The sequence below is a fragment of the Halomonas sp. MMH1-48 genome, assembly GCF_022348105.1.
Lineage (GTDB): Bacteria > Pseudomonadota > Gammaproteobacteria > Pseudomonadales > Halomonadaceae > Vreelandella > Vreelandella piezotolerans.
Genome location: NZ_JAKRFL010000001.1, coordinates 284281 through 341951, shown reverse-complemented (window position 1 = coordinate 341951; position 57671 = coordinate 284281). Strand labels below are relative to the sequence as shown.

The window sequence follows — 57671 nt, the reverse complement described above, 5'->3', positions numbered from 1 at the left end:
AGAAGCGATCGACTACGTAAACGCCCACCAGTAAGGGCGCGATCATCGCGAAGAGCCAGGGTGGGGTGTCTCCCGCCCGTATTAAAAAAGCCGTCCTGATAGGGGACGGCTTTTTTGCTTTACGCTCTCAATGAATATAACGTTCAAACTCCGTTATACTAGTCACCAAATTTCTGCAGCAAATGACCCAGATGGGTCGTGTCACCATGGATGCCTGGAGGAAAGCTGATGGCGCGAAGAAGGGTAGTGGTAACTGGGTTAGGCCTAGTGACCCCAGTGGGCAATAGCGTAGACGAGTCGTGGGCCAATATCGTCGCGGGGAAAAGTGGCATTGCGCCTATCGAGCACTTCGATACCAGTAGCTTCAATACACGCTTTGGTGGTTCGGTAAAGAATTTCGATATCAGCCCCTACTTGAACCCCAAAGATGCACGCAAGATGGATCTGTTCATTCAGTACGGCATGGCGGCCGGTGCGCAGGCCATCCAGGATTCAGGCATAGAGTGTAACGACGAGAACGCCGAGCGCATCGGTGTGGCTATCGGTTCAGGCATCGGCGGCTTGCCAATGATTGAACATAACCACAATGCGCTCAATAAAGGCGGCGCGCGCCGCGTGTCGCCGTTCTTTGTGCCGGGGTCCATCATCAATATGATCTCGGGCAACATGGCGATCCAGCACGGCTTCAAAGGGCCGAATATTGCCATCACGACGGCATGCACCACCGGTACGCATAATATTGGCTACAGCGCACGTACCATCGCCTACGGCGATGCAGACGTGATGATTTGTGGCGGTGCGGAAATGGCCACGACGCCGCTGGGTTTGGGCGGTTTCTCGGCGGCGCGTGCGCTTTCCACACGCAATGACGACCCTGAAGCGGCAAGCCGTCCTTGGGATGCCGAGCGCGATGGCTTCGTGCTCTCGGATGGTGCGGGCGTGTTGGTGTTAGAAGAGTACGAGCATGCCAAAGCACGTGGAGCCCACATTTATGCGGAGCTTGCAGGCTTTGGAATGAGTGATGATGCCTATCATATGACGGCACCTCCGGAGGACGGCCGTGGCGCGGCGCTCTCTATGAGTAATGCGATCAAAGATGCCGCCATCGATCCATCGGCCGTGCATTATATCAATGCTCACGGTACGTCGACGGCGGCTGGTGATTTGGCGGAGAGCCGTGCGATCGAGAAAGTGTTGGGTCATGCGGCTCAGCACGTGGCCGTAAGCTCCACCAAGTCGATGATTGGTCACTTGCTGGGAGCTGCTGGCGCCGTTGAAGCCGTTTTCAGCATTCTGGCCATTCGTGATCAGGTTGCGCCGCCCACCATCAACCTGGACAACCCCCAGGAGGGCTGCAATCTCGACTACGTCCCCCATACCGCTCGTGACATGCGTATCGATGTGACGCTGTCGAACTCGTTTGGTTTTGGTGGCACGAACGGCTCTCTGTTGTTCAAAAAGGTATAAGCCTTGATGCCGATGCCCCAGGTGCCTTTCGATGACCGCGGGCTGGCGTATGGTGATGGTCTATTCGAAACCGTCTTGCTACGCGATGGGCAGCCCGTGCTGTGGGAGTACCATCACGCCCGGTTGGCAAAGGGCTGCCAACGTTTGAATATTCCATTGCCGTCTGCTCGGCAGTTGTCTCAGGCGTGGCAAGCCCCCCCTAGGGCCGCTCTCGAGGTTCTCAAGCTCATTTTGACCCGTGGGAGTGGTGGTCGTGGCTACGCGATTCCTAACGAGGTAGCGCCCCGGCTGATGACTCGGCGTACGCCCTTTACGACAAACGAAACGCACTGGCGTGAGGGCGTATGCGTTCGTATGTGTCAACTGCGTTTGGGGCATCAACCGCTTCTGGCCGGGATCAAACATCTCAATCGGCTAGAGAACGTGCTGGCGCGTCAGGAGTGGCAAGAGCCTGACATCGCCGAAGGGTTGCTGACCGATCAAGCGAGTAATGTCGTGGAGGCCACCAGTATGAACCTGTTCTGGTCGTCAGAAGGGCGTTTGTATACGCCCTACATTGATCGTTGCGGTGTAGAGGGCACCCTGCGTGCTGCCTTGCTGTCTGAGGGCCTCATCCACGAAAGCCGGTTGTCCGCTGCAGCGTTGTCAAGCGTGGAGCGGCTTTGGGTCGGTAATTCAGTTCAAGGGGTTTGGCCCGTGCGTGAGCTACGCGATGCCCACGGCAGTCGACTAGCGGCGTGGCCGCGCTTCAAGGCGGATCCGCTGCAAGTCGCGGCGCATCGGCTGCTCGGTTATCCAGGTACATTTCTATCGTAGGCAACCCCATAACTTGATCGAGGTATCAACGTGAAACGGTTATTTGCCGTCTTAGCGGTATTGGTAGTGCTGGCGATTGCCGCCGTGCTAGGTGGCTATGCCTATTGGCAGCAGCGCCTTGCGGCACCCATTGTCGTTGAGGAACCCATGCTTTACCAAGTGCCTGCGGGTGCTGGATTTCATCAAGTCGTACGTGACCTGGCTTCTCAAGGCGTATTGAAAGACGTCTGGGCGTATCAACTGCTGGCTCGTATCGACCCAGAGCAGGTGCCGCAACTGCGGGTGGGGGAGTATCGGCTGATGCCCGGGATGAGCGGACTGGATGTCATTGCGTTATTGGGCAGCAATAACGTGGTGACATATTCGTTGACCGTACCGGAAGGTTGGACGTTTCGCCAGATGCGCACGTTGCTCGATACGGCCCCCAAGCTCGAGCATCGCACGACTGGCATGAGTGACGAAGCGATCATGACGCTTTTGGGGCGTGAGGGAGCTCATCCAGAAGGTTGGTTCTTTCCCGATACCTATCGCTACCATTTGGGCATGAGCGATGTGGATATCTTGCGTCAGTCCCTGCAGCGGATGGAGCGTATTTTGGAAGAGGTCTGGGCAGAGCGGGATGAGGATCTCACTATCGGGTCTCCTTACGAAGCACTCATCATGGCCTCGTTAATCGAACGCGAAACCGGAGCGCCGGAAGAGCGTCGGGAAATTGCCGGAGTTTTCAAGCGGCGTATGGAGCGCGGCATGCGTCTTCAAACGGACCCTACGGTCATTTATGGAATGGGCGAGCGCTACGAAGGGCGGATTACCCGTGCCGACCTGAGGGAAGCGACTCCCTACAACACGTACGTGATCGATGGTATGCCGCCGACACCCATCGCCATGCCAGGGCGTGCCTCGTTGGAAGCTGCGGTGAATCCGCTACCTGGTGAAACACTCTACTTTGTGTCGCGGGGAGATGGCACCCACCATTTTTCACGTACCCTGCGTGAGCACAATAATGCCGTCAACCGCTATATTCGTAATCGTTAAATCGCTGCCATCGACCAAGATGGCGTATCAATTGAGTAAGGGGCAGCAATGAGTAAGCGTGGGCGCTTCATCACGCTGGAAGGCGGTGAAGGGGTCGGTAAGTCGACCAACGTGGCGTTCGTCGAAGCGTGGCTGACATCGCGTGGAATCGATGTGGTGCGCACGCGGGAGCCGGGAGGCACGTCGCGCGCGGAGGCCATTCGCGAGCTGTTGCTAGACCCTGCGCCCAACGAGCCGCTCAGTGTCGATGCGGAGTTGTTGCTCGTCTTTGCCGCCCGTGCACAGCATTTGGCGGAGAAAATTCTGCCAGCCCTGGCGCGCGGCGCATGGGTGGTCTGTGACCGTTTTACCGATGCGACCTTTGCCTATCAGGGCGGTGGGCGAGGTATCGATACGTACCGAATTGCTCAGCTAGAAGCATTCGTTCAGAAAGGGCTTTCTCCTGATTTGACGCTTTTGCTCGATATGCCGCCTGACGCTGCCAGAGTGCGGCTAGAGGGGCGTTTACGCGATCTCAATACGCAGCGTGACCGGTTCGAGCAAGAGCGTGTCGAATTTTTCATGGACGTTCGCCAGGCTTACCTTGAGAGAGCTGCATCTGCTCCGGAGCGTTTTGCTCTCATTGACGCGGCCCAGCCGCTGCAAGACGTTCAAATGGTGCTGGGTCGTGTGCTGGAAGAGCGGGTTGCGCAATGGCAGTAACCGGCGTCTTGCCCTGGCACCACTCGACCTGGCAGCAGTTGGTGCGTCTGGCCGATAGCGGACGTTTGCCCCATGCGCTGCTGATCAGCGGTGCTCACGGCGTCGGCAAACAGCAGTTAGCGGAGGCGCTGATCGCCAGAGCGTTGTGTGCAGCGCCAAGCGAGCAGGCCTGCGGGCAGTGTCATAGCTGTGCCATGCTGGCGTCAGGCTATCACCCTGACTTGCTGCGGGTGTCGCCGGAGGAGGGGAAGCGTCAAATTCGTATCGACCCTATTCGCGATGTGAATCGGTTCGTGTCGCAAACGGCGCAGCAGGGCGGTTATCGCGTCATTGTCATTTCCCCGGCGGAAGCGATGAACGTTGCCGCGGCCAATGCGCTGTTAAAAAGCTTGGAAGAGCCTGGCGACAAAACGCTCTTTATCCTGCTCTCGGACGTGCCGTCTCGCACGTTGCCGACCATTCGCTCACGATGTCAGCAGTGGCCACTGGCCAGCGTAGCGTTCGAGGCATGTAAAGGCTGGCTGACGCAGCATCTGGGAGGTGATGAGGCGCACTTTTGGTGGCGTGTCTCCGGTGGTTTACCGCTCTTGGCAGTGGAGCTTGCCGCTCCCGACGAGCGTACCCTGAGGCATCAAATTCATGACTGTTTCGAGCAGTTAGTGCGCGGGGCAGAGCCGGTATCCGAGGCAGCAAGGTTGGACCGCCAGGCGATCGATGCCATCTTATGGTACGGTATCGCTTGGCTTGAGGACTTGATTCGTCTGGGGCTTTCCGGCGAGCAGAGTGTGTTGCACAATCCTGATTTGGTGCCACTCTACCGACAGGCGGTAAAAAACGGTCGCGTTCAAGACTGGTTCCGGCTGCTGGATTATGCCCGAGAGCAGCGCCGCTTGTTCGCCGTAGGGGCCAACCCAAATCCCCAACTCGTTTTGGAAGCGTGGCTAGTTCGCTGGTCTGCGCTGCTACGCTCCTAACCACTGGTTGTAACGAGGTCGTGATGGCTGCCCAAAAAGCGCTCTCTTTGACGATACCGGATGTACCAACGCTGTTGTCCGCCTACATGCCCTTTTTGGACCGAGGTGGGATTTTCGTACCGACGAAAACACTCTACAGCCTGGGGCAGTCGGTCATGCTGCTGCTGACCCTGCCAGGGGAGAGTGAGCGTCTTTCGGTGACAGGACAGGTGATTTGGATATCTCCCGAAGGCGTGAGCGGTCGGCGTATGCCGGGCATCGGCGTTCACTTCAGCCAGCAGGATTACTCCGTTCGCGACCGTATCGAGACGCTGTTGGCGGGCCAGCTCGATAAAGCGCCCCCTTCATTTACGCTTTAATTCAGCGATTTTTCTATACACTCAAAGAGCCCTGCATGTTTGTCGACTCTCACTGCCATCTCGATCGTTTATCGGAACATACCCACGGTGGCGACGTAGCAGCCACCCTGGCCGCTGCGCGTCAAGCGAACGTTAGCCAGTTTCTCGCGATTTCGACGACGCTGGAGGAGCTGCCTGGGCTGGCCGCCATTGCCAGAGAGCACCCTGACGTTGCGATCTCCGCCGGTCTGCACCCGCTGTATCAGGCGGCGCACGAACCCAGCGTGGACGAGATCGTCGAAGCTGCCGAGCAGTATGGCGCGGTGGCCATTGGCGAGACCGGGCTGGATTATCACTACCAGGAGAGCGTACCGCTAAGCGTCCAGCATGAGCGCTTCAAACGGCACCTAATGGCCGCAAGCGAACTAGAGCTACCGGTGATCATCCATACCCGTGAGGCGAAAGACGATACGTTGGCGCTGCTGCGGGAACACAGCAATCCTCAGGTAGGGGGGGTGATTCACTGCTTCACCGAAGATCTGGAGATGGCCCGGGAAGCCGTGCGGCTGGGTTTTTACATTTCGCTTTCCGGTATTATCACCTTCCGTAACGCTGTGTCACTGCGTACGCTGGCACGCCAGCTTCCACTGGATAGGCTGCTCATCGAAACCGACAGCCCCTATTTGGCACCCGTTCCCCATCGCGGAAAGCCCAACGAGCCCGCGTGGGTCGTCGAGGTGGCTGAGTGTATTGCCCGTGAACGAGGCATCAGCGTCGATGAAGTTGCGATGCAGACGACGGTGAACTTCTACCATCTTTTCCGGGCTGCCGTGCCCGATGCGCCTGCCCATGTGAAAGAGGCGCTGGCACGATCTGGGCTGGTAGTGTAACGCGCTATCTTTTGGGGAGCATGGCAATGAACATTGATCGGCTACTTCAGCAATCCGGCGGCTCGGCGACCATTCCCCCTGTCGATACTTGGCAGCCCGAGCTCACGGGCGATATCGACATACGCATCCAGGCGGATGGCACTTGGCTGCATGAAGGCAAGCCTTTCGCACGCCCGGCGATTGCCAAGGTGCTTGCCAGTCTTTTGCGGCGGGATGCGGAAGGGTATTGCCTGGTGACCCCCGCTGAGCGCTGGCGCGTCAGCGTCGAGGATCGTCCATTAGTGATCGTCGAGGCCGATTTTCGCGACGACGCCTGGTGGCTGACCACCCAGTTCGAGGATGTGGTGCGCCTGGACGCTGATCATCCCTTATCGCTGTCGATGACACCTGAAGGTGATTTAGCGCCCGAGTGTGCCATTCGCTTTGGCTTGGCAGCTCGGCTGCACCGCAACGTGTTCTATCGCTTAGTGGAGCAAGCCCGCGTCGAAGAAGCGGCAAGTGGACAAACGGTTTGCCGACTCTATAGTGCAGGAAGCTGGCATCCACTTGGTCAATGGAGCGATAGCTTGCCAAGTGAGGCGCCGTGAAGCTAACGGCCGAACAGCAAGCAGTGGTTCACCATGGCGAAGGGCATGCTCGTGTTGCCGCCGTGGCGGGAGCGGGTAAGACCACGACCATGGCCGCTCGAGTACTTCATCTGCTATCGAGCGGCGTTGCTCCCAAGCGAATGCTGGTGCTGATGTTCAATCGTTCTGCTAAAGAGGATTTCCAGCGGCGCCTGGCCACCATGGCCCCAGATGGGCAACCGCTGCCCGATGTGCGCACGTTTCACTCTCTGGGGCATCGTCTGACGCAAAGCTTGTGCCGTTGGGGGGCGCTGGCCCCTAGACGGTTACTCTCTGCCGAGTGGCAGATGGAGCGCTTGCTGCGTCAGGCTAGTTTGAACGTGCTGGCCGACCAATTGGAGCGCCGTGACGCTGCGCTAGAGGGCGACCGCCTGGAAGCACTGGCGCATTTTTGCGGGTTGGTAAAGGCGGAAATGCTATCTGCCGAGACCCTCTACGAGCGGCTTCAGTTCGAGCCTGACACCGATTACTTTCCTGCTGCCTTCGCCGAGGCCGAACGCCTTTTGGAGGCGGAAGGAGTGATGAGCTATGCGGATCTGCTCTACCGTCCCGTACAGGCCCTGGAAGCCGATGACGCACTTCGCCAGCGCGTCGAGGGGTTTTTGGATCACGTGATCGTCGATGAGTATCAGGACATCAATACGGTTCAGCAACGACTGCTCGCCGTGCTGGCCGGTTCCACTGCGAGCGTTATGGCGGTGGGCGATGCCAACCAGTGCATATACGAGTGGCGGGGGGCACGCCCTGATACGATGCTGGAAAACTTTACCGCGACGTTTGGTGACGCCACCGACTATCCGCTCTCAATGACCTTTCGTCATGGGCACGCGCTGGCGCTCACGGCTAATCACGCCATCATGGCCAACCGCCGACGGCCTGATCAGCTCTGCTTGGCAGGGGCTCGCAACCCGGCGACCCGCATCAACGCAGGTCAAGGCAGCCGTTTTTTGCTGGATGCGCTGATCGATTGGCAATCGCAAGGGCGCGCTCTGAGCGATGCCAGCCTGCTCGTGCGCAGTTGGGCACTGTCGGTGCCGTTCCAGCTCGCACTGCTTCAGGCGGGTATTCCCTTTCGAATGTTGCGAGAAGACCGCTTTGTGTTTCGCTTGCCTTTGGTGCAGGCATTGGCGGGCTATCTGAAGCTCTCCAGGCGCCCAGAGCTGTTACAGGATCCCGAGCAGTTGCTGCTGTTATTAGCTCAGCCAACCCCGTTCGTTGCCAGAGAGCGCTTGCAGCGCCTGGCCTACCAGCTTGCGAGTACTCAGCAGTGGCCGGAGCGCCATGAACCCGTGCTGGCCGCATTGAAACCGCTTCAGCGGCGCACCCTCAAAAAACGCTGGGAATTGCTGTGTGAGTTGCCGAGGCTGAGTGCTTGGCCACCGGCAAAACTGCTCAGTCACGTGGTCGAGGTTATCGATGCAGAAAAGACGTTGAAGCGTGCCGCTGCGAGACGCGACAAGGGGGAGGAGGACGTACGACTGCTAGATGTACTGATCGAGCAGGCCGAGAGTGTACAAGACCCCGATGCGTTCATCGAACTGCTCGAGCGCCCCGTGGAGAATCAGGCGGGTGGCGTATTGATCAGTACGGTGCACGGTGCCAAAGGCCTCGAATGGCCTTTGGTGGCGGTGGCCGGGGTCAACGAAGAAGACTTTCCTTACTACAGTCACGATAACCCCCTGAGCGACGAGCGATTGGAAGAGGAGCGAAGGCTATTTTACGTCGCCATTACTCGTGCCAAAGAGCAGTTGCTCGTTCTGCACGATGGCGGTGTCCACAAGCCAAGCCGCTTCATTGCTGAAAGTGCCTGGCAAGACGGTATGCGCATTGCCGAGCATCTTGCACACGCCCAGCCACCGAGTGACCCGGTAGCGGTGAATGCACCAAGCTTGGTCGAGCGCTACTTGAAAAAGATCGGGCGCGAGGATATTGCCCTGGCGGCACCTCAGGTGAACGAAACCGTGGCTGGTTATCGTGTACACAGCCATTTCTACCCTGGTCAACGGCTGCTACATGCGGTGTTTGGCGAAGGTGAAGTGGCCGCCGTCGAAGGCAACCCCTCCGACCCCGTCATCGACGTTCGCTTTGTCCAAGCCGGCCGGCGACGTTTGATTGCCCGTCGTGCGCCCATCGAGATCATGGAGTCCGCAAGCTAGCGTTGACGTTCCGTTTAGCTTGTCAAGGAGGCTCTTTTAACTGTTGTCAGGACCGATTGGTTCAATGGCGTTTGACTTAGTCTAGTCTGGCCGATTAAATGCTTGGCAGTTAACCATTTACCCAGCAGGTAATCGGCATGCTAAGGCAGTTTGTCAGGTCGTGCGCCATTTCCCTTGCGGTTTACAGCGGCGTTATATCGGCCGACACGTCACTGCCCAGCGTTAGCCTGAATGGGTTCGGCACGCTAGGTGTCGTGCATTCAGATATTGCTGATGCCGATTTCGTGGCCGATCCGTTCGCCTCCTCGGGTGCGGGTTTCAGCGGGGAGTGGAGTGCTGAAGTTGATAGCCGATTGGGGCTTCAAACGACGCTTGCCGCGACGTCTTCCCTCTCCGCGACCGTTCAGGTGGTCAGCGAAAAACGCTTCGATGGCTCCTACTCGCCGGATATCGAGTGGGCCTATCTTCAGTATGACGCGACGCCGTCGTTAAGCTTTCGCGTAGGTCGCATGGTGCAAGGAAGCTTCATGAATTCCGAGTACCGCAAAGTGAGTTTTGCTACCCCTTGGATCAGACCGCCTGCTGAGATTTATCGTCTCGTTCCCGTCGCCAATTTCGATGGAGTCGATCTTCGCTATCGCTACTATTTGGGTGAGGCGATCAACGATGTGCGTCTGAGCTATGGTGGCGGTAGCGTGGAGTATGAGACAGGAGATATCGACTCTTCCGACTCGTGGGGCCTTTCTCATCATACGCGGTGGGGCAATACGACACTTTTTGCCAGCTATGGCGAGCTCAGTGTACAAGCCGATGAGTTGACCCAGTTCTTCGATGTTTACCGGCTTTTTGGGCCTCCGGGAGAGACCTTGGCCGAGCGTTATGAAGTCGATGGCAAACCCATCCGCATTTTGAGCTTTGGCGTCAACTACGACCCCGGTTCATGGTTTGTGGAGGGGGAGTGGGCCAAGTTTTCTTCGTCGACTCTCCTGGGCAGTAGTGAAAACGCTCACTTGACGGCGGGCTATCGCATTGGCCAATGGACCCCCTATGCGGCACTCGGACGCGCCCGTGTTCTGAGCAATCGATCCGAGCCCGGACTGACCCCTGGATTTTATCCCTCTCCCTTTTCTGAGGCGGCCGTGGTGCTCAACAGCACGCTGAATGCCGTGCTGTCGTCTGGGCTATCACAAGATAGCAGCACCCTTGGTTTGCGTTGGGATTTTCGCCCAGGGATGGCGCTAACGGCACAATATGACCATATCGATTTTCGCTCCGGTTCCCCTGGCGGGCTGATCAATCAGCAGCCCAATTTCCAGCCAGGGGGCAATATAAATCTGTTTAGCCTCGCGCTCGACTTTGTGTTTTAAGGAGCGTGACGATGGCAAAGCGACTATCTCAAGCATGCTGTTGTTTACTGCTCGGCCTGCTTCCCTGTGCAGGCGTTGCTGACTTGGTCGTGGTGGTATCTGCAGAGACAGGACTGACTCGGATCCAGCGTCAAGAGCTGAAAGACCTTTATTTGGACAGCCGAACGCGGCTTCAAGGGGGGGCGGCGATAACGCCTATCGACCAATCCGAACGGTCACGTGAGCGAGACGAGTTTTACCGTCGCTACATCGAAAAGACACCGGCACAGTTGCGCGCCCATTGGGCGAGGTTGATTTTTACTGGTCGAGGCCAGCCGCCTCAAACGCTTGCCGATAGCCAGGCCGTGGTAGAGAGGCTCGCTCGCGACCCCGGCGCCCTTGGCTACATTGATGCCCGTTATTTGGATGATCGGTTGCGGGTGGTGACGATTGAGTAACCTCAAAGGACCATCGCTGCGCCTGGACGCGCAGCATAGGGTACATTCGTGGCGCGATCGATTAGCCGAACCATTGGTGCTTTTTGGTACGGTCGGCCTTTTGATCGTGCTGATCATCGTAAGCAGTACCCACTATTTGGTCAGTCGTGAGCAAGCGGCGATAAAGCGTCAAATCGAGCATTCGATCGGCGATATAGCAGATACCTACGAAGCTAGGGTGTTGAGATCGCTGCGAGAGATCGATGCCACCTTGAAACTCGTCGATTTCGTCGCTAGCCAGCAGCGTTCAGATATCTTGACCACGCTTTCTGAGAGGAACTTGCTGCCACCCGGGTTGATTTTTTCAGTGAGCATCGTTGATGGTCAAGGAAGGGTAAAAGAGAGCACGAGCCCTTGGGAGCTAGCCACACAGGGCGACACTTTTCCCACGCTGCCAGATGTAACCGAGTTAGTGGTCGAGGCGTTTTCGGCGGCGGGGCGCCAACAGCTGCTATTTGCTAGAAAGCTTAGCAATGAGAGTAACGTCCCTGAGTGGGCGACGTTAACCGTCAGTGCTGACTACTTCGTCAGTGGGTATGATGCGGGGTCACTGGGGGAGCGCGGGTTACTCGCGTTAGTGGATGCTGGGAACGTCACGCGTATTGCCCGAAGTGGCTCCCAGCTAACCTCTCGCACCATCATGGCGTTGCCGTCCTATGATGAGATTATGAATAGCGACGATAAGCCCTTCCTCACGCATTGGATGGAGGTCGAGAGAATGACCTTGGTCCGGCCGCTGTTTCGTTTTCCTCTGTCCATCGTGGTAGGCATCTCGGTGGAGGAGCAGTTGGCGAGTGCTTACCCGATGGCGCGTCGCTACTGGTTGCGCGCGCTGATTGTGAGTGTCGCCGCCCTGATGTTTCTTGGGCTCTTGGCGCGGCTTAGCCATCAGTTGCAGCGAGAGCGTCAGCGAGTGATGGATGAACGGCTGCGCCACGCCCGCCATATCGAGCACCTTGCGTTTCACGATACCCTGACCCAGCTACCTAATCGAGCTTACCTGAGCTATGTGGTGGACCAAACGATTGGCCAGCATCGTGAGTCAGAAGAGGGCTTTGCCTTGCTGTTCTTGGATTTGGACCGCTTCAAGAGCGTCAACGATACCCAAGGCCATGAAGCGGGAGATAAGTTGCTACGGCTAGTCGCTAAGAGGCTGCTGGCTTCGGTGCGCGAACATGATGTCGTTGCTCGGCTGGGGGGCGATGAATTCGTTATTTTATTGAGAAACATCACCCAGCGAGAGCCTGTGACACGAATTACCGAACAGCTGGTGACCGCTATACAAGAGCCTTTCGCTTTACAAGGGCAAACGTGTTTGATTTCGGTCAGTATTGGTGTGGCGTTATTTCCCCATGATGGGGCCGACGAGCAAACGTTGATGAAGCGTGCTGATGCCGCCATGTATCGCGCCAAGCAGGCGGGCAAGAACACCGCGTATTTTCATGAGCGGTGGTCGGTGTAAGAGCGCGAAGGTAGCCAGAGGCATGTATGCTGCCCCTTTGAAGGGGCAGCAACAATCGAGGTGGACTTACATATTGGGATAGTTCGGTCCGCCGCCACCTTCTGGTGCTACCCAGGTGATGTTCTGGGCAGGGTCCTTGATATCGCAAGTCTTGCAGTGCACGCAGTTTTGGAAGTTGATCTGGAAACGCGGCTGGCCTTGATCGTCTTCGACGACTTCATACACGCCCGCCGGACAGTATCGCTGTGCGGGCTCGGCGTATTTAGGTAGGTTATGGCGAATCGGTAGGTCTGGGTCTGCGAGACGCAGGTGGCAAGGCTGATCCTCTTCATGGTTCGTGTTGGACAAGAACACTGACGTGGATTTGTCGAACGATAGCTTGCCATCCGGCTTCGGGTAGACGATTTTCTCGAACTCAGCGGCCGGCTTCAGCGCCCCATGATCGGTCGTCGTATCATGGACGTTAGGTAGTTTATTGCCCAGAAGTTGATTCACGAAGTTATAGGCACCGCCACCTACCGTACCGTATTTATGAATGGCGGGTCCGAAGCTCGCACTCTCTTTTAGCTCCTGGTAGGCCCAGCTAGCTTCCCACTTGCTGGTGAAGTTGGCGAGCTCTTGTCCCCCTTCATCACCCCCTTTGATGGCCTCGAAGACGCTCTCGGCAGCCACCATGCCCGATTTCATGGCGGTATGCAGGCCTTTGATTTTGGCAAAGTTTAGCGTGCCCGCGTCGCAGCCAATCAGCAGACCACCTGGGAACGTCATTTTCGGCAGGCAGTTGAACCCACCTTTGGCAATGGCCCGTGCGCCGTAAGCGACGCGTTTCCCGCCTTCTAGGTATTGGCTGAGCTCCGGATGATGTTTCATACGTTGGAATTCATCGAACGGGGAGAGCCACGGGTTTTGGTAGCCAAGATCCATGATCAGTCCAACGACGACCTGCTGGTTCTCTGCATGGTAGAGGAACCAGCCGCCGTGGGTGTTGCTATCTAGCGGCCATCCGGAACCGTGCACCACTAGGCCAGGTTCGTGCTTGTCGGCGGGCACATCCCACAGCTCTTTCAGGCCAATACCGTAGTGCTGCGGATCGCGGCCTTCATTCAGAGAAAAGTCGTTGATCAGTCGCTTGCCCAAGTGGCCTCGCGCACCCTCGGCAAAGAGCGTGTACTTAGCGCGCAGCTCCATACCAGGCATATGGCCATCCTTGGGCGTGCCATCGGCACCCACGCCCATATCACCAATCAAAATACCGCGAACGACATCCTCTTCGATGATGACTTCCTGGGCGGCAAAGCCAGGGAAAATCTCGACGCCCAGCGACTCCGCCTGTTCCGCCAGCCAGCGGCACAGGTTGCCCGCACTAATCACGTAGCGCGTCAGATCGCCGCCAGTGTTGTGCATGCTTTTGGGAACGAGCGCATTGGGGATTTTCTGCGCTTTCTCGGCATCTTTGAGCAGATATACCTCGTCGCGAACGGCGGGCGTCGTCAGAGGGGCGCCGCGCTCTTCCCAATCAGGAAACAGCTCTGCCAGTGCGCGGGGTTCGAAGACCGCGCCAGATAGAATGTGGGCGCCCACTTCCGAGCCTTTTTCGACGACACAGACGGTGAGTTCCTGCTCGGCTTCGTTTGCTTGTTGCATCAAGCGGCAAGCGGCGGCAAGGCCTGATGGGCCTGCGCCGACGATGACAACGTCAAAGTCCATTACATCGCGCTCAACGTTTTCCACCCGGTTTCTCCTTATTCTCATAAGCGCCATCGTTGTCGGGCTAGTGAATAGGCACTAGCTTATGAAAAGATGGCCTTAATTTAAAACGGTCGTTTGCTTCTGGTTATCTCCCATGATAGGCATAATACCCGTGTCAGGTCACCCCTACGATGGCAAATGCGCACTTTATCCATACCGATTAGGCAAGTGACTCCCATGGGCTACGACCAAGGCCGCACGCAGAGAGAGTTGTTGATGGTGGGTAGGCTGTGGCAAATTGATAGGGTTTTTCATTTACCAGCCTATCAAACGCTTGCATGAATTTTTTAGCGTTGCCCCGTTAGTGGCGGCGCCTGTTCGGGTTAACGGCCTCTATCACGAGCCAAGCGAGGAACCTATGAAAGTACTCGTCGCGGTGAAACGCGTCATCGACTACAACGTCAAAATCCGCGTCAAAGCGGACCACTCCGATGTGGACCTTACCAACGTCAAAATGGCCATGAACCCCTTCTGCGAAATTGCCGTGGAAGAGGCGGTGCGCCTGAAAGAGAAGGGCGTGGCCACCGACGTCGTGGCCGTCACGGTCGGCCCCAAGGCCGCCCAAGAGCAGCTGCGCACCGCGCTGGCGCTAGGGGCCGACCGCGCCATCCACATTGAAACCGACGAGCGCGCCGAATCGCTGGCGGTGGCCAAACTGCTGGCGAAAGTCGTGGACGAAGAGCAGCCGGGCCTGGTGATTCTCGGCAAGCAAGCCATCGACACCGACAACAATCAAACCGGCCAGATGCTGGCAGCCCTCACCAACCTGCCGCAAGGCACGTTCGCCTCGGAAGTGGCCGTAGACGGCGACAAGGTCAACGTGACCCGTGAAATCGACGGCGGTCTGCAAACCGTTGCCCTCACGCTGCCCGCCATCGTCACCACCGATCTACGCCTGAACGAGCCGCGCTACGCCAAACTGCCGGACATCATGAAGGCCAAGAAAAAGCCGCTGGATGTCAAAACCCCCGCCGACTACGGCGTCGAGGTGGCCTCCAAGGTCACGCTGCTCAAAGTGGAATCCCCCGCCGAGCGCAAAGGCGGCGTCAAAGTCGCCTCGGTGGACGAGCTGATCGACAAACTGAAAAACGAAGCCAAAGTGCTTTAAAAGGAGCTGATCTCATGAGCATTCTGGTACTTGCCGACCTGCATGAAGGTCAGTTAGCGGGCGCCACCGCCCACGTCGTCGCAGCGGCCCAAGCCATCGGCGGCGATATCGACGTGCTGGTGGCCGGTGAAGGCGTCCAGGCCGCCGCCGACGCGGCCGCCCAGCTCGACGGAGTGAGCAAAGTGCGCGTGGCGGACAACGCCGTGTACGCCCACCAGCTGGCCGAGCCCATGGGCGCGCTGCTGGTGGAGCTGGCGGGCGACTATACCCACGTACTGGCCAGCGCCTCCACCACGGGCAAAAACGTCCTGCCGCGCCTGGCGGCACTGAAAGACGTCAGCCAGCTATCGGACGTGATTGGCGTCGACAGCGCTGATACCTTCCTGCGCCCGATCTACGCCGGTAACGCCATCGCCACGGTGAAAAGTGACGACGCGCTGAAAGTGATCACCGTGCGTACCACTGCCTTCGACGCAGTGGGCAGCGGCGGTAGTGCCCCGGTAGAAGCGGTGGACGTGGTCGTCGACAACGCCCAATCGCGCTTCGTCAAGCAAGAGCTGGCGCAGAGCGACCGCCCCGAACTCGGCGGTGCCAAGGTGGTGATCTCCGGCGGTCGCGGCATGGGCAACGGCGAGAACTTCAAACTGCTCGACGGCATTGCCGACAAGCTGGGCGCGGCCATCGGTGCGTCTCGCGCGGCGGTGGATGCCGGCTTCGTGCCCAACGACATGCAGGTGGGCCAGACCGGCAAGATCGTCGCGCCTGAGCTGTACATTGCGGTGGGTATATCCGGTGCGATTCAGCACCTGGCGGGCATGAAAGACTCCAAGGTGATCGTCGCGATCAACAAAGACGAAGAAGCGCCGATCTTCCAAGTGGCCGATTACGGCCTGGTAGGGGATCTGTTCGAGATCCTGCCGGAGTTGGAAAGCAAGTTATAAGCTATTGAACTGCTTGCCTAGCAAAAGCCGACTTCGCCAGAAGTCGGCTTTTTTATTGCGGGCGGGTTCGATAAACTGACAATAGTTGACTAAGGTACTGGGATAAAGGTTTGCCGCCCATGGTAAAAAATTGCCGTGGCGGTGGTTGAAAAGGGTGAAGTAAGACCACACCTACTGTAGTGAACGCAATAGAAGCCACTCAAGGAGAAGATAGCATGGCACATACCCTTCCTGAACTGCCGTACGCCTACGATGCACTCGAGCCGCACATCGATGCGATGACGATGGAAATTCACCACTCTCGCCACCACAATACCTATGTCACCAACTTGAATGGTGCGCTGGAAGGTACTGGCCTTGAAGATGTGCCAGTGGAAGAGCTGATCTCCAATCTGGACCGCGTACCCGAAGAAAAACGTCAAGCCGTTATCAATAACGGTGGTGGGCACGCGAATCACTCCATGTTTTGGCAAATGATGTCGCCTAAGGGTGGCGGCCAGCCGCATGGTGATATTGCTAAAGCCATCGACGCCGAGTTGGGCGGCTTGGATGCATTTAAAGACGCTTTCAAAAAAGCCGCGTTGGGCCGTTTCGGCAGCGGTTGGGCATGGTTGTCCGTCACGCCTGAGAAAAAACTAGTCGTCGAAAATACCCTCAACCAAGATAGCCCGTTGATGCACGGCAACACGCCCGTACTCGGTCTGGACGTTTGGGAGCACGCTTACTACCTGAAGTTCCAGAACAAGCGCCCCGACTACGTCGATGCCTTCTTCAATGTGGTGAACTGGGACGATGTCGAGCGTCGTTACCAAGCCGCCACCGCCTAAGACTCACGCTTCGTGAGCGCGATGTAAGCGCTTTACATCGCCTAAAACCGTCCCCTGATCAGGGGGCGGTTTTTTTGTGCCTGGGTATAGCGCTGGGCATGAGCTGTCAATAACCTGTGGATGAAAAAATACCATATATGCTTGAATTGATTTTCTCTTGGTCTATATATAGTATGCGTGGTGACTTTTAGAGAGGTAGGGCAAGCGCTGCGCACTACCTGAAAACTGCCGCTATGAAAAGGAAAAATAGCCATGGAAATCCAAATTTATAGCAAGCCTGCCTGCGTCCAGTGCACCGCTACGTATCGTGCGCTGGATAAGCAGGGTCTCGACTACACCGTCATCGACATTACCGCTGAATCAGGCGCACAAGCAGAAGTCGAAGCGCTTGGCTATCGTCAACTACCGGTCGTCGTGGTTGGTGAAGAGCACTGGTCGGGCTTCCGCCCGGATCGCATTCAAGCGCTGGCGTAATCGTCACCCATGCATACGGCTGACGTGGAAGCCAATCAGGCAGGTACGCTGGTCTATTTTTCCACCAAGTCAGGCAATACCCATCGTTTCATAGAAAAGCTTGGTTTGGGTGCACAGCGGCTACCGTTAAATCGTGAAGCCCCTACGCCACGCATCGAGCAGCCCTATATATTGATCACCCCCACCTATGGGGGTGGTTCGGCCAACGGGGCCGTGCCAAAGCAGGTAATTCAGTTTTTAAATGACGCGCACAATCGACACCTTATAAGGGGTGTCATTGCTGCTGGTAATACTAATTTTGGTGACGCATACGGTTTGGCGGGGCGAATTATTGCCCAAAAGTGCCAGGTGCCACTGCTTTATCGTTTTGAATTATTTGGCACCGATGACGATGTCGCCAAGGTCCGCAAAGGAGTAGAAGAGTTTTGGAAACGTCAAGCTCAGTCTCTAAGAACGTAGCTGCAAAAAACTCGGCAGATCAACGCCCTGCTGCGGGAGCCACCGAGGCGCGCACGCTGGATTACCATGCGCTGAATGCGATGTTGAACCTGTACGGTGCCAACGGCGAGCTGCAGTTGGACAAGGATCGCGAAGCGGCGCGTCAGTACTTCCTTCAGCATGTCAATCAGAACACGGTGTTCTTCCACTCTTTAGAAGAGAAGTTGGATTATCTGGTGGAAGAGCAGTACTACGAAGCCGACGTGCTGGCGCAGTACAGCTTCGCGTTCGTCAAAGCGCTGTTCGAGCAAGCGTATGCGTATAAATTCCGCTTCCCGAGCTTCCTGGGTGCGTTCAAGTACTACACCAGCTACACGCTCAAAACCTTCGACGGCAAGCGCTACCTCGAGCGGTATGAAGACCGCGTCTGCATGGTGGCGCTGACCTTGGCTCGCGGCGACGAAGCGCTGGCCAAGTCGCTAGTCGACGAGATCATTAGCGGTCGTTTCCAGCCCGCGACCCCCACCTTTCTGAACTGCGGTAAGCGTCAGCGGGGCGAGCTGGTCTCTTGCTTCTTGCTGCGCATCGAAGACAACATGGAGTCCATCGGGCGCTCCATCAACTCTGCGCTGCAGCTCTCCAAGCGTGGCGGCGGCGTGGCTTTCCTGCTCAGCAACATTCGCGAATCCGGCGCGCCGATCAAGCGTATCGAGAATCAGTCATCGGGCATCATCCCGATCATGAAATTGCTCGAAGACGCCTTCTCTTACGCTAACCAGCTGGGCGCTCGTCAGGGGGCCGGGGCGGTCTATCTGAACGCTCACCACCCGGATATTTTGCGCTTTCTGGACACCAAGCGTGAAAACGCGGACGAGAAAATCCGTATCAAAACGCTATCACTGGGCGTGACTATTCCTGACATCACCTTCGAGCTGGCCAAGCGCAACGACGATATGTACCTCTTCTCGCCTTACGACGTCGAGCGCGTCTACGGCGTACCGTTTGGCGATATCAGCGTGACCGAGAAGTACCATGAAATGGTGGCTGATGCGCGCATTCGTAAACATAAGATCAATGCGCGCGCCTTCTTCCAAACCCTGGCTGAACTGCAGTTCGAGTCTGGTTACCCGTACATCATGTTCGAAGATACGGTCAACCGCGCCAACCCGATTGCGGGTCGTATCAACATGAGTAATCTCTGCTCTGAGATTCTGCAGGTCAATACGCCCACCGAGTACGATGACGATCTCGGCTACCGTCAGGTAGGGCAGGATATCTCCTGTAACCTCGGGTCGATGAACATAGCCAAGGTGATGGATTCTGGCGATATCGGGACCAGTGTCGAGATCGCCATTCGTGGCCTCACCGCCGTGTCTGAAATGAGCAACTTGCGTAGCGTTCCCTCTATCGCTGAAGGTAATGCCAAATCTCGCGCCATCGGCCTTGGTCAGATGAACCTGCATGGTTTCCTGGCCCGCGAGCATATCTACTACGGTTCAGAAGAGGGGTTGGATTTCACCAACCTGTACTTCTATAGCGTGGCGTTCCATGCGCTTCGCGCGTCGAATCGACTGGCCATCGAGCATGGCGAGACCTTTGCTGGTTTTGAAGACTCCACCTATGCGTCGGGTACCTTCTTCGACAAGTACACCGATCAGGCGTGGCTCCCGCGTACCGAGAAAGTGCGTCATCTCTTCGAGCGCAGCGGCATTGCACTGCCTACGCAAGACGACTGGCAGTCGCTCAAAGCCTCGGTGATGGCGCACGGCCTGTACAACCGTAACCTGCAAGCGGTACCGCCGACCGGTTCTATCTCTTACATCAATCACTCCACGTCGAGCATTCATCCGGTGGCGGCGAAGATTGAAATTCGCAAAGAGGGCAAATTGGGTCGCGTTTACTACCCGGCACCTTTCTTGAACGAAGAGAACTTCGACTACTTCCAGGATGCCTACGAAATCGGCCCTGAAAAAATCATCGATACTTACGCAGAAGCGTCCAAGCACGTGGACCAAGGCCTCTCGTTGACACTGTTCTTCCCGGATACGGCCACCACGCGGGATATCAACAAGGCGCAAATTTACGCTTGGCGTAAAGGCATCAAGACGCTTTATTACATCCGTCTACGTCAAAGTGCTTTAGAAGGCACCGAGGTGGAAGGCTGCGTCTCCTGCACGCTTTGAACGGGTAACGCTTTTAAGATGATGTTTGTGAGAGAACGCTGATGACCATGATGCAACGTTTGTCGCGAGTGAATGCGATCAACTGGAACCGCCTTCAGGATGATAAAGACCTTGAGGTGTGGAACCGTCTGACCAGTAACTTCTGGTTGCCGGAAAAAGTGCCCCTCTCCAACGACATTCAGTCTTGGAATACGCTGACGCAGCAGGAGAAGCAGCTGACCATTCGCGTATTTACCGGTCTGACGCTGTTGGATACCATTCAAAGCAGCGTGGGCGCGCCCGTGTTGATGGAAGACGCACGCACCCCTCATGAAGAAGCGGTATATACCAATATCGCTTTCATGGAGTCGGTGCATGCACGCTCCTACAGTTCGATTTTCTCGACGCTGTGTGCCACGCGGGATGTGGACGATGCCTTCCGCTGGAGCGAGGAGAATCCGACGCTGCAGATGAAGTCAGAGCTGATTTTGAATCGCTATCGCTCCGACGATCCACTCATGCGTAAGGTGGCGAGTGTTTTCCTGGAATCGTTCCTGTTTTACTCAGGCTTCTACCTGCCGATGTATTGGTCCAGTCACGCCAAACTGACCAATACCGCTGACCTGATTCGTTTGATCATTCGTGATGAGGCGGTACACGGCTATTACGTGGGCTACAAATTCCAGCAGGCGTTGGCAGAAGAGACGCCCGAGCGGCAGCAGGAAGTGAAAGACTACGCCTACGAGCTACTGCTAGAGCTTTACGACAACGAAGTTCGCTACACGGAATCGCTGTACGATGACGTGGGTCTAACGGAAGACGTGAAGAAATTTCTTCACTACAACGCTAACAAAGCCTTGATGAACCTGGGTTTTGAGCCGCTATTCCCCAGTAGCGTGACGGACGTAGACCCAACGATCATGGCCGCGCTGTCGCCCAGCGCGGACGAGAACCACGACTTCTTCTCAGGGTCGGGATCCTCTTATGTCATTGGTAAAGCCGTCGCCACCGAGGACGACGACTGGGCGTTTTGATAGTGCTGCCAATGGGTGGGGGCGTCAGTTATCTGGTGGATGAATGATGCAAACAAGTAACGCGAATGTATTGAAAATAGCAGCCGCCGTAGTGAGCGATTCAACAGGTCGATTGCTATTGGTGCGTAAACGCAATACATCTTTTTTCATGCAGCCAGGCGGCAAGATCGATGCAGGAGAAACTGCCCTAGAGGCTCTTTGTCGTGAACTCAATGAGGAGTTGGGGCTGATAGTGAATAGTGACCGTCTCTCTCCACTCGGATTGTACTCAGCGCCCGCTGCCAATGAGCCAAGTGTGATGTTGGACGCATATCTCTTTAGCCTTGTGCTTGATGAGCGTGTCACGGCGGCAGCTGAAATAGCTGAAGCAAAATGGGTGACTCGGGAAGAAGCATGGCAGCTCCCTTTGGCGCCACTCACTAAAGAGCATATCGTAGCAAATCACCATTAATTTCAATTAGTCATCAAGGCGCCGGTAGGCGCCTTTTTTGTGTGCAGAAAATACGCTGGTGACTGAATGTTAATGATAAATATTGTCATTAATTCTATTAGTGGTACGCTATGCACTGCACGCGTTAAACGCAAATCGTTCTTATACCTAATGAGTTTTAGCACGCCGATCGTGATGGCGCGCTGAGCAGTGACGGAGACATAACGTGCGGAACAGGCCTTTCTTTGCCTTGCGTGGATGCTGTCTAGCGGGCGTGCTAGCCAGCGGTGCGCTCATGGCAAGTGATGAGACGGTGGATCAAGCGGCCCAAAGTGTCGAGGCCCAGCAAGCCCAGTCTGAGCTGCAGCAGCAAATCGATAGGGCGGATGAAGCCACGCGATCCGCCATTGAAGAACTTCGCCGCCTGGAGCGGGAAACCCGCCAGATGGAAGCCGCCAACGCCACGCTCAGCAGCCGCTTGGCCAGTGAGGCCGAACGCCAGCAACGTTTGAATCAAGCGCTGGATACCTTGAGCGATACGCGCGCAGCGCTGCCCATGGTCGAACAGGATATGACCGAACAGCTCACTCGATGGATCGAGTCAGATCTTCCCTTCTTGACCGATGAGCGCCTCGCCCGGGTGGCGTCTGCGGGTAGCCCTGAGGCGAGTAGTGCCGAACGCATTGCAAGCCTGATCGAAGCTTGGCGTGCAGAACTCGCTTATGGACGCGAGGTTGATAGCTGGCGTGGCCGCTTGGAGATAGAGGGCGCTTCCCCCAGGGAGGTGGAATACTTGCGGATTGGCCGTATTGGCTTTTATTACTTGACACCGGATGGCCGAGAGGGCGGTGTCTGGGATAAAGAAGAGAGAACTTGGCTCGCGTTAGACGAGCCCGCTCGTCGCCAGGTACGTAATGGACTGCGGATTGCGGCCGACCAGCGTACCCCAGAACTTCTAAAGCTCCCGCTCTCGATCACGGCTAATGACCAAGGAGGGCAGCCATGAGTCTGTTTTCTCGCTCCAAGGCTAGGCTTTGCCTCACCCTATTGGTCGGCGTGTTGACCAGCAGCGTTGGCATGGCCCAAAGCGACGATGTCAGCTCGTTAAGAGAGGCCCGCGGGGCTGCCCAGGCGCGTGACCAGGTGCGTCTTCAATCTTTCTTGGATGATCAAGACGCGCTAGAAGCCGCTTTGCAAGAGGCGCGTGATGCCCACTCGGCTGCCGAGGAGCAGCAGGCTGCGCTCGAAGCGCAACAGGATGAGCAAAACGAGCAGGCGCAGGCACTTGCTCAGCGCCAGGCGGAACAAGGCGAGGCGTTAACGGCGCTACTGGCGGAGCTAACGCGTCATAGCGAAGAGGTTCGCAACGAGCTAGGCGGCGATAGCTGGCTAACGCTTGAGGCCGATGCTTTGCCACCGCGTTTGAACGATGTCGACGTGCTCGAACGGCAAAACATTGAGGCCGTCGTTGATCGTCTAGCGGCTCTCACCATGGATACGGGCCGTGCCGAGCGCTTGGCGTTACCGGTAGCAGATGCCAGCGGTGACATAGCGTCGCGCAGCGTCGTGCGACTGGGTGATTTCGCTGCGTTCACCGAGTCTGCGCTGCTTCGACAAGGGCAAGATGAGGAAGGTGGCCTCGCCGAGGTGCCACGCACCCCCGCCGATATCCGCGATCTATTAGCGGCTTATCACAGCGGCGAGAGCCGCGAATTCGCTATCGACCCTACCCAGGGCAGCGTGCTCGAAGCGCTGGCCCAGCAGCCCACGCTATGGGAGCGCTTTCAGCAGGGCGGGTACGTCGGTTACGTGGTCGTGGTGCTAGGGGGCATCGGCCTGCTAGTCGCCTTGGCACAGTATCTGTATCTGTTGGTGGTCAGCGCCCGCGTGCGTCGCCAGCGTCAAGCGCTGCATCAGCCCAGCGCGGACAACCCTTTGGGGCGTGTTCTGCAGCGCTTTAAAGAAATGGACAAACATCAAGCGCCGGAAGCGCTCGAAGCAAGGCTGGATGAGGCGGTACTCGCCGAGCTACCTAAAATCGAACGTGGTCAACCCATCGTCAAGCTGCTGGCCGCCATTGCGCCGCTGATGGGTCTGCTGGGTACCGTGACAGGCATGATCGTGACCTTCCAGGCCATCACGGTCTTTGGCACGGGGGACCCCCAGCTCATGGCAGGGGGGATCAGTCAGGCGCTGGTCACTACCGTGTTGGGTCTCGTCACGGCAGTGCCGCTGCTGTTTGCCCAAACGGCGCTGTCTAGCCGCAGTCGCTTCATTGTTCAGGTGATCGAAGGCGAAGCAAGCGCCACGCTGGCAGACCATCTGGAAGCGCAGTCCGCTGGCCATGCGCACGCGGTGACTTAGTATGCCTACGCTACCCCTATGGCTTTCGCCCGTCGAGCGGTTGCTCGATGCAGGTGGTGCCGTCATCGTGGTGCTGGCGCTGGTGGCCGTGGCGGTGTTCGCCATGGCGATCGAGCGGTGGTGGTACTACCGCTTCAGCTGGCGGCAATCGCGACATGAGCTGGTGCGTCGCTGGACGGCCCGTAACGACCATCGCAGTTGGAGCGCGCGCACGCTACGCCATGTGTGGAGTGCTGCACTGGTGGCCAAGCTGCGTCGGCCGTTGCCTTGGATCAAGCTGCTCGTGGCGCTTTGCCCGCTGCTCGGGTTATTGGGAACGGTCACGGGCATGATTACCGTTTTCGATAGCCTTTCGATGAGTGATACCCACCAAGCCCGAGCCATGGCCGATGGGGTTGCCCGGGCTACGTTGCCCACGCTGACGGGCATGGCCATTGCGGTGGTGGGTATGTTGTTTATTAGCCGTTTAGAGCACGTTATTCGTCGCGAAGACCAGCGTCTGCATGACCGTTTAGCGCGTGCCTTGGAGGAGAGTGATGCGTAGACGCCGTTCCATAGAGGCTGCTGACGATAGCAATGAGGTAAACCTGACGCCGATGTTGGACGTGGTGTTCATCATGCTGATCTTCTTTATCGTCACGACCAGCTTTATCAAGGAGAGCGGGGTGGACATCGATCGCCCTGAGGCCTCAGCGGCCACTCCGCGTCCCGATGCGCAAGTGTTGATTGCCGTCACGCCGGAAGGAGCCGTATGGGTCGATGGCCAGCCAGTGGACGTTCACCGTGTGGGCCAGCAGGTGGCTGGAATGCTGAGCGGTGAGGGCTCCGTGGTCATTCAGGCCGACCGGGCGTCGACGACCGGCGTTCTGATCGAGGTCATGGACCGCCTTCAGCAGGCGGGCGTCGAGCAGGTTGCCGTGGCAGCGAGCCGGAGTGCGCCATGATGCGCCATGTGTTGTCGATGCTAGGTGGTATCGCTCTGGCCGTTGGACTTCTCTGGATGCTGGCGCTGCTGGTCGCTCCCCCCGAGCAGCAGGTGGATGAGCCCATCATGTCGATGTCGATGACCATGGTGGAGGCACCGGAGGTGGCGCCGGAGCAGGAGACATCGCCCCCTGTACCTACTCAAGCCGCTTCAGCGCCACCGCCCATGCCCGTGCCATCACCAGCGCCGGTCGCCACGAGCGCGATTGCGCTACCAGATGTAGAGCTACCCGACGCGCCGGTAGAGCCCGTCGAGTTGGAAAGCGAGCTGCCGGAGCTGACCGAGGTGCGCCCTGAGCCTACGCCGCAGCCCCAGCCCCAGCCAGCACCTGAGCCCGCCCCCGAACCTTCAGAAACGGCGGCCCCCTCTCCTGAGCCTGCCACCGCGCAGCGGGAAGCGGCACCAGCCGCAGAGCCCGCGCCCTCGAATGAGCCCGTGAGTGTCGGTCAAGTGGCGCCCACGAATCGCGTCAACCCGTCTTATCCTCCACGTGCTCAACGCCGAGGTTTGGAAGGGTTTGTGGAGGTGGAATTTGTCATTCAGCGTAATGGAAGGGTAGATGGAGGCTCCATTCGGGTAACCAATGCACAGCCTCGCCGGGTATTCGAAGACGCCGCTCGTGAGGCAATTGCGCGCTGGCAGTTCGAGCCCAGCCAGCAGCTGCGGCGCGCCACCCAGCGTATCGAGTTCCAGTTAAGGTAGCGGTGACATGTCTCGTATAGAAAATACGCCAAACAGGCCCGTCGTTATGGTTGACCACAAACGCGCGTTAACACAATGGATAGGTATCGTGTTGCTAAGCGCGTTGAGCGTCACCGCAACGGCCAATGAGCCGCTACCGGGCGATATGATTCAGGACCTGAACCGGCTCCAGAGTCAGTTGGCCAGCCAGACAAGCGGCTCAGCCGATCCTGACGTGCTGAACAGTATCATCGCTCATGCGCGCGCTCAGTCCGAGCGACTCGCAGGTGGTAACCGTGCAGATCAATGGGCGAGTGCGCTGTATCATCAGCTAACCGCCAGCGCACTGGTGCGTCAGGGGGACCCCCTGGCTGCTGCCGACGAGCTTGCCAGTGCCCGTCAGCGGCCAAGCGTCCCCGATAGTCAAGTGCGTCGCTGGTTACGTGACGAAGCGTCGCTGCGCCGTGCCGCAGGAGAACGGGGTCAGGCTATCACACTGTACGAGCAGTGGCTGAATGAGTCGTCGGGCAGTGATCGCTACGCGGAAACGGCTTGGCAGCTCGTACGCCTGTTGGCGGAAGAGGAGCGCTGGCAAGAGGCGATGGAGTGGCTGGCGCCGCTGCTTGAACAAGGGGAGTTGACGGCTGATCAGCAAACGCTCACCCATGTCGTGCTTCGAAACACAGGGGATAACGCACAGGCACTTAGCTGGCTGCTGAATGGGTTGAGTGCTGAGAGTGACGCCGAGGCGTGGCGTCAGGCTGCCGGTCTTGCCCAGCAGGCCGGCCAACTGGGCGTGGCCGCCGCCGTTTGGGAGGCAGCCTGGCAATTGGGTAAGTTTTCTACGCCTGAGGAACGCCGCACCCTGATCGAGCTGCATATGGCCGGGGGGACGCCTGCGCGCGCTGCCGAGCACTTAGAAGCGGCGCTAGAGGCGGATTCGCTTCCCCGTGATGAAGACACGCTTCGCCTGCGCGCCACGGCTTGGCAGCAGGCCAAGGATGTCGATAAAGCGCTAGCGGCGTGGCGCGAACTGGCCGCGCTGACCCAGACAGCGGAGGATTGGCGACGTTACGGCCAGTTAGCTTATGGGTGGGGTGAAGACGCACAGGCCGAAGCGGCCCTGACCCAGGCGGCCGATCTAGGCGATGACCAAGCAGAGCAGTGGTTGGCTTATTTCGATTGATGGCTGCTTCAAGCGAATGTGATATAAACATCGGGCTGCCTGTAGGGGCTGTCCGGTTGCCTTGCTCGTCGAGGCCTCTCTTCCATCGATACATTAGACTGCCATGAATAAAACAACGTATTTACCCGCCGTACTGCTGGTTGCGGGTACGCTCGCTGGCTCGGCGGCTCACGCTCAAGAGCGGAACCTCACCCTGTCGCCTGGCTTCATGCCCGACCCCATGCAGCGCAGCTATGTATCAGGCGGTGGTCAAGACGCCAGCGGTATCTTTGGCACCGACATGCGTGGCGTAGGCTGTTCAGGCAGCATTTCACAAACGCCGGATCACATCATGACGCTGAACGACCGGTTCGATTTTTTGCAGATATGGAACCAGTCGGGAGCCGATACCACCTTGGTCATCGACGGCCCCGGGCGCTTTCTACTTTGTGACGACGACGGGGGAGAGGGTCTCAGTGAGCGCATCGAGCACAGCGACTGGGTGCCGGGTGAGTACCGTATTTATGTCGGTAGCTATGGCGGCGGAGTTCATAACTATGACCTGTTCGTCAGCGAGCTGCCTGGCAGTCGCCTCGAGGGAGCGAGCGGGGGCTATGCCGATACTAGTGAAGATCGCCATCTAGCGATTTCACCCGGTTTCTCTCCCGATCCCTGGCGGGTCAGTTTCGTGTCTGGCGGCGCGCAGGAGGCCGCGAGCCAGTTTGGAACGGACATGCGCGGCAACCGCTGCCAAGGTAGCGTCGCCACCACGCCCGATCATCAAATGACGCTCAACGAGTCCTTCTCTTATCTGCAGCTTTGGACACTCGCCGATGGCGATACCACGCTGATCGTCGATGGCCCTGGCAAGTTCCTGCTGTGCGATGACGACGGCGGAATGGGCCTCAACGAGCACATCGAATACACGAATTGGCCCGCTGGTGACTACCAGATTTACGTAGGCAGCTACAGCGACGATTATTTGAACTACCAGCTCAGTATTTCCGAACTGGCGTCAGAGGGCCCCAGCCGCTAACTAAGCCGCGCCGGAAAGTCTGTCCGGCGCCACCTCATCACGCGCTTAGGGTGAGCGTAAAATCGCTCCAGGTGGGAGCGTGGTCGGACGGGCGCTCCATGGCGCGTAGCGGGTAATCGATACCTGCATCGGTCACGCACTCGGCCAGCGGCTTCGAGACCAGGATGTAGTCGATGCGCAGCCCTCGTTTGGGGTCGCGATCAAAGCCCTTGGAGCGGTAGTCGAACCAGCTAAACCACTCATCGTTGTCTGGATGGCACAGCCGATAGCTGTCGCTCAGCCCCCACGCTTTGATGCCTTCCAGCCACTCACGCTCGATGGGCTGAAAACTGGTTTTGCCTTCTCGAAGCCAACGTTTGCGGTTGGCTTCACCAATGCCGATGTCTTGGTCCTCAGGCGAGATATTGAAATCGCCCATGACCGCCAAGCGCTCGTTGGGAGCATGCTGGGTATTAAGCAGGTTGGCGAGCTGTCGATAAAAGCGCGCCTTGTGCGGAAACTTGGTAGGGTGATCGATACTTTCGCCTTGAGGGAAGTAGCCATTCCATACCGTGACGGGTTTGCCGTCTTCCACGAGCAATTTGACGCCAATCATGCGCCGCTGGGCATCGTCGTCGTCATCGGGAAAGCCGTAATACACCGCTTGCGGCCGTTGACGGCATAAAAGTGCAACGCCGTAATGCCCTTTTTGGCCATAGTAAAAAACGTGATAGCCCATGGCTTCGACGTCAGCCGTGGGAAATTCACTGTCTTGCACTTTGGTTTCTTGAAGGCCGATGACATCGGGCTGATGGGTGTCGATCAGCGCTTGAAGCTGGTGCAGTCGTGCACGAATTCCGTTGATGTTGAACGAAACCAAACGCATCAAGACGGCTCTCCTGGTGAGTTGTCGCCCGCTTTGTCAGGATGGATGGCGATCGTTTGGCCACTTTGCTGGCGCGCCAGCTTGCGCACCGCCTGAAGCTTGCGCTGCTGCTGCTTTTTGGCGACGAAGCGGCGCGACGAGGTCACCTGATCAGGATTCTCATGGCGCCACTTTTTATAATCTTTGCGGCGACCAGTGCGGATCGTTACTTTATCCGCCAATGAACGAGTCTTTTTCTTACGCGTCATGTCGCGCTCCCTGGGTTAATGTAGGCCTTATTCTAACAGGCTAGTGTGCTCGTTCGACAGCAGGGCGCGCTCTTATCGCCAACCCCTGGTACAATGCGCACTTCGTGATGCCTAACATCCACAGCAATGGACAGATACACAGCCTATGAGCGAGTCGGAACAGACCACAGCATCGGCCCAGAACCGCAAGCCAAAACGTCGTCGTCGTAAACCGCGTCGTCGTCAGTCGAACTGGGATCTTCGTCAGTTTCAGGTGCCCGCCGTTGCCGGCAAGTGGCGCTTCCATGACTTTGATCTGCCGCTGCCTTTGATGCGTGCGATTCACGCCCAAGGGTTCGAGTACTGCACGCCTATCCAAGCGGAAGCACTGCGCCATACGCTGTTGGGAGGCGACATCGTCGGTAAAGCGCAGACGGGAACCGGTAAAACCGCTGCCTTTTTGATCTCCGTGTTGGCCTATTTTCTCGAAGAGCCCACACCGGAGGGCCAAAAGCCGGGGGCTCCCCGCGCGCTGATCATCGCGCCGACCCGTGAGCTGGCGCTGCAAATCGAGAAAGACGCCAAGGCGCTTGCGCGCTTTACTCAGCTTAATGTCGCCAGTGTCGTCGGCGGCATGGATTATCAAAAACAGCGCGATAGCCTGAGCAAGAAGATCGATATCCTGGTCGCCACGCCTGGGCGCCTGCTTGATTTTCATCAGAAGCGTGATATCGACCTCTCTGAAACCGAAGTGCTGGTGCTCGACGAAGCAGATCGTATGCTCTCCATGGGGTTCATCCCCGACGTGAAGCGGATCATTCGCTACACGCCAAAAAAAGAGGAGCGCCAGACGTTCCTGTTCTCGGCCACCTTCACCGACGATATTCTCAATCTGGCGAGTCAGTGGACGCTCGATCCGGCGCATGTCGAAATCGAAGTGACCGTTGAAAATCAGGCGGATATCGATCAGCGGGTCTATCTCGTCTCCGATGACGACAAGCAACGCCTGCTGGTCAAGCTACTGGAGCAGGAGAGCTTCGAGCGCGTTATGGTGTTCGGAAACCGCCGCGATCTCGTGCGTAAGTTGGATGACCTGCTGAAAAAAGCCGGTGTCAGTGCGGCCATGCTATCGGGTGATGTGCCGCAGAATCAGCGCATCAAGACGCTGGAAAGCTTCCGCGAAGGGGACGTGCAGGTGCTGGTGGCCACCGACGTGGCCGGCCGCGGAATTCATATCGAAGACGTGAGCCACGTGATCAACTATACCTTGCCAGAAGACCCGGAAGATTACGTTCATCGTATCGGACGTACCGGCCGTGCCGGGGCGAAAGGGGTGTCGATCAGCTTCGTCGGCGAAGAGGACGCTTTCTCGTTGCCTGAAATCGAGCGCTATATCAACGGTAAGTTGCCCTGCGAACACCCGCCGGAAGGCATGCTGTAACTCGGATGTTGAATGACGCGCTAAAAAACGATATCCAGCAGGCTTACCGTAACGTGGTGGAGAAGCTCGAACTCACACCGCGTTACGGGCAGCGCTTGATGATCGCCGAAATCGCCCGAACCTTGGGCGACATCGAGTGCGATAGCGAGGGAAAGCGCGTTAGCGATAGCCACGTCTGCGTGCTGGAGGCCGGTACTGGCACGGGCAAAACACTGGCGTATCTCATTGCGGGGCTGCCCATCGCCAAGGCGCAGGGTAAGCGCTTGATCGTGTCCACGGCCACCGTGGCGCTTCAAGAGCAGGTACTCAACCAGGACTTGCCCTCACTGGCGAGCCATAGCGGGGTTGCCTTTCGCTACGCGTTAGCCAAAGGGCGTGGCCGTTACGTTTGCGTAGCGCGGTTGGATCAAGCGCTAGAAGGAAGTGAGCCCAACCCAACGCTTTCGCTATTCGAGCAGTCGTTGCAAGCCGATAGCAGCGACTTCAACGTGCTGGCCACCGATATGGCCGACGCTTACGGCAAGGGCGACTGGGAGGGCGACCGCGATACCTGGCCGGTGTCGATCGATGACTCGCACTGGCGACAGCTTACGGTCGACCATCGCCAGTGCACCGGTCGCCGGTGCGGCCATTTCGGTGCTTGTGCCTTTTTCCGCTCGCGACGAGAGCTGGAAAATGCCGACGTGATCGTTGCCAATCACGACCTCGTGCTGGCGGATCTAGCCCTGGGGGGCGGTGCGATTTTGCCGGACCCCGCCGACTGCATTTTTGTCTTCGACGAAGGTCACCACCTGCCGGACAAAGCGCTATCGCACTTTGCTCACCGTTTTGCCGTGCATGGTTGTCTACGCTGGATGAAAACATTGAAAACCAGTCTGACGGACTTGCACCAGGGGCTGGCGGTTCAGCCTACCATCGCTCGGCTATTGGCAGGGTTGCCCGAATTGCTGCATGGCTTGGAGCCCGCGCTGGGCGATGTGTTTAGCATGGGGCATCAGCTTGCCGGGCGAGAAAACGGCCTTGCCGATGAAGAAGCCAGCCACCAGCAGCGTTTCGAGAAAGGCCAAGTGCCTGAGGCGCTGCGCGAACAGGCACAACAACTACTGGTCATGTTTGCCACGCTGTCGAGGAGCTTGGAGAGCATTAGCGATATCTTACGGGAAAGCCTCGATCCCGATAAGCAAACCGGCCTGGATCGGGAGCAGGCGGAAGCTTGGCTGCCGCTGATGGCGCTGCTGCATGGCCGCGCGCTGGAGGCCCACGCGCTTTGGCAGGCGTTCAGCGAGCAGGATGCTCCCAATGCGCCACCCAGTGCGCGCTGGTTAACGCTGAGCCGTGTGGCAGGGGAGCCGGAAATCGAGTTTTCGGCGAGTCCCGTCTCCGCCGCACATACCCTCGCCAAGCATTTGTGGGGCCGCTGCCACGGGGCCGTGGTGACCTCCGCCACGTTAACGGCGCTGGGCCGCTTCGAGCGGTTGCAAGAGCGCGCCGGATTGGCAAACCGATACCGTTATCAGGCCCTGCCCAGCCCGTTTGACTATGCCAACGCCGTCTTACGAGTGCCCGCCGAGGCGACGGACCCTAGCGACCGGGAAGCGCATGAGCGTGCGATCGTGAGCTTTGTGTCACAGCTCGGCGAGGAGGAGGCGACGCTGGTGCTTTTTTCTTCTCGTGCCCAGCTGCGCGCGGTCGAAAAAGCGCTGCCTGCCGCGGCAAAAGAGCGCATCTTGGCCCAAGACGCACTGCCCAAACGAGAACTCATCGAGCGACACAGAGCAGCGGTGGATGGTGGCAAGGGGAGCGTGATTTTTGGCTTGGCGAGTTTTGCGGAGGGGATCGATTTGCCGGGGGATTACCTTACCCATGTCGTGATTACCCGGCTGCCGTTTGCCGTGCCCGATGACCCCGTAGGTGCAACGCTGGCCGAGTGGATCGAGAGTCAAGGCGGTAACCCCTTCATGCGCATCAGTGTGCCGGATGCCTCGATCAAGCTCGTGCAGGCCTGCGGTCGCTTGATCCGAAAAGAGAGTGATCGCGGAGTGATTACGCTGTTGGATCGCCGAGTGATCACACGGCGCTACGGTCAGGCGTTGTTAGATGCGCTGCCGCCTTTCAAGCGTGACATCCAAGCCTAGGGATTAGGCAACGTTAAATAGCGACAACCAAAATGCCCCGCCGTGCGGCAGGGCATTGTAGAGGGCGAGGCCGCGTTATTGAGCGGTGGCGCGCTTGGCCAGTACCGGGGCGAGTTTCTCGTTCATGCGCGTGAACGTCTCGACGGTCGTGTCCCAGTCGATGCAAGCGTCGGTGATTGAGACGCCGTACTGCAGTTGGTTCAAGTCTGCCGGTACTTTTTGGTTTCCCCAGCCAATGTTCGATTCCACCATCAAACCAATGATTGAGGTGTTGCCTTCTAAAATCTGATTGGTGACGTTTTCCAGCACCAGCGGCTGCAGGGCAGCGTCCTTGTTCGAGTTGGCGTGGGAACAGTCGATCATGATATTGGCTGAGAGGCCGGATTTTTTCAGCTCTTTCTCTGCCAGGGCGACGCTGACGCTATCATAGTTAGGCTTTCCGTTACCGCCGCGCAGCACCACATGGCCATAGCCATTGCCGCGGGTACGGATGATGGCCACTTGTCCCGCTTGGTTGATGCCCAAGAAGTTATGCGGATTTGCCACGGACTGCAGTGCATTGATCGCCACGTCCAGGCTTCCATCGGTACCGTTTTTGAACCCAACGGGACAAGAGAGGCCGGAAGCCATCTCGCGGTGCGTTTGGGACTCGGTCGTGCGCGCGCCAATCGCTGACCAGCTGATGCAGTCTTGCAGGTACTGAGGGGAGATCGGATCGAGCGCCTCGGTGGCCAACGGCAGGCCCATTTCCGCTAGGTCGACTAGCAGTTTGCGGGCAATGTGCAGGCCTTCGTCGATTTCGAAAGAGTCGTTCAGGTGAGGGTCGTTGATCAACCCTTTCCAGCCTACGGTCGTCCTCGGCTTTTCGAAATAGACGCGCATCACGATATATAGGCTATCGCTGACTTGTTCCGCTAGCGTGCGCAAACGGCGTGCATAATCCAGCGCGGCCTCGACATCGTGAATGGAGCAAGGGCCCACGACGACGAGCAAACGTGGGTCTTTACCATCCAGGATGTTTTGAATGGTCCGACGGCCCTCGATCACCGAGCGTTCGGCGCTTTCCGTGAGCGGGATGGTATTTTTCAATGCTTCGGGGGTGGTAAGAACATCCTGAGCGAGGACGTTGAGGTTACTAACCTGTTGATCTGACATCTTGCTACCTGTGCGTGCGCGATGGACGAAACGTGGTCACTACTATGGCGCGTCAGGGTGGTAAAAATCAATTGTTACGGAACTTTGCATTAAGGAAAAATGTCAGCCTCAGGGTTTCGAGAAAGGGGGTAAGCGCTTGATGCGCTGCTAAGAACGCGTAACACTAGACGGCATTGTCGCAAGCTGCCTTGCGCGCCACCACCGGCGGTAGGCCGAGATTGCTTGCTGATGTCCTCCATGAAAATTAATAGATGCCCAAGGGACGCTATGCTGCTTGCTGTGAAGGCCCGATTACTAGGGCGACAACGAAACAACGCTCGGCATCAAACGTGCGAGCCAAAGGAGCGTGTGAATGGGCACTCGTGAAACGGATCAACAGTTGGTTGAACGTGCTCAAAAAGGTGACACACGCGCTTTTGATCTACTGGTAAAGAAGTACCAGCATAAGATTATTGGGTTGATCGGGCGCTACGTGCATGACCACGCAGAAGTGCAGGACGTTGCGCAGGAAGCTTTCATTAAAGCCTATCGAGCACTGGGTAAGTTTCGAGCGGAAAGCGCGTTCTATACCTGGATGTATCGTATTGCCATCAACACGGCTAAAAACCATTTAGTGTCACGCGGTCGCAGACCGCCCGGTAGCGATTTAGATATCGTCGATGCTGAAATCGTCGATCAAAGCGGTCGTTTGGCGGATTCCGAATCACCTGAGGCATCCATTGCCCGCGACCAACTGGAAGCCGCCGTCTTCGAAGCGATCGAAAAGCTGCCAGATGATCTGCGCACGGCCATCACACTGCGCGAGCTGGACGGTTTGGCCTATGAAGACATCGCTCAAGTCATGCAGTGCCCGGTAGGCACCGTGCGTTCGCGTATCTTTCGTGCCAGGGAGGCAGTGGATGAGCACATTCGTCCGCTGGTCAGCACCGCACGTAACAGCCGAGATGAGTGATGTATGCCAGGTTGTTCATGTAGGTGGCGGTCACAAATACTTACGTTTTTGTATTTTTAGTGAACTGTCTCGCAAGTGAAGCGTCATAGAGGCTGTCTAGCATGTTCGAGTTGAACCGTTGACTGTCATGCATGAGCGATAAATGAGTCATTAGGTCTTGGCCTGCGAGGTTTTGCGGCTAAAACACGCATGAGCCGTGTGGTCGCTGAACTTCTCCTAACACAGTGTGAGGGTGTGAAGTATGAGTCAAAACACACGGGAATCACTTTCAGCATTGATGGACAACGAAAGTGATGAGCTTGAATTGCGCCGAGTGTTGAAATCACTGCCTGACGATGCCGATGCGGCAGAGACGTGGCGTCGCTACCACCTAGCGCGCAGCATGATGCAGCGGGAGCGCAGCGTGGATGTCAGCGTTGATCTCTCTGCTGGTATCATGGCGCGCCTCGAAGACGAGCCCGTGCCGTCCGTCGAGAGTGACGTTACGACTGTACCTGCCCGCACGGGAGGCATCTCCTTTGCCCGCGGCGCCGGGGTGGCGGCTGCCGTATCGCTCATGGTGATTACCGGCGTACAGTTCTTCAACGGTAACGGCTCCACCGGTACCGCCCAGCCAACAGGCAACACGGTGGCGTCGCAGTCTAACCCTGGGACGCAAGTGCAGCCAGTGAGTTTGAGTGCGGCTCAGCCTGCATCGATGGTTGCGTCAGACATGCCCATGTTCGAGCCAACCCCATTCCGGATTAGCGGACAATCGGGTAGCAGTGGTTTGATGAATATCAGTGAGACGGGGTTTTCAACGCCCGTGGCACCCCAGGGCATGATGGCGCAACAAGCAACGACCATCGATGTGGATCAACTTCGTATGCTGCAATCCTATCTCGAGCAGCATGCTCAAGGCGCTGCGATTGGTGGTGGCGATAGCTGGACGCCGCTGATGCGTTCATCAGTGACCGAGCCGTTAGGCCAGCGATAAATCGATAGCTAAGGTTGACCTTAATCGTTCTAAAGAGGCTGTTTGATCGGTATGGCGACTGCTAAGAAAAGCGTTTGGGGAGTGGCGCTGGCGCTCGGTATGGCTGGCGCTGGCCTTATCCCGACTCTGGCCCTCGCCGATGCGCAGCCGCCCATCGTTTGTTCGGCGCTTGACGACGAATCATCCCCTGACACCGCTTTGGCATGGTTAGCGCGCAGTATGGTGGCAGGGCACTGTTACGATTTTCAGGCCCGAGCCGTGACCATCGATGCGATAGGTGTCAGAACGTTGGCGCTCTCTCATCGTATTCGAGATGGCGTGCGCCAGCAGGTCGTTCAGCACTTGGATGGACCGTCCGTGAGTGTCGAGAGACGTTCCATCGCAGGCTACATGGCACGCTTTACCCCAAACGAGGGCAAAGATCCAAGCGCCTCTCAAGCTTGGGCTCAGCACATCGCTTCTTATTACGATGTCTCTTTGCAAGAAAACACCCGTGTGGCGGGGCGTGACGCAGTTGCACTTCGTTTTGTGCCACAAGACCAGCAGCGCTACCAGCATGCATGGTGGGTCGATAAATCAACGGGACTGCTACTCAAGCATGTCTTGAGCGACCATCAAGATCGCGTGTTAGAAACCTTCCAGATTACCCAACTGCAATCTCCTGTGCTTTATGAGGGGCACGTTGCCAGCGACGTGACCACCGAACGGTCTTCTTTCTCATGGCGGGTAGACTGGTTGCCTGAAGGGTTTATTGCTCAGCCACAAGAGCCGGGTCAGTCAGCAGAGAATCAGCAGGTTTTTAGTGATGGTCTAGCGGCGGTGAGCCTCTTCGTCACTCCGGTCGAGCAACCCATGCTCGAAGAGGGCGTGCATCGATTAGGCGTATCGACTGCCGCCATTTCGATGCTGTCAGAGGGCGAGCAGCGCTGGCAACTGATTGGTATCGGTGAGCTTCCGCCGGCTACCTTGGAGCGTGTCGTGCAATCTGTGCGTATCGAGTCTCGATGATGACTATGTCGGACGCTGGATGTGGAGCGCTACTCAGAGTAGGTAAAGTGGCTGGTTACACCGATACCGGACTGATCGTTGATGTCTCGCTGAGCGGTGCTTGCCAGCGCTGTGAGGAGGGACGTGGTTGCGGGATGGGACTCTTGGCGCGTCGCCAGCAGCAGCGAATTATCGTTTTTGCTTCTGCCCCTCGCCCCTCACTTCCGGCGGCTTATCCTCTGAACAGTGACGTCACTATTGCGCTACCCAAGCGTCAGATGAACTATCTAACGTTTCTGATTTATGTCATTCCTTTGCTGTTAGCGTTATTGGTGGCAGGCGCTGCTTCGCTACTTGATGCGCGCGAATGGTTGAGCGTAGCGCTCTTCTTTAGCGCCTTGATGTGCAGCGTACTGGCCCTTAAATATCTACTGCGCGAGCGGATGGAACGCTTCCGTCCACGCTTGGTCAGTTAGTTGTTCCGTAGCTCGCTAAGAGTTGCACTCCCTTCGTTTCGTATCTGCTTGACTAGGAGCTGTTGCATGAAGCGCTTGGTTCTCCCCTCGACACTATGGCTCTGCTTGGTCGCGATGTTTCTGATCGGCCAAAATGCCTATGCGCAAACGCTGCCCGATTTCACTGAGTTGGTAGAAGACGCTGCACCAGGCGTCGTCAATATTTCGACCAGTCGAACGGTGCAGCGCAGCCCAGCCCTCCAAGGGTTTGGCAATCAAGAAATTCCCGAAATTTTCCGCCACTTCTTTGGCGATAGCTTTCCAACACCTCCCGGTGGTGGAGGCGGTAGCCGTAGCCAAGAGCGACAGTCGCTTGGTTCTGGGTTCATCATCAGTGCCGATGGTTATGTGATGACCAACGCACACGTAGTGCAGGACGCCGATGAAATTCTGGTGCGTCTCAATGACCGCCGTGAACTACCCGCTGAATTGATTGGTAGTGATGCACAAACCGACGTGGCACTGCTGAAAATCGATGCCAACAACCTGCCAGTGCTCAATTTGGGCGATTCCGACGAGCTGAAAGTGGGGGCTTGGGTCGCGGCCATTGGTTCTCCCTTTGGTTTCGATCACTCGGTGACGGCGGGTATCGTCAGTGCGATCAACCGCACGCTACCTCGTGATGCTTATGTACCGTTCATCCAAACCGACGTGGCCATCAACCCGGGTAACTCCGGCGGCCCGCTGTTTAATCTGGAAGGCGAAGTCATCGGTATCAATTCGCAAATCTTTACCCGCAGCGGTGGCTTTATGGGCCTCTCGTTTGCCATCCCAATCAACGTGGCGATGGACGTGGCAGATCAGCTCCGTGAAGATGGCCGTGTAAATCGTGGGTGGTTGGGCGTGATGATCCAGCCGGTGTCGCAGGATCTAGCCGAGTCTTTCGGTATGAGCGAAGCGGTTGGTGCTCTGGTTGCCGATTTAGATCCCGAAGGCCCTGCGGCTCAGGGTGGCTTGCAAGCCGGTGACGTCATCATCGAAGTCAACGGTGAAGAAGTGGATCGCTCCAGCACCTTGCCGCGGCTGATCGGTCGCGTTGCACCCGGTAACGATGTCGAATTGACGCTGATGCGAGATGGCGAGCAGGTGTCGGAAACCGTTGAGCTGGGTAGCTGGCCAGATATGGCGTCATCCGCCTCGGCATCGGGCAGCGATAACCAAGTGCGGTTAGGCGTCGCCGTTGCCGAAGTCGATCAAGCAACGCGTGAGCGTTTGGGGATCAGTGGCGGCGTCGAAGTACGCCAGGTCGAACCGGATAGCGTTGCGGCGCAGGCAGGGCTGCGTGCTGGCGACATTTTGGTGAGTATTGACCACCGCAGTGTCTCTTCGGCGGACGAGCTGATGCAAATCGTCGAAGCGCTACCGAACGACCGAGCGATTCCCATGCGTCTCTATCGCGACGGCCGCTCGCTGTTCGTTGCCCTTCGCCTCGATTAACCCAAGCGTCAATTCCCTCCAGTCCGGCGGTTCTCGCCGGACTGCTGTTCCTATCCCGCGCATATCGCTACAATAGCGCTTATCTTTTGACGAACTTTGGCAATGCAGTGGTGCGGTTTCCGTTTTATCGCCCTTCGGCCCAGCGCCGCAACTCCCACGCTTGCGCACCAATAAGGTAGAACACACTCGATGTCTCATGACGTTTCCAGCGGAAAGCTCAAGCATATTCGCAATTTCTCCATCATTGCCCACATCGATCACGGTAAATCGACGCTGTCGGATCGTCTGATTCAAACCTGTGGTGGTTTGACCGAACGTGAGCTGAAAGAGCAAGTGCTCGACTCCATGGATATCGAGCGTGAACGGGGCATCACCATCAAAGCTCAGTCCGTCACGCTGGACTACACCGCTGCCGATGGCCAGGTGTACCAGCTCAACTTCATCGATACCCCTGGGCACGTCGACTTCTCCTACGAAGTGTCGCGTTCGCTCTATGCCTGCGAAGGGGCCCTGTTGGTCGTCGACGCGGCGCAGGGGGTGGAAGCGCAGTCGGTAGCTAACTGCTACACCGCCATCGAGCAGGGGCTGGAAGTACTACCCGTACTCAACAAGATCGATCTGCCGCAGGCCGACCCGGATCGCGTCGCCCAAGAGGTAGAGGAAATCATTGGCCTGGACGCCACTGACGCGTGCCAAGTGTCTGCAAAAAGCGGTATTGGCATCAACGAGCTGCTCGAACGGCTGGTGCGAGACATTCCGCCGCCTAAAGGTGATCCCGAAGCGCCCCTGCAAGCGCTGATCATCGACTCTTGGTTCGATAACTATCTGGGCGTCGTCTCGCTGGTGCGCTTATTCGACGGCACGCTGCGCAAAGGCGATAAGATCCGTATCAAGTCGACCGGACGCGACTGGAACGCCACCGAAGTAGGCATCTTCACACCGCTGCGCAAAGAGACCAACATTCTGCGCGCCGGTGAGGTCGGCTTCATCGTGGCCGGTATCAAAGAGATTCACGGCGCGCCGGTGGGGGATACCATTACCCATACCAAGACACCAGACGTACCACGTTTACCGGGCTTTCAAAAAGTGAAGCCGCAGGTCTACGCCGGTATGTTCCCGGTCAGCGCCGACGATTACGAAGATTTCCGCGATGCCTTGGAAAAGCTGGCCCTCAATGATGCCTCTCTCGAGTACGAGCCGGAGAACTCCGATGCGCTGGGCTTTGGTTTCCGGGTGGGCTTCCTTGGTACGCTGCACATGGAGATCATCCAAGAGCGTCTGGAGCGCGAGTACGATCTAGATCTGCTCACCACGGCGCCGACGGTGGTTTACGAGCTCGCCATGAAGAACGGCGACATTCAGTACGTCTCCAACCCCTCCAAGCTACCCGATATGGCCGATGTCGAGCAGATGCGTGAGCCTATCGTGCGGGCCAGCATTCTGGTGCCTCAGGAGTTCGTTGGCAACGTGATCGCCGAGTGTGAACAGCGCCGCGGCACCCAGCTCGACATGCAGTTTCTGGGTAACCAGATCCAGCTCACCTACGAGCTGCCCATGTCGGAAGTGGTCATGGATTTCTTTGACCGTTTAAAATCCATCTCGCGTGGCTATGCGTCGCTCGAGTACAACTTCGAGCGCTTCGAGGCGGCAAAACTCGTGCGCTTGGATGTGCTGATCAACGGTGACAAAGTCGATGCGCTGGCGGTCATCATTCACCGCGACCATGCTCACTCCCGCGGCCGTTTGCTGGTGGAGAAAATGAAAGAGCTGATCCCCCGTCAAATGTTCGACGTGGCGATTCAGGCAGCGATTGGTGGCCAGGTCGTGGCCCGCTCGACGGTAAAAGCGCTACGTAAAAACGTCACGGCGAAATGTTACGGCGGCGACGTCAGCCGTAAGAAAAAGCTGCTCGAAAAACAGAAAGCCGGTAAGAAGCGGATGAAACAGGTGGGGCGTGTCGAAATTCCCCAGGATGCCTTCCTTGCTGTGCTCAAGGTAAACGACTAGGGATACGAACCCCACATGGATTTTTCACTGTTATTGGTACTTGCGGTCGCGCTCTCAGGGGCCATTTATCTGTTGGATGTGCTGGTGCTTCGGCCTAAGCGCCGTGAGCGCGTGGCAAAAGCAGAGTCAGCCACCATGGAAGGGCTGGATGCGCCGACGCGGGAGAAGCTCTTAAAAGAGCCTTGGCCGGTCGACTACTCGCGTTCTTTCTTTCCGGTGCTGTTGGTGGTGCTGGTGGTGCGCAGCTTCATCATCGAGCCATTTCAAATTCCCTCTGGCTCCATGAAGCCCACGTTGGAAGTCGGCGATTTCATTCTCGTCAATAAATTCGCCTACGGCCTACGTTTACCGGTCGTTCATCATCGTTTTTTGGAAGTAGACGATCCCGAGCGGGGCGATGTCATGGTGTTCCGTTTTCCTGAAGAGCCATCGGTGAACTTCATCAAACGCGTGGTGGGGCTGCCCGGCGACCGTATTCGCTATGAAGGTAAGCAGCTCTATGTCAATGGCGAGCCGGTCAGTAAGGCATTGATCGAAGAGGGGCCGATGCTTTCCCCTCAGCAGCTGTTGCTGGAGGAGGAGTTGGGTGACGTGAGTCACTTCATCTATAACAATCCCCGTGATCCAGGCCCGCAAATGCGTGAAGTGGTCGTACCGCAAGGCCACTATTTCATGATGGGCGATAACCGCGACCACTCCAACGATAGCCGCTACTGGGGCTTCGTGCCGGAAGAGAACATCGTCGGTCGCGCCTTTGCCGTGTGGATGCATTGGGATGGCGGGCTACCTAGCTTTACCAGCATACGGCGTATCGAATGAAGCAGTACCGTTTTCAAATCGTAAGTGTGGTTGTCTTAGTTAACGTCAATGACGTAGGAGCACTGTGAGTAATTCCTTAACCGCTTTTTGCCGACGAATCGGCCATACCTTTGGCGACCCAACGCTTTTGGAACTGGCCATGACTCATCGAAGCTACGGTGGTCGCAACAATGAGCGCCTGGAATTTCTGGGTGACTCCATCGTCAATTTCGTGATTGCCGAAGCGCTGTTTCAGCGCTTTCCCCAGGCGCGGGAAGGGCAGCTCTCGCGTTTGCGCGCCCGCTTGGTCAAGGGCCAAACCCTAGCGGAGCTGGCCCGAGAAATGGCCTTTGGCGAGTGCTTGAGGCTGGGGTCGGGAGAAATGAAGAGCGGCGGCCATCGCCGTGAATCGATTCTAGCGGATGCTGTAGAAGCCGTGATTGGCGCGATTTATCTAGACGCTGGAATGGATGCCGTGCGCGAGCGCGTACTCGCATGGTACGCCGACCGCCTGGAAAACATCTCGCTGCAAGATACTCAGAAAGATCCCAAAACACGCTTACAAGAGTTTTTGCAGTCGCGCCAAGCGGCGCTGCCACGTTATGAAGTGGTCTCTGTAAAGGGTGAGGCGCATGCCCAGACCTTTACCGTGGAGTGCTACATCGAGCTTTTAAGCGAGCATACCACGGGTAAAGGCCCCAGCCGCCGCCATGCCGAACAGCAGGCTGCGGAAGAAGCATTGTCCTATCTCGAGCAACCCCCTGGAGACAAATCATGAGCCAAACCTGCGGCTTCGTGGCCATCGTTGGCCGTCCCAACGTAGGCAAGTCAACCCTCATGAATCGGATTCTGGGGCAAAAAATCTCGATCACTTCTCGGCGACCGCAAACCACGCGCCACCAAGTGATGGGTATCAAAACCGTCGACGATACGCAGTTCATCTATGTCGACACGCCGGGCATGCACATCATGTCCAAGGATCGTAACAAGGCTATCAACCGCTTCATGAACCAAGCGGCGACCCAAGCACTGCGCGATGTCGACTGCGTGGTGTTCATCATCGACCGCACCCGTTGGACAGACGAAGACCAAGCCGTACTGAAGCGTCTAGAGCACGTGAAGGCGCCGGTCATTCTCGCGGTCAACAAGGTCGACCGTCTTCAAGACAAAGGCGATCTGCTGCCTTGGCTGGCCGATGTGGGCGCACGCCGTGAATTTGCCGCCGTGGTACCCATTTCTGCTAAGCATGGCACCCAAGTAGAAACCCTGGAAGAGGAAGTCGCCAAGCACCTGCCCGAGAGTATCCATTTCTTCCCGGAAGACCAGATCACCGATAAAAGCCTGCGTTTCATGGCGGCTGAACTAGTGCGTGAAAAAGTCATGCGTCAGCTCGGCGACGAGCTGCCCTACCAGATGACGGTCGAGATCGAAGAGTTCCGCGAGACCGAGCGGGTCACGCATATCAGCGCGCTGATTCTGGTAGAGCGTCAGGGGCAGAAGGTGATTTTGATTGGCGAGAACGGCGACCGAATCAAGAGCATTGGCCGCGAGGCGCGCCTGGACATGGAGCGCGCGCTGGGAACGAAAGTCATGCTCAACCTGTGGGTCAAGGTCAAGCGCGGCTGGTCCGACGACGAGCGGGCCCTGAAGAGCCTGGGTTACGATCTCGATTGAGTAGCTCCATGACCGCCGAGCCTGCGTTTTTGCTTCATCGCCGTGCCTACCGTGAAACCAGCGCGCTAGTCGATCTATTGACACTCGACCATGGCCGCATCCGTGCGGTAGCTCACGGGGGGCAGCGGCCCGGCTCGAAATCTCGTCAGCGGCTGCAACCCTTTACGCCGCTGTTCGTCTCCTGGCGCGGCGAACGAGAGCTGAAGCGACTGACGTTGATGGAGTCGCGTGGGCACACCGCGTTGCTGGCCGGCGAGGGGCTGCTATGTGGCCTGTACGCTAACGAAATTGCCACTCGCTTGCTGCCCCTTGAACTCGCGGCGACCGAAGTGTTTGCTTTTTACAGCGCGCTGCTGGAGGCACTGCCAGTGCCCGCCGAGCGCGGTCTGGCGCTCAGGCGCTACGAATGGGCGCTTCTGGACGTGCTCGAGGCCACGCCGCGCTTTAGCACCCCAGAGGGAGGTGCGCTGGACCCACATCAGCGCTACCGTTTCGAAGCCGACACTCGCGCGTTCGTTGCCGCACCTCAAGGCATCGAAGGACGTACCCTTCGCTTAATCGAACAGGGTGATTGGCAGCCAGCGGGCCTGGCCAATGCATTGAAAGCGGTCATGCGGGCAGCGCTGGCTCCTCACTTAGGAACTACCGCGCTGCGTTCCCGTGAATTGATGCTGGATTTGGCTCGCCGCCGTCATCGCTCTTGAGCCACCGTTACCACTGATCGCGATAGTGTTCTATCGCTGTTGATTGATTGGAGTCTCTGCATGCACCCCCCACGGATTTTACTCGGCGTAAACATCGATCATATCGCCACGCTGCGTCAGGCGCGTGGTACACGCTATCCCGACCCGGTGCAGGCAGCGCTGCTGGCCGAGGAGGCAGGAGCCGATGGCATTACCGTTCATTTGCGCGAAGACCGTCGCCATATTCAGCCCCGCGACGTGCGGCTCTTGGCCGAGGTGCTCAATACGCGCATGAACCTGGAAATGGCCGTCACCGAAGAAATGCTGGCGCTGGCAGAAGAGGTACGCCCGGCACACGTGTGTTTAGTGCCTGAAAAGCGCGAAGAGCTCACCACCGAAGGCGGCCTGGATGTGGTTGGCGGCTTCGAGCAGATCGCTAGCGCCTGCCAGCGCTTAGCGGCGGCGGGGTGTGACGTGTCGCTATTCATCGACCCCGACGAATCACAGATCGATGCTGCCCATCGTGCCGGTGCGCCCACCATCGAGCTACACACTGGCGCTTACGCCGACGCCAAGCCGGGCAGTGCCGAGGCCAACGCCGAATATGATCGCCTTAGCGCGGCGGCGGTGTACGCGGTTTCACTAGGCTTGGTAGTCAATGCCGGACACGGTCTGCATTACCACAATGCGGAAGCGATTGCCGCACTGCCCGGCGTCAACGAGCTCAATATCGGTCATGCCATCATTGCCCGAGCACTCTTCGTTGGTTTGAAGGAAGCCGTTCAGGAGATGAAGCGTTTGATCATCGCGGGTCAGGAAGCGGGCTTGATGGCCGCCCTGGACGCCCACGAACATGACCACGATCACGGCAATGGTCACCACTGCTGCAGCCATTGATATGATCGTCGGAATTGGCTCGGACATTGCTCGGGTTGAACGCTTTCGTCAGGCCGTGACGCGTCACGGTCCTCGTTTTGCGCAGCGCATCTTAGGGCCAGACGAGCAGCGTGCATGGCAGTCGAAGGGGCAGGCGACGGCTTATTTGGCAAAACGCTTTGCGGCCAAGGAGGCCTTCGTTAAAGCGCTTGGGCTGGGGCTCCGCCAGGGCATGCAGTGGGGCGAGATACAGGTGCTCAACGATGCGCTGGGTAAGCCGATCCTCAAGCTCAGCGGTGAAGCGCAGCGCCGATTTCTCGAAAGCGGCGCCACCGCCGCCCACATTACCTTAAGCGATGAAGCCGATTATGCCGTTGCTTTTGTCCTACTGGAGCGATGACGTCGGTCATCACTTTTCGACCAGCGCAGCGCGCTCCTGGCTGAGTCTTTCCATGGCGGTGTAGAGCTCGTCCAGCAGCGTTTCCACATGCCGCAGTCCGCTGGTGCGCAGCCGCGTTTCCAATGTTTCTACCAGTAGCGCAAGCTCCGGCGCACCGCAATATCGGCTAGCGCCATTCAAGCCGTGTACCCAATCCAGTAGTGTCGTCAAATCCTCCGCTGCAAACGCACGACGGATGTGTCGCTCGCTTTCGGGCAGGCTATCGATGAGCCGTACCAACTGCTGCTTGGCCAGCGTTTCTTTGCCACCGGCCAGTCGGGCACCCAGCGTCAGGTCGACGGCAGGCAGCGAGCTTGAGGGTTCGATAGGGGCTTGCAAGGCGCGAGTGGGCTCTGTCGACGCAGGCTTGGCTGCCACCCCTAAAAAGCGCTGGAGCAGCTGCTGTAGCTGAACATCGTCGATGGGCTTGACCATGACGTCGTCCAACCCCTCGGACAGCCACTGCTGGCGTTCCGCGCTCAACACGTGGGCCGTCACCGCAATGATGGGGCAGCGTGCCCAGCTATTGTTGATACGTCGCAAGGCTTGGGTCGTTTGAATGCCATCCATGCCGGGCATTCGAATGTCCATGAGCACCATGTCAGCGGTGGCATGTTTGGCAAACTCTAACGCCTCATGGCCGCTCTCGGCGAGTGCGATTTGCAGGGTATCGCTCTCCAGCATCGCTTTGAGCAGCTCGCGATTGGGCGCATTATCGTCGACGATCAGAATCGTCAAGCGCGGGGCCGGTAGCGGTTTAGAAACGTTGGCGCTGGGCGCTGTCTGTGCCTGTGGCTGCAAGAGGTGGCGTAGCGTGGTGGCCAGTTGCGCTCGGGTAAATGGCTTGCACAGCATCTCACCACCGTGGGGAAGCTCCCAGGTGGGTAGATCGAAGCTGGTGGTATTGGCCAGCACCAGTACCGGACAAGGCGTCTGCTCAATGACCGACTGCCAGTAGCCTTTTCGCTCGTCGTTAAAATCCTCAGCCGAGAGGCAGAGAATCAGCAGTGCCTCATTGCCTGCATCGATGAACGAGACAGGACGCGCTCCCCAGCGCTCTAACAGGTGCTCGAGCACGTTGCGGGTAGGAAGGTGCGGCTCGTGAAGTCGAATGATCGGGCCATCCAGGGTCAATTCTGGAGGGCGTTCATCGGCAAGATGCGCCAACAGCGGCAGAGTGAAAGAGAACGTCGAGCCTTTGCCGAGTTCACTATCGACGGTGATTTCACCGCCCATTCGTTGAATGAGTTGGCGGCAGATGGTCAGCCCAAGACCGGTGCCGCCAAATTGACGCGAATGGCTGGGCTCTGCCTGGGAGAAGGCACTAAAGAGCTGCTGCTGATGCTCTTCGCTCAGCCCGATGCCCGTATCGCTGACGCTAATGTGCAGCACGACATGCTGCCCCTCTTGGTTCTCTAGCATCACGCGAACGATCACCTCCCCCTCGGTGGTGAACTTGATCGCATTGCCTAGCAAGTTGTTGAGCACCTGATGAATGCGCAGCGGATCGCCACAAAGCGGCGTGGGCACGTCGTCGTACACCATGGCGACCAAATGGAGCTGCTTGCGCTGCGCTTCCGGGGCATGTAGGCCTATGATCTCATCCACTAAAGCAACGATATCGACGTCCACCTCTTCCAGCGTAAGCCGGTCGGCTTCCAGTTTGGAGAAGTCCAAGACATCGTTCACCAGCATGAGCAGGTTGTCGCAGGCGCGACGAACGTGTTCTAGCCACTCTTTTTGACGGCTATCCAGCGAAGAGCGCCCGAGTAGGCGGCAGAAACCCACGATGCCATTGAGCGGCGTGCGGATTTCATGGCTCATATTGGCTAGAAATTCGGATTTGACCGCGTTGGCCCGAAGTGCGCTGCGGTGGGCGAGGTCTAGCTTGATGTTCTGCTCTTCGATGGTTTCCATCGACTCTTGCAGCTCGCTGGTCGCCTGCTCGATTTGACTCTGCATATCTCGTTGAGCCTGTTGGAAATGCTCGGCCAGTCGATTGATGTGTTTGGCTAGCTGCTTGAATTCGGTGGGCTTGGCGTGGGACATCACGAGGCTGTAATCGCCACGGGACAAGCGATATAGGGCTTGGTTGGCCTCTTCGATAGGTCGGCTGGCGTAGCGGCTGATGGCAAAGGCCGCCAGGAATAGCAGCAGGCCGAGCAGCATGCCACCGAGGCTCAAGCTGGCGATCAAACGGTAGCGCTCGAGCGTTAGTGCGCGGATATCCATCTCGGCTTCCAACCAGCCGTTGGTAACAAGGTTGGTCCCGCCCACTGCCTGACTGGTGATCGGTACCTGTAGGCGCCACGTGTCTTCCTCTTTGGCGATGACGGTCACGTCGGGCGCGTTCAGGCGCGGCGGAGGCGGCATCGAACGGCCCAGTACCAACAAGCGGTTGCCCTGCTCGTCGAACAGTGTCACCGCTCTTAGACCACGGTGCTCCAACAACTGACGGGCCAACGCTTCCAGTCGTGGCAAGTCGCCATCGGCCATGGCAGCCCCAAGGCTGGGAGCTAACAATTCTCCAGCGCTGGTCAACCGATCTTCGAGCACGCTTCTACCGGTATGTTCATTTTGCAGGACCAGCAGAACGGCCATGACGGCATAGACCAGCAGAGGGAAACCAAGCAGAGCGAACAGCAGGCGCGTATTTAATGACATGAAAGAAGCTCGTCGAATCTGGAAGGTTGCCTGTCCACTCACAGGCAGCACCGATATAATGCAGCATAACGGTTACGATAAGGAGTGTCCGATGAATTATCCCACGCTCGAAGAGGTGGTGGGCAATACGCCCTTGGTGCGCCTTAAGCGCATCAGTGCTGGAAAGAACAACACGCTATTGGCCAAGCTGGAGGGGAATAACCCGGCCGGCTCGGTCAAAGACCGCCCGGCGCTTTCCATGCTCAGCGAAGCCGAAGCCCGCGGTGAGATCTCGCCGGGAGATACGCTCATCGAAGCGACCTCTGGAAATACCGGCATTGCACTTGCTATGGCAGCGGCCATCAAAGGGTACAACATGACGTTGGTCATGCCGGAAAACGCCTCCGCCGAGCGCAAGCAGGCCATGGCCGCTTACGGCGCCAAGCTGATCACGGCCAGTAAAGAGGGCGGTATGGAAGAAGCGCGGGACATCGCTGACGCCATGATCGCCCGGGGAGAAGGCAAACCACTGAACCAGTTTGCCAACCCGGATAACCCGCTGGCGCATTACCGTACCACCGGGCCGGAAGTGTGGCGGCAAACGGGCGGAGAGGTAACCCACTTCGTGAGTTCAATGGGAACCACCGGAACGATCATGGGCGTGTCGCGCTACCTGAAAGAGCAGAATAGTGCGATTCAAATCGTCGGTTTACAGCCCGCCGATGGGGCCAGTATTCCAGGCATCCGCCGCTGGCCACAGGAGTATCTGCCCGCCATATTCGAAGCGCCGCGGGTGGATATCACACTCGATATCAGTCAGCAGGAAGCCGAGACACACATGCGCCGTTTGGCCCGTGAAGAGGGCATTTTGGCGGGCGTGTCATCGGGTGGCAGCTTGGCAGGCGCCCTGCGTATTGCCGAGCAAACCGAAAATGCGGTCATCGTGTTCATTGTGTGTGACCGTGGCGATCGCTATCTCTCCACGGGCCTGTTCGCCCCGGAGGTATAGATGGCTATGTTGGGTAAGCGGCGGCCACCACGGCCCGCCTCGGGCCACTCTGGGTTGGCCCGCCAACCTTACAGCAACGGCGTGCCGACCAAGCAGTCTATCGGCATCGATGTCGGCGCGCCGCTGTCGATCGAGCGTTTGGCCCATGATGGGCGTGGCGTGGCCCATCACCCGGACGGTAAAACCGTGTTCGTCGATCGGGCGCTGCCTGGAGAGCAGGTCGAGGTGGCGGTACATGTCACGCGCAAGCGCTTCGACGAAGCGCACGTCAAAACGTTAGTAACCCGCTCTCCCCAGCGTGTAGAGCCGCCGTGCGCGCATTTCGGCCACTGTGGCGGATGTGATTTGCAGCACCTAGCGCTCGATGCACAGCGTGCCCATAAGCGTGAGGTCGTCAGTGAACTGATGGCCCGTCAAGGCGTGAGGCTATCGGCAGTGACGCCCATTAACGGGCAGTCCGAACACTATCGCCGACGGGCTCGTCTAGGCGTCAAGGTCGATGGTCAGGGTAACGTGCGCCTGGGATTTAGAGCAGCCAATAGCCATCGGTTGGTCGATATCGAACACTGCCATGTGTTGGTGCCGTCGCTACAGGCGCTACTAGACCCGTTAAAACAGCTGCTTATCGAGTTGGATGCACCGCGCTCCATCGGCCATATCGAATTGCTCTCGACCCCTAAGGCCACGGTAGTGCTGGTGCGACAGCTCAAAGATCAGCCTCAAGATAGGGGGCGCTGGCAATCCTTTGCAGATCAACACCACGTGCGTTTTGGCATATGGCTGGGCCGGGAGTCACCCTCGCTGCACTGGTATGGTGAGGCACCTGCACTAGAAGAGCGCTATTCATTGAGCGCATTGGGCGTGACTGACTCACAGACCGCTGACGAACTGGTGCTGACGTTTGCCCCCGGCGATTTTTTACAAGTAAATGCCGAAGTCAACCAAAAGATGGTGGCGCAGGTGATAGCATGGTTGGCGCCTGGACAAGGAGGGCGGCTGCTCGACCTGTTTGCCGGGATAGGGAACTTCAGCCTGCCGATAGCCGCTGCAGGAGCCAGCGTGCATGCCGTAGAGGGAAGCGCCGCCATGGTCGAGCGCTTGAAAGCCAATGCAGAGCTGAATCGACTGGTTGTGAGTGCCCAGCAGGCGGATCTCAATGAGTCGACGGCAGTCAAGGCGCTGCTTGATGAACACCCGGTCGATGCGGTGGTACTCGACCCGCCGCGCAGCGGTGCTGAAGCCGTATGCCAAGCGCTAGGGCGTCGAAAAGTAGCGAAAATTGCCTATGTTTCCTGCGATCCGGCTACGCTGGCCAGGGATGCGGCACACCTTGTGCATGCAGGTTATCGCGTCGAGCACGTCGCCGTCGCGGATATGTTTCTGCACACTGCCCACATGGAAACGCTGATGCTGTTTGAATACGCGGGCTAGTCTGCCCTTTGCAGCAAGCATTGGTGGCGGCGGTGTGGAGGCCGTCACCCAGAAAGGATGAGTGAACGTCATGGTGAAAGTGCGTGAAGACCAACCGCTGACAGAAAGCGGAAAGGTGGACATACAACAATGGTTAACGCGCCTTCAAGAAGATGTGCGCCTACGCGAACCCGAACGCTTATTGGAAGCCTGTGAGCTGGCCGAGCAGTTGGAGCGAGAAGCACCGCGTACGCATCGCGTGTGGCTATCGCCGGGCTCTAGCTTCCGTATGGGCCTCGAGATGGCGGATATCCTCGCCGATCTCAAACTCGATCAGGCCACGCTGGAAGCCGCCGTTCTCTACCGCGCCGTGCGGGAAGGGTTGTTGAGTTTAGAAGGTGTCAGCAAGCGCTTTGGAGAGGAGGTCGCCAAGCTGATCGACGGTGTGCTGCAAATGGCCGCCATCAGCTACCCATTGGCACCTAACCATGGCATGAGCCAGCACAACCAGCAGGAAAACCTGCGCAAAATGCTGGTGAACATGGTCGGTGACGTACGCGTTGCGCTGATCAAAATTGCCGAGCGTACCTGTGCGCTACGTCAAGTCAAAGATGCGCCCCGTGAGAAATGCCTGCAAGTTGCGCGGGAAGTGGCCGATATCTATGCGCCGCTGGCTCACCGACTGGGCATTGGTCAGATCAAGTGGGAGCTTGAAGACCTGTCGTTCCGTTATCTACATGAAGAGGATTACAAGGCCATCGCCAAACTCTTGGCGGAAAAGCGCTTGGATCGCGACCGATACATTCACGACGTGGTGGAAACCCTTAAAGGCTTGATGGAGGCTCAGCATATTCACCGCTACGACGTGAGCGGGCGAGCTAAGCATATCTACTCCATTTGGCGCAAAATGAAGCGCAAGCGGATCGATTTTTCCCAGGTACACGACGTACGCGCCGTGCGTATTTTGGTGCCTGAAGTCACCGACTGCTACACCGTACTGGGTATCGTCCACTCTCGCTGGCACCATGTGCCCAACGAGTTCGACGACTATATCGCCAACCCCAAGAAAAACGGCTATCAATCGCTGCATACGGCCGTCATGGGGCCGGATAACAAGGTGCTGGAAATACAGATTCGCACCTTCTCCATGCACGATGAAGCCGAGCTGGGCGTGTGTGCCCACTGGCGCTATAAAGGCCACGACACCAACGCTAAAAGTCGCAGTTACGAGGATAAGATCGCTTGGCTGCGCCAAGTATTGGAGTGGCAGGACGAAGTGGGAGGGTTTGGCGACCTGCGCGAAGGGCTCTCCAGCGATGTTGCCCCCGACCGCATTTACGTGTTCACGCCAGATGGGCACGTCATCGACCTACCGCGTATCGCGACACCCATCGACTTTGCTTATCGGGTTCACACCGAGATTGGCCATCTTTGCCGGGGAGCCAAGGTCAATGGGCGTATCGTGCCTCTGACCTACAAACTCAAGACGGGCCAGCAGATCGAGATTTTGACCGCCACCAAAGGTGGCCCCAGCCGCGATTGGCTCAATCCCAGTCTTGGCTATGTACGCACGTCGCGAGCGCGTGCCAAGATTCAAGCGTGGTTCAAGCATCAGGCCCGTGACCAGAATTTGGACGAAGGGCGCACGCTCTTTGAGCGCGAAATGCGGCGTCTGGATGTGGAAGGGCTGGATCTGGCCAAGCTCGCCAAAGCTGTCAACTACCAAAATGCCGACGACATGTACGCGGCGTTGGGCGCGGGCGACCTACGTATCGGTCAAGTGCTGCATCAGGCGCAGCAACTGTTTGGTGAAACCGACGACCAAGAGCAGCTCGATCGCCTGCTAGCCAAACCCCGCCGCCAGCCCAGCAAGGCGACCCAAAGCGACATCACCGTGCTGGGCGTGGGCAACCTGAAAACCAGCATGGCCAACTGCTGCCGCCCGGTGCCCGGCGAGCCGATCGTTGGCTTCATTACCCAGGGGCGTGGCGTCACCGTGCACCGCCAGGACTGCACCAATATTCTCCAATTGCGCATGGAAGAGCCCCAGCGCATTATCGAGGTGGAGTGGGGCGAGCGGGCGCACACCCGCTACCCGGTGACCATCGAGATTCAAGCCTGGGACCGCTCCGGCCTGCTGCGCGATGTGACCGGTCTCTTGGGTAATGAAAAGGTCAATGTGCTAGCGGTCAACACGCTCACGGATACCGACGAGGGCATCGCCCGACTGCGGATTACCCTGGAAGTGGACGGGCTGGAGTCGCTCGGCAGACTCTTTTCACGTATCCAACAACTGCCCAATGTCACCGAAGTGCGCCGTTTGCGTAACGCCGATCCCGAGAAAAGTGCCCGTAAAGGAGGGGCCTGATGCGTCATACCCTGGAGGATTTGCTCACCCTAATGGCCGTGCTGCGCGATCGGGAGCAGGGCTGTCCATGGGACATCAAGCAGGATTGGGACAGCATCGTGCCCCACACGCTGGAAGAGGCTTACGAAGTGGCCGACGCCATCGAGCGTCGCGCCTTCGACGAACTGCCCGGCGAGCTCGGCGACCTGCTTTTTCAAGTGGTCTACTACGCCCAATTTGGCGCAGAAGAGCAGCGCTTCGATTTTCACGATATCGTCGATACGCTGACCGCCAAGATGCTGCGCCGTCATCCCCATGTGTTCCCAGACGGCACGCTGGCGTCACGCCGCCCGACCGGCGTGAGTGCCGATGAAGTAAAGACCCAGCAGGTGAATAGCCGCTGGGAAGCGCTCAAAGCCGACGAACGCGCCGAGCGTGCTACGCAACCTCCTTCGGTGCTGGACGATGTGCCCCGAACGCTGCCTGCGTTAAGCCGCGCCGCCAAGCTCTCGAAGCGGGCCGCCCGCGTAGGCTTTGATTGGCCGAATGCCGAGGGAGTACTGGCCAAAATTCGCGAGGAACTGGAGGAGGTCGAAGAGGCGCTGGCGGCGGGGGATCGACAGCACGCCCAGGAAGAGGTCGGCGACCTGCTATTTGCCGTCACCAATTTGGCGCGCACGTTGGGTACCGATCCCGAACAGTGCTTGCGCCGTACCAACGCAAAATTCGAACGTCGCTTTCGTTTTGTCGAGCGCGCGCTTGCTGAATCAGAGCGCCCTCTGAACGAGGCCTCGCTGGATGAGATGGAAAGTCACTGGCAAGCCGCGAAAGCACAAGAACAACGCTAATGTCACAACCTATCAACGCGACCCCGCAAGGAGGCCACGCCAATGAGTCATGATCTACACGAATCACTGCGCGATAACGTGCGTATTCTGGGGGACAGTCTTGGGCGTACCATCGCCGATGACTTAGGCCAGTCGTTTGTCGATAAGATTGAAACCATTCGTGCCCACGCCAAGCGCGGTCGCCAGGGCGACTCGCTTCAACAGCGCCAGCTCATCGAGTATTTGCGTCAGCTACCCGAGCGGGACCTGCTCCCGGTGACCCGCGCATTCAACCAGTTCTTGAATTTGGCCAATATCGCCGAGCAGCACTACCGGGCACGGTTCCGTCGGGTGGAGGATTACAAACCCGGTTCGCAGCCCGCGCTAGGGGAGCTCTTGGGGCGCGCTCAGCAGGCCGGTAACTCGCCCCGCAAGCTGGTGGAAACCCTGGCTAATATGCGTGTCGAGCTCGTACTGACAGCGCACCCCACCGAGGTCATCCGTCGTACGCTGATCCAAAAATACGATGCGATCGATGAGTGCTTGACTGCGATCGAAAGCTCCGAGGATTACCCCGAGCGCGGTGCCCGCGCCCAAGGCCGCTTGGAAGAGCTGATCAGCCAGGCGTGGCATACCGACGAGATTCGCCACGAACGCCCCACGCCAGTAGACGAAGCGAAGTGGGGCTTTGCCGTCATCGAGAACTCACTGTGGCAGGCCGTGCCGGATTTTCATCGCGACCTGGATAACCTGCTGCTGGACACCGCAGGCGAACGCCTGCCGCTGGATGCCGCGCCGATCCGCTACGCTTCCTGGATGGGCGGCGACCGTGACGGCAATCCGAATGTCACCGCCAAAGTGACCCAGGAAGTGCTGCTGCTAGGCCGCTGGATGGCGGCGGACCTCTACTTGCGTGATTTGGAACAGCTCAAGACCGAGCTCTCCATGTGGAAAGCCAACAGCGCCCTCAAAGCCGAAGTGGGCGACGTGGCGGAGCCTTACCGCGAGCTTTTGAAACGGCTGCTCACCAAAATGGAGGCCACCCGCGACTGGGCGAAAGCGCAGCTCGATGGCCGTAACTATGACGGCGGGCCGATCATCGAGACCCGCGACCAGATTTATGCGCCGCTGCTGGCCTGCTATCGCTCGCTCTGCGACGTGGGGCTGGATACCATCGCCAACGGCGCGCTGTTGGATACACTGCGCCGCGTGGCCGTGTTCGGTGTAACGCTGACCAAGCTTGACCTTCGTCAGGAAGCCAGCCGCCACGCCCAAGTGATGGAAGAACTCACCAGTTCCCTGGGGCTAGGTCATTATCAGGAGTGGAGCGAAACCCAGCGCCAGGAGTTTTTACTAGCGGAGCTTGACTCCCGTCGTCCGCTGATCCCGCGTCGCTGGGAGTGTTCGGCGGAGTCCCGTGAGGTCATTGACACCTTCAAGGTGATCGCCCAGGAGCATGCAGAAGCGCTCGGCACCTACATTATCTCGATGGCCGCCGAACCATCCGATGTGCTCACCGTGGCGCTGCTGATGAAGGAAGTGGGGGGGCAAGTTTCGTTGCCCATTGCACCGCTGTTCGAAACCTTGAACGACCTGGACCACGCGGGCGATGTGATCGACAAACTACTGGCATTGCCGGGCTATCGCACGTTGGCTAAAGACCGTCAAGAGGTGATGATCGGCTACTCGGACTCCGCCAAAGATGCGGGGCAATTGGCCGCTGCCTGGGCGCAATACCGTGCCCAGGAAGCGCTGGTCAACGTGTGCGACAAGCACGGTGTTGATCTGACGCTGTTCCACGGCCGCGGCGGCACCGTGGGCCGCGGGGGCGGCCCGGCCCATGCGGCGATTCTCTCCCAGCCGCCGGGCTCCGTGAACGGCAGCCTACGCGTGACCGAGCAGGGCGAGATGATTCGCTTTAAGTTCGGCCAGCCGGATATCGCCCTGCGCTCCATGGAAATTTATGCCTGTGCAGTGCTGGAAGCCACTCTACTGCCACCTCCGGCACCCGAGCCGCACTGGCGCGAAGAGATGGATCAGCTGGCCAGTGTTGCTCATGCTGCTTACGTTGGCGTGGTTCGCGAAGATCCCGATTTCGTGCCCTATTTCCGTGCGGTGACGCCGGAGGGGGCGCTGGGCAGGCTGCCGCTTGGTTCGCGACCTACCAAGCGTCGCCAGGACGGCGGGGTGGAAACGCTGCGTGCCATCCCATGGATTTTCGCCTGGACACAGATCCGCCTAATGTTACCCGCTTGGTTGGGCAGCGGTGAGGCTTTTTCCCGACGCGTGGAGCAGCCCGGCGGCCGCGAAGTGTTGCAAGAAATGCGCACCCAATGGCCGTTCTTCGGCACTTATCTCGACATGTTGGAAATGCTGCTGGCCAAGGCTGATGTCGCCATTGCCGCTTACTACGAGCACCGCTTGGTGGACGAGCCCTCGCTGAAAGCGCTGGGCAAGAAACTCCGCGAACGCTTCGAACGTCTGGAAGATGTCGTGCTGGATATTCTGCAGCAGGAAAAACTGTTGGAGAACACGCCGCTGATCCGTCAAGCGATCGATGTACGCAACCCCTACATCGACCCGCTGCATGGCCTCCAAGCGGAGCTTTTGCAGCGTAACCGCGATGCCGATGGGGCGATTAGCCCAGATCTCTCCCGCGCACTGATGGTCACCATGGCTGGCATTGCGGCTGGCCTGCGTAACACGGGCTAAGCTAATAGCTGCCTACCTGCGCCGCTACCGCTAGGTGGCGGCGCTTTTCTTTACGTTCAGCGTTGGAGACAGGGACATGACTGTAGACGCTCAGGCTGTATTGGCCTTCTGGTTTCAGGAACTGACGCCCGCACAGTGGTTTAAAAAAGACGACAACATGGATCGCCAGATAGCCGAACGATTCAGCGACGTGCTGGCGCGGGCGGCTGCATGCGAGTGTTTCGAGTGGCGTCGCACGGCTCAGGGTCGGCTAGCGGAGATCATCGTGCTGGATCAGTTCTCACGCAACATTTACCGCAACGAGGCGCGAGCCTTTGCCAACGACGCGCTTGCGCTTGGGCTTGCCCAGGAAGCAGTGGCCAATGGGGCTGACCAGACACTCTCGGCGGTGGAGCGCAGTTTTCTCTATATGCCCTATATGCACAGCGAGTCGGCGGCGATTCACACGGTGGCTCTGCAGTTGTTCGATCAGGCGGGGCTTGAAAACAACCTGGATTTCGAAAAACGTCACAAGGCCATCATTGACCGCTTTGGGCGCTACCCGCATCGCAATGCACTGTTGGGTAGACCCTCTACCCCAGAAGAGATCGAATTTCTCCAGCAGCCCGGCTCCTCTTTTTAACGTTTATTTAAGCTACATGGCGTTTTATGTCGTTACGAACATCGATCCGTATCAATAAATACATCAGCGAAAGTGGCCTCTGCTCCCGCCGCGAAGCCGACCGCTTTGTCGAGCAGGGCAATGTGTGGATCAACGGACGCCGCGCCACCACCGGTGATCAAGTGGTCCCAGGAGACCGGGTAAAGGTCAATGGCCAGGAGATCGAGCCGCAAGAGGAAGAGGACCTCGTTCTCATCGCCTTGAACAAACCGGTGGGTATCGTGAGCACCACGGAGTCGGCAGAAAAGGACAACATCGTTGATTTCGTGAAGCACGGCACACGCATTTTTCCGATCGGCCGCTTGGATAAAGATTCTCAAGGGCTGATTTTTCTCACCAACAACGGCGACTTGGTCAATAAGATCCTGCGCGCTAACAACAACCACGAAAAAGAGTACGTGGTAACGGTGAATAAGCCGATCACCGATGAGTTCATTACGGGTATGCAGGGCGGCGTACCGATTCTGGGGCAGATGACCAAAAAGTGTCGAGTGGTCAAAGAGTCCACGTTCGTTTTCAATATCACGCTAGTGCAGGGCCTCAACCGACAAATTCGCCGAATGTGCGAATACTTTGGCTATGAGGTGACGCAGTTGGTACGCACCCGCATCATGAACGTGTCGCTGAAAGGGCTGGCGCTGGGGGATTGGCGTGATTTGACGCCTAAAGAGATCGAGACGATCCTCGCCCTCACCGAAACCTCAGCCGTCGCGCCGGAGAAGAAAGCGTCCGAGAAGAAAAAGCCAGCCAGGCCCAACTACAGCGGCGGTAGGAGTAGCACGAAGGAGAAAAAGCCGGTGTCCAAGCGCGCTTCCTCCGGTGCCAAGGCGGGTAACAAAACACGTAAAGACGCCAAGGCCAAAGGGGCCGTGCCCGGTAAACCGAGTGCCAAAGGAAAACCCGCTGGCAAACCAGCTGCGAAAGGTAAGGGTAGGCCCGGCGGTAATCCGGTGGCGAAGGGGGTGGGTAAGGGCTCAGTGAAGGGTGGTCGCCCAAGCGGTAAGCCTGCCGGTGGCAAGCCACCCCGCGCACGGGGAAAGCGTTAATCGCCCCGCGTTGGCTTGCTAAAAGCTAAAGTTGTCCGCGCGGCTTGCGGGCGTTTGCATAGAGCCACTACGTTGAAGAGTGCCCGGATCAGGAATACGAAGAGGACGCTAGGATGGCAGACGATACTTTGAAAGACGCAAAAATA

At 57.9% G+C, this 57671-nt stretch carries 55 protein-coding genes (2 of these 55 only partly in view); 50 read left to right on the top strand and 5 right to left on the bottom strand.

What is annotated here, in order from left to right; all coding sequences use genetic code 11:
- From acpP to MHM37_RS17165, 13 genes are all read left to right on the top strand, one after another.
- Window positions 1-34 carry the 3' portion of an acyl carrier protein gene (acpP, locus tag MHM37_RS01625; RefSeq protein ID WP_008956801.1) on the top strand. Its footprint begins 200 nt before the window's first position, so 34 of the gene's 234 nt are visible here — the last part of the coding sequence; its start codon lies beyond the left edge, outside the window; the stop codon is at window positions 32-34.
- Window positions 35-228: 194 nt separating this feature from the next.
- Window positions 229-1467 (top strand): beta-ketoacyl-ACP synthase II, encoded by a 1239-nt coding sequence (gene fabF, locus MHM37_RS01620; protein ID WP_239295636.1) that lies wholly within the window; start codon window positions 229-231, stop codon window positions 1465-1467.
- A gap of 6 nt (window positions 1468-1473) precedes the next feature.
- The gene (gene pabC, locus MHM37_RS01615; protein ID WP_239295637.1) at window positions 1474-2283 is read left to right on the top strand and encodes an aminodeoxychorismate lyase; all 810 of its coding nucleotides are present in this window, start codon (window positions 1474-1476) and stop codon (window positions 2281-2283) included.
- A 30-nt stretch (window positions 2284-2313) separates the two neighbouring features.
- Window positions 2314-3318 carry an endolytic transglycosylase MltG gene (gene mltG / locus MHM37_RS01610; RefSeq protein WP_239295638.1) on the top strand — a complete coding sequence of 335 codons (1005 nt, stop codon included), beginning with the start codon at window positions 2314-2316 and terminating at the stop codon, window positions 3316-3318.
- 48 nt (window positions 3319-3366) lie between these two features.
- Window positions 3367-4020, top strand: coding sequence for a dTMP kinase (gene tmk / locus MHM37_RS01605; protein WP_139527229.1), 654 nt, complete (start codon window positions 3367-3369; stop codon window positions 4018-4020).
- A complete protein-coding gene (locus MHM37_RS01600; RefSeq protein ID WP_139527230.1) occupies window positions 4011-4994 on the top strand; it encodes a DNA polymerase III subunit delta' in 984 nt (327 codons plus the stop codon). Before tmk ends, MHM37_RS01600 begins: the two co-directional genes overlap by 10 nt.
- A gap of 23 nt (window positions 4995-5017) precedes the next feature.
- Window positions 5018-5353: a PilZ domain-containing protein gene (locus MHM37_RS01595; RefSeq protein ID WP_139527231.1), complete on the top strand. Its 336-nt coding sequence runs from the start codon at window positions 5018-5020 to the stop codon at window positions 5351-5353.
- Between the two features lie 35 nt (window positions 5354-5388).
- Entirely contained in the window at window positions 5389-6222 is an 834-nt protein-coding gene (locus tag MHM37_RS01590) for a TatD family hydrolase (protein ID WP_139527232.1), read from the top strand.
- A 26-nt stretch (window positions 6223-6248) separates the two neighbouring features.
- Complete coding sequence (locus MHM37_RS01585) at window positions 6249-6809, top strand: DUF1285 domain-containing protein (RefSeq protein ID WP_139527233.1); 561 nt, start codon at window positions 6249-6251, stop codon at window positions 6807-6809.
- Entirely contained in the window at window positions 6806-9004 is a 2199-nt protein-coding gene (locus tag MHM37_RS01580) for an ATP-dependent helicase (RefSeq protein ID WP_139527234.1), read from the top strand. Before MHM37_RS01585 ends, MHM37_RS01580 begins: the two co-directional genes overlap by 4 nt.
- 137 nt (window positions 9005-9141) lie before the next feature.
- Entirely contained in the window at window positions 9142-10371 is a 1230-nt protein-coding gene (locus MHM37_RS01575; protein WP_239295639.1) for a porin, read from the top strand.
- A gap of 11 nt (window positions 10372-10382) precedes the next feature.
- A complete protein-coding gene (locus tag MHM37_RS01570) occupies window positions 10383-10808 on the top strand; it encodes a phosphate ABC transporter substrate-binding protein (RefSeq protein ID WP_139527236.1) in 426 nt (141 codons plus the stop codon).
- A gap of 76 nt (window positions 10809-10884) precedes the next feature.
- Entirely contained in the window at window positions 10885-12309 is a 1425-nt protein-coding gene (locus MHM37_RS17165) for a GGDEF domain-containing protein (protein ID WP_153842905.1), read from the top strand.
- Between the two features lie 66 nt (window positions 12310-12375).
- Here the strand turns inward: MHM37_RS17165 and MHM37_RS01560 are convergent, their stop codons facing one another.
- Window positions 12376-14040 (bottom strand): electron transfer flavoprotein-ubiquinone oxidoreductase, encoded by a 1665-nt coding sequence (locus MHM37_RS01560; RefSeq protein ID WP_153842906.1) that lies wholly within the window; start codon window positions 14038-14040, stop codon window positions 12376-12378.
- Between the two features lie 376 nt (window positions 14041-14416).
- Between MHM37_RS01560 and MHM37_RS01555 the strand changes: the two genes are divergently transcribed.
- The 15 genes from MHM37_RS01555 (at window position 14417) to MHM37_RS01485 (ending at window position 27703) form a co-directional block, all read left to right on the top strand.
- Window positions 14417-15166 carry an electron transfer flavoprotein subunit beta/FixA family protein gene (locus tag MHM37_RS01555; RefSeq protein ID WP_239295641.1) on the top strand — a complete coding sequence of 250 codons (750 nt, stop codon included), beginning with the start codon at window positions 14417-14419 and terminating at the stop codon, window positions 15164-15166.
- Window positions 15167-15180: 14 nt separating this feature from the next.
- A complete protein-coding gene (locus MHM37_RS01550) occupies window positions 15181-16107 on the top strand; it encodes an FAD-binding protein (RefSeq protein ID WP_239295642.1) in 927 nt (308 codons plus the stop codon).
- Between the two features lie 215 nt (window positions 16108-16322).
- Entirely contained in the window at window positions 16323-16934 is a 612-nt protein-coding gene (locus MHM37_RS01545) for a superoxide dismutase (RefSeq protein ID WP_239295643.1), read from the top strand.
- A 252-nt stretch (window positions 16935-17186) separates the two neighbouring features.
- Entirely contained in the window at window positions 17187-17408 is a 222-nt protein-coding gene (gene nrdH / locus MHM37_RS01540) for a glutaredoxin-like protein NrdH (protein WP_139527265.1), read from the top strand.
- A gap of 9 nt (window positions 17409-17417) precedes the next feature.
- A complete protein-coding gene (gene nrdI / locus MHM37_RS01535; protein ID WP_139527266.1) occupies window positions 17418-17867 on the top strand; it encodes a class Ib ribonucleoside-diphosphate reductase assembly flavoprotein NrdI in 450 nt (149 codons plus the stop codon).
- Between the two features lie 56 nt (window positions 17868-17923).
- A complete protein-coding gene (gene nrdE / locus MHM37_RS01530) occupies window positions 17924-20029 on the top strand; it encodes a class 1b ribonucleoside-diphosphate reductase subunit alpha (protein ID WP_139527724.1) in 2106 nt (701 codons plus the stop codon).
- Between the two features lie 41 nt (window positions 20030-20070).
- Window positions 20071-21042, top strand: coding sequence for a class 1b ribonucleoside-diphosphate reductase subunit beta (gene nrdF / locus MHM37_RS01525; protein ID WP_139527267.1), 972 nt, complete (start codon window positions 20071-20073; stop codon window positions 21040-21042).
- Between the two features lie 43 nt (window positions 21043-21085).
- Window positions 21086-21493 (top strand): NUDIX domain-containing protein, encoded by a 408-nt coding sequence (locus MHM37_RS01520; RefSeq protein ID WP_239295644.1) that lies wholly within the window; start codon window positions 21086-21088, stop codon window positions 21491-21493.
- 205 nt (window positions 21494-21698) lie between these two features.
- The gene (locus tag MHM37_RS01515) at window positions 21699-22478 is read left to right on the top strand and encodes a DUF3450 domain-containing protein (RefSeq protein WP_239295645.1); all 780 of its coding nucleotides are present in this window, start codon (window positions 21699-21701) and stop codon (window positions 22476-22478) included.
- Entirely contained in the window at window positions 22475-23836 is a 1362-nt protein-coding gene (locus MHM37_RS01510) for a MotA/TolQ/ExbB proton channel family protein (protein ID WP_239295646.1), read from the top strand. Before MHM37_RS01515 ends, MHM37_RS01510 begins: the two co-directional genes overlap by 4 nt.
- A 1-nt stretch (window position 23837) precedes the next feature.
- Complete coding sequence (locus MHM37_RS01505) at window positions 23838-24380, top strand: MotA/TolQ/ExbB proton channel family protein (protein WP_139527270.1); 543 nt, start codon at window positions 23838-23840, stop codon at window positions 24378-24380.
- Window positions 24373-24780, top strand: coding sequence for a biopolymer transporter ExbD (locus MHM37_RS01500; protein ID WP_139527271.1), 408 nt, complete (start codon window positions 24373-24375; stop codon window positions 24778-24780). Before MHM37_RS01505 ends, MHM37_RS01500 begins: the two co-directional genes overlap by 8 nt.
- The gene (locus tag MHM37_RS01495; RefSeq protein ID WP_139527272.1) at window positions 24777-25523 is read left to right on the top strand and encodes an energy transducer TonB; all 747 of its coding nucleotides are present in this window, start codon (window positions 24777-24779) and stop codon (window positions 25521-25523) included. Before MHM37_RS01500 ends, MHM37_RS01495 begins: the two co-directional genes overlap by 4 nt.
- A 46-nt stretch (window positions 25524-25569) precedes the next feature.
- Window positions 25570-26688 (top strand): hypothetical protein, encoded by a 1119-nt coding sequence (locus MHM37_RS01490; protein ID WP_219861069.1) that lies wholly within the window; start codon window positions 25570-25572, stop codon window positions 26686-26688.
- A gap of 103 nt (window positions 26689-26791) precedes the next feature.
- The gene (locus tag MHM37_RS01485; RefSeq protein ID WP_239295647.1) at window positions 26792-27703 is read left to right on the top strand and encodes a hypothetical protein; all 912 of its coding nucleotides are present in this window, start codon (window positions 26792-26794) and stop codon (window positions 27701-27703) included.
- Between the two features lie 37 nt (window positions 27704-27740).
- Here the strand turns inward: MHM37_RS01485 and xthA are convergent, their stop codons facing one another.
- Window positions 27741-28568, bottom strand: coding sequence for an exodeoxyribonuclease III (gene xthA, locus MHM37_RS01480; RefSeq protein WP_239295770.1), 828 nt, complete (start codon window positions 28566-28568; stop codon window positions 27741-27743).
- The gene (locus MHM37_RS01475; RefSeq protein WP_153843672.1) at window positions 28568-28816 is read right to left on the bottom strand and encodes a hypothetical protein; all 249 of its coding nucleotides are present in this window, start codon (window positions 28814-28816) and stop codon (window positions 28568-28570) included. Before MHM37_RS01475 ends, xthA begins: the two co-directional genes overlap by 1 nt.
- 145 nt (window positions 28817-28961) lie before the next feature.
- On the opposite strand from MHM37_RS01475, the gene rhlB reads away from it, so the two are divergent.
- Window positions 28962-30236 (top strand): ATP-dependent RNA helicase RhlB, encoded by a 1275-nt coding sequence (gene rhlB / locus MHM37_RS01470; RefSeq protein WP_219861067.1) that lies wholly within the window; start codon window positions 28962-28964, stop codon window positions 30234-30236.
- Window positions 30237-30241: 5 nt separating this feature from the next.
- Window positions 30242-32371, top strand: coding sequence for an ATP-dependent DNA helicase DinG (gene dinG, locus MHM37_RS01465; RefSeq protein ID WP_239295648.1), 2130 nt, complete (start codon window positions 30242-30244; stop codon window positions 32369-32371).
- A gap of 75 nt (window positions 32372-32446) precedes the next feature.
- On the opposite strand, the gene MHM37_RS01460 is transcribed toward dinG, so the two are convergent.
- Window positions 32447-33526 carry a 3-deoxy-7-phosphoheptulonate synthase gene (locus MHM37_RS01460; RefSeq protein ID WP_219861065.1) on the bottom strand — a complete coding sequence of 360 codons (1080 nt, stop codon included), beginning with the start codon at window positions 33524-33526 and terminating at the stop codon, window positions 32447-32449.
- Window positions 33527-33878: 352 nt separating this feature from the next.
- On the opposite strand from MHM37_RS01460, the gene rpoE reads away from it, so the two are divergent.
- From rpoE to acpS, 12 genes are all read left to right on the top strand, one after another.
- Window positions 33879-34478: an RNA polymerase sigma factor RpoE gene (rpoE, locus tag MHM37_RS01455; protein WP_139527280.1), complete on the top strand. Its 600-nt coding sequence runs from the start codon at window positions 33879-33881 to the stop codon at window positions 34476-34478.
- A 241-nt stretch (window positions 34479-34719) separates the two neighbouring features.
- A complete protein-coding gene (locus tag MHM37_RS01450) occupies window positions 34720-35454 on the top strand; it encodes a sigma-E factor negative regulatory protein (protein WP_219861064.1) in 735 nt (244 codons plus the stop codon).
- Window positions 35455-35505: 51 nt separating this feature from the next.
- A complete protein-coding gene (locus tag MHM37_RS01445; RefSeq protein WP_239295649.1) occupies window positions 35506-36462 on the top strand; it encodes a MucB/RseB C-terminal domain-containing protein in 957 nt (318 codons plus the stop codon).
- Window positions 36459-36917 (top strand): SoxR reducing system RseC family protein, encoded by a 459-nt coding sequence (locus MHM37_RS01440; protein WP_239295650.1) that lies wholly within the window; start codon window positions 36459-36461, stop codon window positions 36915-36917. The genes MHM37_RS01445 and MHM37_RS01440 overlap by 4 nt, the downstream gene beginning before the upstream one ends.
- 66 nt (window positions 36918-36983) lie before the next feature.
- A complete protein-coding gene (locus MHM37_RS01435) occupies window positions 36984-38393 on the top strand; it encodes a DegQ family serine endoprotease (RefSeq protein WP_239295651.1) in 1410 nt (469 codons plus the stop codon).
- A gap of 189 nt (window positions 38394-38582) precedes the next feature.
- Complete coding sequence (gene lepA / locus MHM37_RS01430; RefSeq protein ID WP_153843674.1) at window positions 38583-40400, top strand: translation elongation factor 4; 1818 nt, start codon at window positions 38583-38585, stop codon at window positions 40398-40400.
- A 15-nt stretch (window positions 40401-40415) separates the two neighbouring features.
- Complete coding sequence (lepB, locus tag MHM37_RS01425; RefSeq protein ID WP_153843675.1) at window positions 40416-41219, top strand: signal peptidase I; 804 nt, start codon at window positions 40416-40418, stop codon at window positions 41217-41219.
- A 64-nt stretch (window positions 41220-41283) separates the two neighbouring features.
- Window positions 41284-41976 (top strand): ribonuclease III, encoded by a 693-nt coding sequence (gene rnc, locus MHM37_RS01420; RefSeq protein ID WP_139527285.1) that lies wholly within the window; start codon window positions 41284-41286, stop codon window positions 41974-41976.
- Complete coding sequence (gene era, locus MHM37_RS01415) at window positions 41973-42872, top strand: GTPase Era (RefSeq protein WP_139527286.1); 900 nt, start codon at window positions 41973-41975, stop codon at window positions 42870-42872. The genes rnc and era overlap by 4 nt, the downstream gene beginning before the upstream one ends.
- Before the next feature lie 8 nt (window positions 42873-42880).
- Window positions 42881-43576: a DNA repair protein RecO gene (gene recO / locus MHM37_RS01410; RefSeq protein WP_139527287.1), complete on the top strand. Its 696-nt coding sequence runs from the start codon at window positions 42881-42883 to the stop codon at window positions 43574-43576.
- Between the two features lie 60 nt (window positions 43577-43636).
- Window positions 43637-44452 (top strand): pyridoxine 5'-phosphate synthase, encoded by an 816-nt coding sequence (pdxJ, locus tag MHM37_RS01405; protein WP_239295652.1) that lies wholly within the window; start codon window positions 43637-43639, stop codon window positions 44450-44452.
- A gap of 1 nt (window position 44453) precedes the next feature.
- Complete coding sequence (acpS, locus tag MHM37_RS01400) at window positions 44454-44831, top strand: holo-ACP synthase (protein ID WP_239295771.1); 378 nt, start codon at window positions 44454-44456, stop codon at window positions 44829-44831.
- A 9-nt stretch (window positions 44832-44840) separates the two neighbouring features.
- On the opposite strand, the gene MHM37_RS01395 is transcribed toward acpS, so the two are convergent.
- The gene (locus MHM37_RS01395; protein WP_239295653.1) at window positions 44841-47534 is read right to left on the bottom strand and encodes an ATP-binding protein; all 2694 of its coding nucleotides are present in this window, start codon (window positions 47532-47534) and stop codon (window positions 44841-44843) included.
- Between the two features lie 91 nt (window positions 47535-47625).
- Between MHM37_RS01395 and cysM the strand changes: the two genes are divergently transcribed.
- The 8 genes from cysM to MHM37_RS01355 all read left to right on the top strand — a co-directional run.
- Window positions 47626-48522 (top strand): cysteine synthase CysM, encoded by an 897-nt coding sequence (gene cysM / locus MHM37_RS01390; RefSeq protein WP_139527290.1) that lies wholly within the window; start codon window positions 47626-47628, stop codon window positions 48520-48522.
- Window positions 48523-49953, top strand: a complete 1431-nt coding sequence (rlmD, locus tag MHM37_RS01385; protein ID WP_239295654.1) for a 23S rRNA (uracil(1939)-C(5))-methyltransferase RlmD — start codon at window positions 48523-48525, stop codon at window positions 49951-49953.
- Between the two features lie 70 nt (window positions 49954-50023).
- Window positions 50024-52300 (top strand): GTP diphosphokinase, encoded by a 2277-nt coding sequence (relA, locus tag MHM37_RS01380; RefSeq protein WP_139527292.1) that lies wholly within the window; start codon window positions 50024-50026, stop codon window positions 52298-52300.
- Window positions 52300-53127, top strand: coding sequence for a nucleoside triphosphate pyrophosphohydrolase (gene mazG, locus MHM37_RS01375; RefSeq protein WP_139527293.1), 828 nt, complete (start codon window positions 52300-52302; stop codon window positions 53125-53127). The genes relA and mazG overlap by 1 nt, the downstream gene beginning before the upstream one ends.
- A gap of 42 nt (window positions 53128-53169) precedes the next feature.
- A complete protein-coding gene (gene ppc, locus MHM37_RS01370) occupies window positions 53170-55818 on the top strand; it encodes a phosphoenolpyruvate carboxylase (RefSeq protein ID WP_239295655.1) in 2649 nt (882 codons plus the stop codon).
- A 76-nt stretch (window positions 55819-55894) separates the two neighbouring features.
- Window positions 55895-56440, top strand: coding sequence for a DUF924 family protein (locus MHM37_RS01365; protein ID WP_139527295.1), 546 nt, complete (start codon window positions 55895-55897; stop codon window positions 56438-56440).
- A gap of 26 nt (window positions 56441-56466) precedes the next feature.
- Window positions 56467-57525: a 23S rRNA pseudouridine(2604) synthase RluF gene (gene rluF / locus MHM37_RS01360; protein WP_153843682.1), complete on the top strand. Its 1059-nt coding sequence runs from the start codon at window positions 56467-56469 to the stop codon at window positions 57523-57525.
- Between the two features lie 113 nt (window positions 57526-57638).
- Window positions 57639-57671, top strand: the beginning of a protein-coding gene (locus tag MHM37_RS01355) for a hypothetical protein (RefSeq protein ID WP_139527297.1). 279 nt of this gene lie beyond the right edge of the window; the window shows 33 of its 312 coding nt (coding positions 1-33); it begins with the start codon at window positions 57639-57641; the stop codon falls past the right edge of the window.

Excerpts from the sequence above, each read along its gene's own strand:
- fabF (WP_239295636.1), top strand. The coding sequence starts at position 229 with ATGGCGCGAAGAAGGGTAGTGGTAACTGGGTTAGGCCTAGTGACCCCA.
- pabC (WP_239295637.1), top strand. The coding sequence starts at position 1,474 with ATGCCGATGCCCCAGGTGCCTTTCGATGACCGCGGGCTGGCGTATGGT.
- tmk (WP_139527229.1), top strand. The coding sequence starts at position 3,367 with ATGAGTAAGCGTGGGCGCTTCATCACGCTGGAAGGCGGTGAAGGGGTC.
- MHM37_RS01600 (WP_139527230.1), top strand. The coding sequence starts at position 4,011 with ATGGCAGTAACCGGCGTCTTGCCCTGGCACCACTCGACCTGGCAGCAG.
- MHM37_RS01595 (WP_139527231.1), top strand. The coding sequence starts at position 5,018 with ATGGCTGCCCAAAAAGCGCTCTCTTTGACGATACCGGATGTACCAACG.
- MHM37_RS01590 (WP_139527232.1), top strand. The coding sequence starts at position 5,389 with ATGTTTGTCGACTCTCACTGCCATCTCGATCGTTTATCGGAACATACC.
- MHM37_RS01585 (WP_139527233.1), top strand. The coding sequence starts at position 6,249 with ATGAACATTGATCGGCTACTTCAGCAATCCGGCGGCTCGGCGACCATT.
- MHM37_RS01575 (WP_239295639.1), top strand. The coding sequence starts at position 9,142 with ATGCTAAGGCAGTTTGTCAGGTCGTGCGCCATTTCCCTTGCGGTTTAC.
- MHM37_RS01570 (WP_139527236.1), top strand. The coding sequence starts at position 10,383 with ATGGCAAAGCGACTATCTCAAGCATGCTGTTGTTTACTGCTCGGCCTG.
- MHM37_RS01555 (WP_239295641.1), top strand. The coding sequence starts at position 14,417 with ATGAAAGTACTCGTCGCGGTGAAACGCGTCATCGACTACAACGTCAAA.
- MHM37_RS01550 (WP_239295642.1), top strand. The coding sequence starts at position 15,181 with ATGAGCATTCTGGTACTTGCCGACCTGCATGAAGGTCAGTTAGCGGGC.
- MHM37_RS01545 (WP_239295643.1), top strand. The coding sequence starts at position 16,323 with ATGGCACATACCCTTCCTGAACTGCCGTACGCCTACGATGCACTCGAG.
- nrdH (WP_139527265.1), top strand. The coding sequence starts at position 17,187 with ATGGAAATCCAAATTTATAGCAAGCCTGCCTGCGTCCAGTGCACCGCT.
- nrdI (WP_139527266.1), top strand. The coding sequence starts at position 17,418 with ATGCATACGGCTGACGTGGAAGCCAATCAGGCAGGTACGCTGGTCTAT.
- nrdF (WP_139527267.1), top strand. The coding sequence starts at position 20,071 with ATGACCATGATGCAACGTTTGTCGCGAGTGAATGCGATCAACTGGAAC.
- MHM37_RS01520 (WP_239295644.1), top strand. The coding sequence starts at position 21,086 with ATGATGCAAACAAGTAACGCGAATGTATTGAAAATAGCAGCCGCCGTA.
- MHM37_RS01510 (WP_239295646.1), top strand. The coding sequence starts at position 22,475 with ATGAGTCTGTTTTCTCGCTCCAAGGCTAGGCTTTGCCTCACCCTATTG.
- MHM37_RS01505 (WP_139527270.1), top strand. The coding sequence starts at position 23,838 with ATGCCTACGCTACCCCTATGGCTTTCGCCCGTCGAGCGGTTGCTCGAT.
- MHM37_RS01500 (WP_139527271.1), top strand. The coding sequence starts at position 24,373 with ATGCGTAGACGCCGTTCCATAGAGGCTGCTGACGATAGCAATGAGGTA.
- MHM37_RS01495 (WP_139527272.1), top strand. The coding sequence starts at position 24,777 with ATGATGCGCCATGTGTTGTCGATGCTAGGTGGTATCGCTCTGGCCGTT.
- MHM37_RS01490 (WP_219861069.1), top strand. The coding sequence starts at position 25,570 with ATGGTTGACCACAAACGCGCGTTAACACAATGGATAGGTATCGTGTTG.
- MHM37_RS01485 (WP_239295647.1), top strand. The coding sequence starts at position 26,792 with ATGAATAAAACAACGTATTTACCCGCCGTACTGCTGGTTGCGGGTACG.
- xthA (WP_239295770.1), bottom strand. The coding sequence starts at position 28,568 with ATGCGTTTGGTTTCGTTCAACATCAACGGAATTCGTGCACGACTGCAC.
- MHM37_RS01475 (WP_153843672.1), bottom strand. The coding sequence starts at position 28,816 with ATGACGCGTAAGAAAAAGACTCGTTCATTGGCGGATAAAGTAACGATC.
- rhlB (WP_219861067.1), top strand. The coding sequence starts at position 28,962 with ATGAGCGAGTCGGAACAGACCACAGCATCGGCCCAGAACCGCAAGCCA.
- dinG (WP_239295648.1), top strand. The coding sequence starts at position 30,242 with ATGTTGAATGACGCGCTAAAAAACGATATCCAGCAGGCTTACCGTAAC.
- MHM37_RS01460 (WP_219861065.1), bottom strand. The coding sequence starts at position 33,526 with ATGTCAGATCAACAGGTTAGTAACCTCAACGTCCTCGCTCAGGATGTT.
- rpoE (WP_139527280.1), top strand. The coding sequence starts at position 33,879 with ATGGGCACTCGTGAAACGGATCAACAGTTGGTTGAACGTGCTCAAAAA.
- MHM37_RS01450 (WP_219861064.1), top strand. The coding sequence starts at position 34,720 with ATGAGTCAAAACACACGGGAATCACTTTCAGCATTGATGGACAACGAA.
- MHM37_RS01445 (WP_239295649.1), top strand. The coding sequence starts at position 35,506 with ATGGCGACTGCTAAGAAAAGCGTTTGGGGAGTGGCGCTGGCGCTCGGT.
- MHM37_RS01440 (WP_239295650.1), top strand. The coding sequence starts at position 36,459 with ATGATGACTATGTCGGACGCTGGATGTGGAGCGCTACTCAGAGTAGGT.
- MHM37_RS01435 (WP_239295651.1), top strand. The coding sequence starts at position 36,984 with ATGAAGCGCTTGGTTCTCCCCTCGACACTATGGCTCTGCTTGGTCGCG.
- lepA (WP_153843674.1), top strand. The coding sequence starts at position 38,583 with ATGTCTCATGACGTTTCCAGCGGAAAGCTCAAGCATATTCGCAATTTC.
- lepB (WP_153843675.1), top strand. The coding sequence starts at position 40,416 with ATGGATTTTTCACTGTTATTGGTACTTGCGGTCGCGCTCTCAGGGGCC.
- era (WP_139527286.1), top strand. The coding sequence starts at position 41,973 with ATGAGCCAAACCTGCGGCTTCGTGGCCATCGTTGGCCGTCCCAACGTA.
- recO (WP_139527287.1), top strand. The coding sequence starts at position 42,881 with ATGACCGCCGAGCCTGCGTTTTTGCTTCATCGCCGTGCCTACCGTGAA.
- pdxJ (WP_239295652.1), top strand. The coding sequence starts at position 43,637 with ATGCACCCCCCACGGATTTTACTCGGCGTAAACATCGATCATATCGCC.
- acpS (WP_239295771.1), top strand. The coding sequence starts at position 44,454 with ATGATCGTCGGAATTGGCTCGGACATTGCTCGGGTTGAACGCTTTCGT.
- MHM37_RS01395 (WP_239295653.1), bottom strand. The coding sequence starts at position 47,534 with ATGTCATTAAATACGCGCCTGCTGTTCGCTCTGCTTGGTTTCCCTCTG.
- cysM (WP_139527290.1), top strand. The coding sequence starts at position 47,626 with ATGAATTATCCCACGCTCGAAGAGGTGGTGGGCAATACGCCCTTGGTG.
- rlmD (WP_239295654.1), top strand. The coding sequence starts at position 48,523 with ATGGCTATGTTGGGTAAGCGGCGGCCACCACGGCCCGCCTCGGGCCAC.
- relA (WP_139527292.1), top strand. The coding sequence starts at position 50,024 with ATGGTGAAAGTGCGTGAAGACCAACCGCTGACAGAAAGCGGAAAGGTG.
- mazG (WP_139527293.1), top strand. The coding sequence starts at position 52,300 with ATGCGTCATACCCTGGAGGATTTGCTCACCCTAATGGCCGTGCTGCGC.
- ppc (WP_239295655.1), top strand. The coding sequence starts at position 53,170 with ATGAGTCATGATCTACACGAATCACTGCGCGATAACGTGCGTATTCTG.
- MHM37_RS01365 (WP_139527295.1), top strand. The coding sequence starts at position 55,895 with ATGACTGTAGACGCTCAGGCTGTATTGGCCTTCTGGTTTCAGGAACTG.
- rluF (WP_153843682.1), top strand. The coding sequence starts at position 56,467 with ATGTCGTTACGAACATCGATCCGTATCAATAAATACATCAGCGAAAGT.